51 protein-coding genes are annotated in these 49729 nt (G+C 59.4%); 25 read left to right on the top strand and 26 right to left on the bottom strand.

All coding sequences use genetic code 11. The features are described 5' to 3' along the window. Positions 1 to 513: 513 nt before the first annotated feature. From HY29_RS09610 to HY29_RS09600, 3 genes are all read right to left on the bottom strand, one after another. Positions 514 to 1065 carry a Smr/MutS family protein gene (locus HY29_RS09610; RefSeq protein ID WP_034796248.1) on the bottom strand — a complete coding sequence of 184 codons (552 nt, stop codon included), beginning with the start codon at positions 1063 to 1065 and terminating at the stop codon, positions 514 to 516. 3 nt (positions 1066 to 1068) lie between these two features. After that, positions 1069 to 2292 (bottom strand): murein transglycosylase A, encoded by a 1224-nt coding sequence (gene mltA / locus HY29_RS09605; protein WP_051601378.1) that lies wholly within the window; start codon positions 2290 to 2292, stop codon positions 1069 to 1071. 70 nt (positions 2293 to 2362) lie between these two features. Further along, on the bottom strand, positions 2363 to 2977 hold the full coding sequence (locus HY29_RS09600; protein ID WP_034796245.1) for a Tim44/TimA family putative adaptor protein: 615 nt from the start codon (positions 2975 to 2977) through the stop codon (positions 2363 to 2365). 134 nt (positions 2978 to 3111) lie between these two features. On the opposite strand from HY29_RS09600, the gene secB reads away from it, so the two are divergent. Beyond that, positions 3112 to 3612: a protein-export chaperone SecB gene (gene secB / locus HY29_RS09595; RefSeq protein ID WP_034796241.1), complete on the top strand. Its 501-nt coding sequence runs from the start codon at positions 3112 to 3114 to the stop codon at positions 3610 to 3612. Here the strand turns inward: secB and dnaQ are convergent, their stop codons facing one another. From dnaQ to HY29_RS09570, 5 genes are read right to left on the bottom strand one after another with little or no spacing between them, the layout of a single operon-like run. Beyond that, a complete protein-coding gene (dnaQ, locus tag HY29_RS09590; RefSeq protein ID WP_034796238.1) occupies positions 3613 to 4314 on the bottom strand; it encodes a DNA polymerase III subunit epsilon in 702 nt (233 codons plus the stop codon). It lies immediately after the preceding gene. Further along, positions 4311 to 4922: a dephospho-CoA kinase gene (gene coaE, locus HY29_RS09585; RefSeq protein ID WP_034796235.1), complete on the bottom strand. Its 612-nt coding sequence runs from the start codon at positions 4920 to 4922 to the stop codon at positions 4311 to 4313. Before coaE ends, dnaQ begins: the two co-directional genes overlap by 4 nt. After that, positions 4919 to 5734, bottom strand: coding sequence for a shikimate dehydrogenase (gene aroE, locus HY29_RS09580; RefSeq protein WP_034796232.1), 816 nt, complete (start codon positions 5732 to 5734; stop codon positions 4919 to 4921). The genes coaE and aroE overlap by 4 nt, the downstream gene beginning before the upstream one ends. After that, a complete protein-coding gene (locus HY29_RS09575; RefSeq protein WP_034796229.1) occupies positions 5731 to 6327 on the bottom strand; it encodes a Maf family protein in 597 nt (198 codons plus the stop codon). The genes aroE and HY29_RS09575 overlap by 4 nt, the downstream gene beginning before the upstream one ends. Before the next feature lie 2 nt (positions 6328 to 6329). Further along, positions 6330 to 7169: a pyruvate, water dikinase regulatory protein gene (locus tag HY29_RS09570; protein ID WP_034796223.1), complete on the bottom strand. Its 840-nt coding sequence runs from the start codon at positions 7167 to 7169 to the stop codon at positions 6330 to 6332. A gap of 342 nt (positions 7170 to 7511) precedes the next feature. Here HY29_RS09570 and hemE point away from each other — a divergent pair, with 342 nt between their 5' ends. The 9 genes from hemE (at position 7512) to HY29_RS09525 (ending at position 17151) form a co-directional block, all read left to right on the top strand. Further along, on the top strand, positions 7512 to 8549 hold the full coding sequence (hemE, locus tag HY29_RS09565) for a uroporphyrinogen decarboxylase (RefSeq protein WP_034796221.1): 1038 nt from the start codon (positions 7512 to 7514) through the stop codon (positions 8547 to 8549). 6 nt (positions 8550 to 8555) lie between these two features. Continuing rightward, entirely contained in the window at positions 8556 to 9638 is a 1083-nt protein-coding gene (hemH, locus tag HY29_RS09560; protein ID WP_051601377.1) for a ferrochelatase, read from the top strand. 2 nt (positions 9639 to 9640) lie between these two features. Next, a complete protein-coding gene (locus HY29_RS09555; protein ID WP_034796219.1) occupies positions 9641 to 10069 on the top strand; it encodes a CopD family protein in 429 nt (142 codons plus the stop codon). A gap of 155 nt (positions 10070 to 10224) precedes the next feature. Continuing rightward, the gene (gene rho / locus HY29_RS09550; RefSeq protein ID WP_422119921.1) at positions 10225 to 11514 is read left to right on the top strand and encodes a transcription termination factor Rho; all 1290 of its coding nucleotides are present in this window, start codon (positions 10225 to 10227) and stop codon (positions 11512 to 11514) included. Positions 11515 to 11531: 17 nt separating this feature from the next. Continuing rightward, a complete protein-coding gene (gene mnmE / locus HY29_RS09545; protein WP_034796217.1) occupies positions 11532 to 12866 on the top strand; it encodes a tRNA uridine-5-carboxymethylaminomethyl(34) synthesis GTPase MnmE in 1335 nt (444 codons plus the stop codon). Between the two features lie 71 nt (positions 12867 to 12937). Further along, the gene (mnmG, locus tag HY29_RS09540; protein ID WP_034796208.1) at positions 12938 to 14803 is read left to right on the top strand and encodes a tRNA uridine-5-carboxymethylaminomethyl(34) synthesis enzyme MnmG; all 1866 of its coding nucleotides are present in this window, start codon (positions 12938 to 12940) and stop codon (positions 14801 to 14803) included. A gap of 35 nt (positions 14804 to 14838) precedes the next feature. Continuing rightward, complete coding sequence (rsmG, locus tag HY29_RS09535) at positions 14839 to 15432, top strand: 16S rRNA (guanine(527)-N(7))-methyltransferase RsmG (protein WP_241765178.1); 594 nt, start codon at positions 14839 to 14841, stop codon at positions 15430 to 15432. Then, the gene (locus HY29_RS09530; RefSeq protein WP_034796178.1) at positions 15419 to 16231 is read left to right on the top strand and encodes a ParA family protein; all 813 of its coding nucleotides are present in this window, start codon (positions 15419 to 15421) and stop codon (positions 16229 to 16231) included. The genes rsmG and HY29_RS09530 overlap by 14 nt, the downstream gene beginning before the upstream one ends. Positions 16232 to 16236: 5 nt before the next feature. After that, positions 16237 to 17151, top strand: coding sequence for a ParB/RepB/Spo0J family partition protein (locus tag HY29_RS09525; protein WP_034796174.1), 915 nt, complete (start codon positions 16237 to 16239; stop codon positions 17149 to 17151). Positions 17152 to 17154: 3 nt separating this feature from the next. On the opposite strand, the gene holA is transcribed toward HY29_RS09525, so the two are convergent. Genes holA through HY29_RS09505 form a run of 4 tightly spaced genes read right to left on the bottom strand, consistent with a single transcriptional unit; the run spans position 17155 to position 21695 of the window. Beyond that, on the bottom strand, positions 17155 to 18189 hold the full coding sequence (gene holA / locus HY29_RS09520) for a DNA polymerase III subunit delta (protein ID WP_034796171.1): 1035 nt from the start codon (positions 18187 to 18189) through the stop codon (positions 17155 to 17157). Then, positions 18189 to 18662, bottom strand: a complete 474-nt coding sequence (gene lptE / locus HY29_RS09515) for an LPS assembly lipoprotein LptE (protein WP_034796168.1) — start codon at positions 18660 to 18662, stop codon at positions 18189 to 18191. The genes holA and lptE overlap by 1 nt, the downstream gene beginning before the upstream one ends. Beyond that, entirely contained in the window at positions 18659 to 21226 is a 2568-nt protein-coding gene (gene leuS / locus HY29_RS09510) for a leucine--tRNA ligase (RefSeq protein ID WP_034796165.1), read from the bottom strand. The genes lptE and leuS overlap by 4 nt, the downstream gene beginning before the upstream one ends. Positions 21227 to 21269: 43 nt before the next feature. Next, positions 21270 to 21695 carry a DUF3576 domain-containing protein gene (locus HY29_RS09505; RefSeq protein WP_034796162.1) on the bottom strand — a complete coding sequence of 142 codons (426 nt, stop codon included), beginning with the start codon at positions 21693 to 21695 and terminating at the stop codon, positions 21270 to 21272. Between the two features lie 105 nt (positions 21696 to 21800). On the opposite strand from HY29_RS09505, the gene HY29_RS09500 reads away from it, so the two are divergent. After that, the gene (locus HY29_RS09500; protein ID WP_034796151.1) at positions 21801 to 22982 is read left to right on the top strand and encodes a porin; all 1182 of its coding nucleotides are present in this window, start codon (positions 21801 to 21803) and stop codon (positions 22980 to 22982) included. A 77-nt stretch (positions 22983 to 23059) separates the two neighbouring features. Further along, positions 23060 to 23512 carry an NtrZ family periplasmic regulatory protein gene (locus tag HY29_RS09495; RefSeq protein ID WP_034796149.1) on the top strand — a complete coding sequence of 151 codons (453 nt, stop codon included), beginning with the start codon at positions 23060 to 23062 and terminating at the stop codon, positions 23510 to 23512. Here the strand turns inward: HY29_RS09495 and HY29_RS09490 are convergent. Beyond that, positions 23509 to 24132 (bottom strand): thiamine phosphate synthase, encoded by a 624-nt coding sequence (locus HY29_RS09490; RefSeq protein ID WP_051601376.1) that lies wholly within the window; start codon positions 24130 to 24132, stop codon positions 23509 to 23511. The genes HY29_RS09495 and HY29_RS09490 overlap by 4 nt on opposite strands. A gap of 4 nt (positions 24133 to 24136) precedes the next feature. Between HY29_RS09490 and HY29_RS09485 the strand changes: the two genes are divergently transcribed. Then, positions 24137 to 24805: a YggS family pyridoxal phosphate-dependent enzyme gene (locus tag HY29_RS09485; protein ID WP_034796148.1), complete on the top strand. Its 669-nt coding sequence runs from the start codon at positions 24137 to 24139 to the stop codon at positions 24803 to 24805. Here the strand turns inward: HY29_RS09485 and HY29_RS09480 are convergent. Next, on the bottom strand, positions 24802 to 25311 hold the full coding sequence (locus HY29_RS09480; RefSeq protein WP_034796146.1) for a L,D-transpeptidase family protein: 510 nt from the start codon (positions 25309 to 25311) through the stop codon (positions 24802 to 24804). The genes HY29_RS09485 and HY29_RS09480 overlap by 4 nt on opposite strands. Before the next feature lie 99 nt (positions 25312 to 25410). Here HY29_RS09480 and HY29_RS09475 point away from each other — a divergent pair, with 99 nt between their 5' ends. Next, positions 25411 to 26097 carry a response regulator transcription factor gene (locus HY29_RS09475; RefSeq protein WP_034796274.1) on the top strand — a complete coding sequence of 229 codons (687 nt, stop codon included), beginning with the start codon at positions 25411 to 25413 and terminating at the stop codon, positions 26095 to 26097. Here the strand turns inward: HY29_RS09475 and HY29_RS09470 are convergent. From HY29_RS09470 to HY29_RS09460, 3 genes are all read right to left on the bottom strand, one after another. Further along, positions 26088 to 26906, bottom strand: a complete 819-nt coding sequence (locus HY29_RS09470) for a CPBP family glutamic-type intramembrane protease (protein WP_206741947.1) — start codon at positions 26904 to 26906, stop codon at positions 26088 to 26090. The genes HY29_RS09475 and HY29_RS09470 overlap by 10 nt on opposite strands. Before the next feature lie 56 nt (positions 26907 to 26962). Continuing rightward, positions 26963 to 27766, bottom strand: coding sequence for an exodeoxyribonuclease III (locus tag HY29_RS09465; protein ID WP_034796140.1), 804 nt, complete (start codon positions 27764 to 27766; stop codon positions 26963 to 26965). A gap of 280 nt (positions 27767 to 28046) precedes the next feature. Then, the gene (locus HY29_RS09460; RefSeq protein ID WP_034796138.1) at positions 28047 to 28706 is read right to left on the bottom strand and encodes a LolA family protein; all 660 of its coding nucleotides are present in this window, start codon (positions 28704 to 28706) and stop codon (positions 28047 to 28049) included. Positions 28707 to 28948: 242 nt separating this feature from the next. Between HY29_RS09460 and trxA the strand changes: the two genes are divergently transcribed. From trxA to HY29_RS09440, 4 genes are read left to right on the top strand one after another with little or no spacing between them, the layout of a single operon-like run. Then, positions 28949 to 29836, top strand: coding sequence for a thioredoxin (gene trxA / locus HY29_RS09455; protein WP_034796135.1), 888 nt, complete (start codon positions 28949 to 28951; stop codon positions 29834 to 29836). Positions 29837 to 29896: 60 nt separating this feature from the next. Next, positions 29897 to 30547, top strand: coding sequence for an LON peptidase substrate-binding domain-containing protein (locus HY29_RS09450; RefSeq protein WP_034796132.1), 651 nt, complete (start codon positions 29897 to 29899; stop codon positions 30545 to 30547). A gap of 8 nt (positions 30548 to 30555) precedes the next feature. Continuing rightward, a complete protein-coding gene (locus HY29_RS09445; RefSeq protein ID WP_034796130.1) occupies positions 30556 to 30792 on the top strand; it encodes a Trm112 family protein in 237 nt (78 codons plus the stop codon). Continuing rightward, positions 30789 to 31100, top strand: a complete 312-nt coding sequence (locus HY29_RS09440) for a gamma-butyrobetaine hydroxylase-like domain-containing protein (protein WP_034796127.1) — start codon at positions 30789 to 30791, stop codon at positions 31098 to 31100. The genes HY29_RS09445 and HY29_RS09440 overlap by 4 nt, the downstream gene beginning before the upstream one ends. Here HY29_RS09440 and HY29_RS09435 read toward each other — a convergent pair. After that, positions 31097 to 32335, bottom strand: coding sequence for an FAD-dependent monooxygenase (locus tag HY29_RS09435; protein ID WP_034796124.1), 1239 nt, complete (start codon positions 32333 to 32335; stop codon positions 31097 to 31099). The two genes, HY29_RS09440 and HY29_RS09435, sit on opposite strands and share 4 nt — an antisense overlap. A gap of 215 nt (positions 32336 to 32550) precedes the next feature. On the opposite strand from HY29_RS09435, the gene HY29_RS09430 reads away from it, so the two are divergent. After that, complete coding sequence (locus HY29_RS09430; protein ID WP_034796121.1) at positions 32551 to 33945, top strand: ammonium transporter family protein; 1395 nt, start codon at positions 32551 to 32553, stop codon at positions 33943 to 33945. Between the two features lie 112 nt (positions 33946 to 34057). On the opposite strand, the gene HY29_RS18465 is transcribed toward HY29_RS09430, so the two are convergent. Next, entirely contained in the window at positions 34058 to 35062 is a 1005-nt protein-coding gene (locus tag HY29_RS18465) for a fasciclin domain-containing protein (RefSeq protein ID WP_051601375.1), read from the bottom strand. 267 nt (positions 35063 to 35329) lie between these two features. On the opposite strand from HY29_RS18465, the gene HY29_RS09420 reads away from it, so the two are divergent. After that, a complete protein-coding gene (locus HY29_RS09420) occupies positions 35330 to 37792 on the top strand; it encodes a DNA translocase FtsK (RefSeq protein WP_034796117.1) in 2463 nt (820 codons plus the stop codon). Positions 37793 to 37857: 65 nt separating this feature from the next. Here HY29_RS09420 and treF read toward each other — a convergent pair whose 3' ends face one another. The 3 genes from treF to HY29_RS09405 form a co-directional block, all read right to left on the bottom strand. Next, positions 37858 to 39474: an alpha,alpha-trehalase TreF gene (treF, locus tag HY29_RS09415; RefSeq protein ID WP_206741946.1), complete on the bottom strand. Its 1617-nt coding sequence runs from the start codon at positions 39472 to 39474 to the stop codon at positions 37858 to 37860. A gap of 40 nt (positions 39475 to 39514) precedes the next feature. Then, positions 39515 to 40531: an aldo/keto reductase gene (locus HY29_RS09410; RefSeq protein WP_034796115.1), complete on the bottom strand. Its 1017-nt coding sequence runs from the start codon at positions 40529 to 40531 to the stop codon at positions 39515 to 39517. 89 nt (positions 40532 to 40620) lie between these two features. Beyond that, the gene (locus tag HY29_RS09405; RefSeq protein WP_051601374.1) at positions 40621 to 42117 is read right to left on the bottom strand and encodes a tetratricopeptide repeat-containing sulfotransferase family protein; all 1497 of its coding nucleotides are present in this window, start codon (positions 42115 to 42117) and stop codon (positions 40621 to 40623) included. A 254-nt stretch (positions 42118 to 42371) separates the two neighbouring features. On the opposite strand from HY29_RS09405, the gene HY29_RS09400 reads away from it, so the two are divergent. Beyond that, positions 42372 to 44882 (top strand): TonB-dependent receptor, encoded by a 2511-nt coding sequence (locus HY29_RS09400; protein ID WP_034796113.1) that lies wholly within the window; start codon positions 42372 to 42374, stop codon positions 44880 to 44882. Between the two features lie 65 nt (positions 44883 to 44947). Here the strand turns inward: HY29_RS09400 and HY29_RS09395 are convergent, their stop codons facing one another. Next, positions 44948 to 45445 carry a prolyl-tRNA synthetase associated domain-containing protein gene (locus tag HY29_RS09395; RefSeq protein ID WP_034796111.1) on the bottom strand — a complete coding sequence of 166 codons (498 nt, stop codon included), beginning with the start codon at positions 45443 to 45445 and terminating at the stop codon, positions 44948 to 44950. 58 nt (positions 45446 to 45503) lie between these two features. On the opposite strand from HY29_RS09395, the gene HY29_RS09390 reads away from it, so the two are divergent. After that, positions 45504 to 46238, top strand: coding sequence for a DUF6065 family protein (locus HY29_RS09390; protein WP_034796109.1), 735 nt, complete (start codon positions 45504 to 45506; stop codon positions 46236 to 46238). 53 nt (positions 46239 to 46291) lie between these two features. Here the strand turns inward: HY29_RS09390 and hisE are convergent, their stop codons facing one another. After that, positions 46292 to 46639 (bottom strand): phosphoribosyl-ATP diphosphatase, encoded by a 348-nt coding sequence (gene hisE / locus HY29_RS09385; protein ID WP_051601379.1) that lies wholly within the window; start codon positions 46637 to 46639, stop codon positions 46292 to 46294. Positions 46640 to 46751: 112 nt separating this feature from the next. On the opposite strand from hisE, the gene HY29_RS09380 reads away from it, so the two are divergent. Continuing rightward, positions 46752 to 47564 carry a crotonase/enoyl-CoA hydratase family protein gene (locus HY29_RS09380; protein WP_034796107.1) on the top strand — a complete coding sequence of 271 codons (813 nt, stop codon included), beginning with the start codon at positions 46752 to 46754 and terminating at the stop codon, positions 47562 to 47564. A gap of 17 nt (positions 47565 to 47581) precedes the next feature. On the opposite strand, the gene HY29_RS09375 is transcribed toward HY29_RS09380, so the two are convergent. Further along, entirely contained in the window at positions 47582 to 47995 is a 414-nt protein-coding gene (locus tag HY29_RS09375) for a GFA family protein (protein ID WP_034796105.1), read from the bottom strand. 96 nt (positions 47996 to 48091) lie between these two features. Then, on the bottom strand, positions 48092 to 48853 hold the full coding sequence (hisF, locus tag HY29_RS09370) for an imidazole glycerol phosphate synthase subunit HisF (RefSeq protein ID WP_034796104.1): 762 nt from the start codon (positions 48851 to 48853) through the stop codon (positions 48092 to 48094). Between the two features lie 150 nt (positions 48854 to 49003). Here hisF and HY29_RS09365 point away from each other — a divergent pair, with 150 nt between their 5' ends. Both HY29_RS09365 and HY29_RS09360 read left to right on the top strand, forming a co-directional pair. Next, the gene (locus HY29_RS09365; protein WP_034796102.1) at positions 49004 to 49222 is read left to right on the top strand and encodes a hypothetical protein; all 219 of its coding nucleotides are present in this window, start codon (positions 49004 to 49006) and stop codon (positions 49220 to 49222) included. Between the two features lie 157 nt (positions 49223 to 49379). Further along, positions 49380 to 49577, top strand: a complete 198-nt coding sequence (locus HY29_RS09360) for a hypothetical protein (protein WP_034796099.1) — start codon at positions 49380 to 49382, stop codon at positions 49575 to 49577. The last annotated feature ends 152 nt before the right edge of the window (positions 49578 to 49729 follow it).

Raw genomic sequence — 49729 nt, 5'->3', positions numbered from 1 at the left:
GGATACCCGGATGGTTGCGGCCAGTCCGGCTATAGGTGCTGCCGGGCAGGGAAGACCAAATTCGAAACCCGTTTCCAGATGGAGACACCGCATGACCCCCCTCTAACTCCCCCCTTTCAGGGGGGAGAATGCTCCTCAAGCAAGGCAGCTGCTGTCAGCGTCCCTCCCCCTGAAAGGGGGAGGACAGGTGGGGGTCATACCGCAATTGCCGCCAAAGACGGTGGGAGGTGAGGGGCAAAACTCAGGACAAAGAACACAGAAAGGACAACGCCATGCCACGCCGGAAAGCCCGCACCAGAAACACGTTCCGCATGAAATTCATGTGGCGTTTTGAAGACGCGCCACATTCAGCTCACATCAAGTTTCTGCGTCGTATTGCCCGCAATATTCCGCAGGCGCGGGAATGGATTGAAAGGTGCGTTTACGATCCGGATCTGGTTGTGGAAACACATCATCGCATCCTGAAACATCTCGGGCCAGGGAAAGACGATTTCACCGTTCAGTATGAAAAGTTCATGGCTGCCGAACGGGCCCGGACCGCCGCAGAAACAGATAAAACGCCCCAGAGCCCCCATGCCGAACATGGGCCTCTGAATAGCCAGACACATGTTGGCTGGCATCCGGCGTCTGAACCCAGTGAAGAAAGTTCCGCCGAAGAACCCCCTCGCCCCCGCGTCCTTTTCCTGTAATCACCAACACACAGCGCGCGCCTTGGGCGCGGCTGTGGGTGACGAATTGCATCAGGCGTAATTCAGCCATGGTCTGCGTCATGCCGTGCAGATCAATTGTCCCGGCCAGCTCCAGCCGCCCGCGGCGCACGCGTTTCTCACCGCCCCGGTCGGCGGCCCTGGCGGTTGGTTTCTGTTTTTCTTCCGCCTTGCCTGCCGCCGCAATCAGTCCGTCAGCGGAATGTTTACGCGGCCGCATCGGGTTGACCGGCCCGCCGGATTCCAGGGCGCGCTCGAACTCCTCCAGATTCGCCGTAGGCGGACCAATTGGCTTTACCGTGCGCGCAACCCGGGCCCAGGCGCGGGATTCCTCAGGGGTCAGGCGGCGCTTGGTCATGGCCTAGGGCGCAGTCAGCTTGAGAGACGGGTTGGCAACATTCTCATCCATCAGCCGCCGGGCCACCTTGCGCGGCAGGAACACCCACAGGCGGCCGGGGGCGTTCATTGTGCCCGCACGCTCGCCCGCTTCCCTGCCGGTGCCGAAATAGAGATCGCCGCGCACCGGGCCCTTGATCGCGCCGCCGGTGTCCTGCGAAATCAACAGGCCCGCCCATTTGCCGCCCAGGCCCGGCGCCTCGGTCTCAACATACATCGGCACGCCCAGCGGATGGATGGACGTGTCCACCGCCATGGATGACAGCGGCGTCAACGGAACGCCCTGCGCCCCTTCCGGGCCCAGCGCCGGGTCGCCCTCGGGCAAGGCGCGGAAGAACACAAAGCGCGGATTGTGGTTCATCGCCTTGCGCGTCTCCACCGGGCCGGCCCGGTCCATCCAGGCGCGGATGCCCTGCATGCTCGCCTCCCCGGCACTGATGCGGCCCGTCTCCATCAGCCAGTTGGCCGTGGAGCCGAACCGATGGCCATTATGCGCGGCATAGGCTGCACGCACTGTCCGCCCGTCCGGGAAATGCAGGCGGCCGCTGCCCTGGATCTGCAGGAAGAACACATCTGCCGGATGGGCATAGGCAATCGCCTTCACGCCATTCGTCGTGATCTCTGCGCGGCTGGGATACGGCCGCAACCGGCCATCGGGCATACGCTGTTTCGGGTTCGCGCCATTGGGCACCAGATCCGCTGGCAGCGCCGGCACAGGTTCGGTGAAAGGCGGGGTCGGCGTGTAGCGCGCCTCATACATCGGCTCGAAATAGCCGGTAAACCGGCTCTCGCCCGTGGGAGAGGAGATTTCAACCGGCAGGAATTCTGCCTCAAGAATGGCCCGGGCGCTGGCATCATCCTCCGCCATATTCACTGCGTCACATACGGGCAGCCATTCGGCCACAAACCCGGCCCAGGGCGCATTGGCGGAAAGATAGTCACCGGCAGACCGGTCCTGAAGCTTCACGCAGGATCGTTTGAACGCGCTGATCGGCAATTCGATCGCCGCGTCCTGCCAATTCGGCAGGGCAGAAAAACTGCTTGGGCGCTCAATCGCCTCCACCTGTTTCGGCGGGGCAGACACTTTGGGCGGAACATCCCTCACCACAGGGCGCGGTGCGGGCGGAGGGGCACTCTGACAGGAGGCCAGAATGGTCATCACAGACAGGCAAAGCAAACGGCGGAACATGCCGTCACTTATGGCTTGGTTCAGGTCAGTCTGTCACGCCCCAGATGTCGGGTCTGCAGCAGAAGATGGCCTATTTGGCCTCTTCCACATCATCCAGGATCCAGTTCGGATCGGTTCCGGTCACATCGCGCATGAACGCCCACAGCTCTTTTGCCGTGCGCGTCGTCTCGCCATCGCCCAGTTCAGCTTGATAGCGCACCCAGACGCGGGCCATCTTGCCGTCCAGCTCAGCGCTTTCGATCTCGGCCTTCTTGATGCGAAGAAGATCAAAGGCGGGCGTGTTGTTGGCTTCGCGATCACTGATCGCCTGATCCCAGGCTTCATAGACGTCATCATCCAGCAATGGACGCAGCGCTTCACGATCGCCCCGGGCAAAGGCTCCGACGATCATTGCGTAGGCCGCACGGGCCCCGCGCATGAATTCCGGCTCATTGAACCGGCGGTCAGCATTGTAGATCTCTTCCATTCCTGCCGCTGCCGGCCCGGTAAAGATCGGCGTTTCCGGCTCAACCGGCTGCAGGGGCCTGTCTACAGGACTGGCAGGGGTGTCGCCGCGCTTCGCAGACGGTTCGGTACGCCGCATGGGCGTATCGTCTTCCCCCTTCCCCAGCACGGTGTAGAGACGGAAAAGTACAAACAGCGCAATCGCCGCAAGAATGACTACCTGAACAACAGGATCGAACATGAGGGCGGAATATCCTCCAAAGAAGTGTCTATCACTCTAGATAGGTTGAACGGGCCTGTCATGCCAGTGATACATTGCGCGTTAAGGGGCCGCATGCTAGGCGGCGCGACGTAAAGTGCAGAGGGAGAACAAGCATGACAGACGCCAGCACACCGGAAAACCCCCAGCCGCAAGGCACCGGCCAACAGACGCCGTCCATGCGGGTGCTAGGCCAATATGTCAAAGACTTGTCCTTCGAAAATCCAGGACATGGCCCTGTGCAGGCCCAACCGAACATTGATCTGGGTATCGATGTTGGCGCGACGCCGCACGCCGACGGCAATGGCCTCTTCGAAGTCTCTCTGAAACTGTCCGCCAAGGCGACATCAGAGCAGACTGTCCTGTTCCTATGTGAACTTGAATATGCCGGTCTGTTCCAGCTGCAAACAGCCGATCAAAGCCAGATCGAGCCCATGCTGCTGATCGAATGCCCGCGTCTTCTGTTCCCGTTCGCCCGCCGTATCATTGCAGAGATCACGCGCGAAGGCGGCTTCCCGCCCCTGCTGATCGACCCGGTCGACTTTGTGCAGCTTTACCAGGCGCAATACCAGCGCGCCACCGAACAGAAAGGCCAAAATGGCGTTGGCCAGGCCTGATCAGCTGACCTTTTTCCAGATCGCGTCGTCGCCCAGGCTTGCAATAAAGGCTTCGTGGGCGGCGCGTTCTTCTTCCGTGATCTGCGAGGCAAGTGGCTGAGGCCTTTGCTTCGCTGTCCGCTTCCGCGACCCGAAATCCATTTCCTCTGCCGTCTCGAACGAGAAAGCGCGCGCGCGACCGCCCAGCAATTCCAGATACACGCTGGCCAGCAGCTGGCTATCCAGCAGAGCGCCGTGGAAGGTCCGGCTCTCGAGCGAGATATCGTAGCGACGGCATAGCGCATCCAGACTGGCCGGGGCGCCGGGATATTTCTTGCGCGCCATGGCGGCGGTATCGATCCAGCGCTCTTCCGGGATCGGCGGACGCCCACAGCGCTCCAGCTCCATATTGATAAAGCCGCGGTCAAACCCTGCATTGTGCGCAACAATCGTGGCGTCGCCCAGAAATTCCAGGAAGGCATCCACGACTTCCGGATGCTCAAAATAGGGCGCATCTTTCAAATGCTCGTCCGTGAGGCCGGTGATGCGGACCGTATCTTCAGAGACCGAGCGTTTGGGATTGATCAGCACACGAAACGTGCGACCGGTCGCAATGTGGTTATTCATTTCCACTGCACCGATTTCGATAACCCGGTCGCCGTCGGCAGGGTTCAGGCCAGTTGTTTCGGTATCGAATGCGATTTCGCGAATAACATCACTCATGCGTCACTCTCTTCCTCAGCAAGACGATTCATCAGGCGCACTATGGCCTGAACACAGTCGCGTGCAAACTCGAAACCATGCGCCGAGGTGATGATAAAATCTGCCTTGGCGCGTTTGTCGGCATCCGGCATCTGCCGGGCGAGAATGGACTCGAATGTGTCCGCCGTCATGCCCGGGCGAGAGAGAACGCGTTCGCGTTGCACTTCGGCTGGCGCGCTGACAACGACGACATAATCGCAATAGGCATATCCGCCTGCTTCATAGAGCAGCGGAATATCCAGAACGATGAACGGCGCACCGGATTCATGTGCCTTGTCGCGAAACTGTTTCTGCGCATCACCCGCCAGCGGATGGACAATCTGTTCCAGCGTCTTCATCGCGTCGGAATCATTCAGCACCCGACCGCGCAGGGCATTTCTATCAATTGCGCCATCGACGGTAACACCCGGAAAGGCCGCCTCAACCGGCGCGACTGCCGCCCCGCCCTTTGCGTAGAGTGCATGAACTTCGGCGTCGGCATCATAAACCGGCACGCCTTCTTCGCGGAAGAGTTCAGCCGTTGCGGATTTTCCCATCCCGATAGAGCCCGTCAGTCCAAGGATGATCATGTCGTGGCCTCCACAAGTTTGCGGCACCGTTCTTCAGCTGACACCATATCCGGCAGCACGCCGAACCAGTGTTCAAAGCTGAAGGCGGCCTGCGCCACCAACATGCCGAGACCGTCCACCGGCTTCCAGTTCTGCGCGGTTGCATTGTCCAGCATGGATTTTGCCGCCTTGCCATAGGAAATGTCGTAGAAGATACGGGATTTTCCATCCGGCATATCAAGCGCCTGGCCGGTATGGCCGAGGCTGAGCGTATTGATGACAATGTCCGCTTCGCCCATGGCGGCGACTGCCTGATCCAGACTGCAGATTTCTGCTTCGACGTTCAGATGGTTGGCCATTTCTTCTGCGCGGGAAACAGTCCGGTTACAGATCGTCAGATCTGCGCGCATATCGGATATCGCAAGTGCCACAGCGCGGGCCGCGCCCCCTGCCCCCAGCAGACAGACATGTTGCCCCGAAATATCAATATCGATCTGGCCCAGCGTTTCGGCAAATCCCGGCGCGTCGGTATTCTCTGCGTGCCAGCCACCTTTTTTCAAATGGACCAGCGTGTTCGCCGCGCCAATACGGCGCGCAACGTCACTTACCGTTTCTGCCAGTGCCAAGGCTTCTTCCTTGTGCGGCAGGGTTATATTCAGCCCTTTTGCCCCGCGCGATTCCAGAGTCTCAAGCCCTTCTGGCAATTCGCCTTTGGCAATGTGCAGGGCCTCATATGTCGCATCGATGCCATGCTCACGAATCCACGCCTTGTGAATAACAGGCGAGAGAGAATGCGATACCGGATCGCCGACAACACCATACAGCAAGGTCATGAGGGCAACACCTTCCGAACGCGCAGATAATCAAGCAGGGGTAAAAGCGGCAGACCGAGAATGGAGAAATAATCCCCTTCGATGCGGGTAAACAATTGCGCGCCGAGGCCTTCCAGCTGGTATGCGCCAACTGTGGAGAGGAGCGGATCGCCGACCTTTTCGACATAGTCTTCGATGAAGTCTTCGCTCAACACGCGCATGGTCAGTTTCGGCCGGGCCAGATAACGCCAGACCGGTTCGCCATTTTCGGAAATCACGATTCCGGTTTCCAGCGTATGTGTCTTGCCGGACAGTTTGCGCAAATGCTCGCGCGCGCCATCAAGATCCACGGGCTTGTCGAAGGCTTCATTTTCCAGCGACAGCATCTGGTCACAGCCGATGACCAGACCGTTCTCGCGCATCGAAACCTTCATGGATTTCATCTCGGCCAGTTTCATGGCCTGATCGCGCACGGACATGGTCTCTGCGCGGAACGCGGCTTTGGCCGCATCTTCATCCACATTCGGCTTGATGGTTTCAGCGTCCACGCCTGCAGCGGACAGCACGGCGCGCCGGCTCTGGCTGCCGGAGGCAAGAATGATGCGCGGGCTCATACCTAGGCTTTCCGTTCATTCAGCAGATTCAGAATGGCCGCAGCAGTTTCCTCAACCGAGCGGCGGGAGACATCAATTGTCTTCCACTTGTTGCGCTGGAACAGGCGGTTGGCCTGGGTGACTTCATCGCGCACAGCCGCTTCATCGGCATAGATGGTGTGTTCATCCTGATCGAGCGAGATCAGACGTTGGCGCCGGATCTGTACAAGGCGTTCTGCGCTGACTTTCAGGCCGATGACCAGCGGGCCTTTCGGGCCCAGCTTTTCAATGAAGGGCGGCAAGGGCACGCCGGGCACCAGCGGAATGTTGCCTGCCTTTACCTTGCGGTTCGCCAGATACACACAGGTCGGTGTCTTGGATGTGCGGCTAACCCCCAGCAGGATGACGTCTGCGCCGACCAGCCCGTCGACATTCTGGCCGTCATCATGCGCCAGCGTAAAGTTGATGGCTTCCATCCGCTCGAAATAGTCATCATCCAGCGCGTGCTGGCCGGCAACTTTCTGGTTGGCTGAAATGCCAAGGTGACGGCCCAGCATGGCGATCGATGCATCCAGAACCGGCAGGGTGGCGACACCATGCTCGCGGCAGAAGGATTCCAGCTTTTGGCGCAGGACTTCATCAGAGATCGTGTACCAGACAACGCCCGGCGCAGCCTCGATCTCTCGCATCACCCGTTCCAGCTGACGCTCGGAGCGGACGAGATAATAATTGTGTTCAAGCGGCTGCACATTTTCGAACTGTGCGCATGCCGCTCGCTGAATCGCATTAAGCGTCTCACCCGTACTGTCAGAGACAAGGTGGACATTGAAATAAATGCTGAAGCGCTGAGGGGTCGTATTCATCCCCCCTGTTTTGCCGAGGTTGGCGAAACACACAAGGCCTGTGAGTCGCCTGTGGATAGCCATTTTTCCCCAACTGGATTCACAATTGACTCACAGGTGGCAGAATCCGACTCCTTAAGAATCCCTTTATGTTCGACTCTGTGAGTCCCGCTAGGGTGTTAACCCCTCATTAACCCTGTGCTGGCGGGTGGTTAATGAAACCTTACCCGGGTGCGACACCCTGTGACTCACCTGTGGAATTAGCTGGACAATTCCTGTGTGTGGTCTTTCTCCACGAATTACACGGTCTAATAGTTATAAGCGCCCTGACGGGCTTTGTTTGAATTTGGAATGGATGGGGCGATGGGCGAGAACACCAAGCCGAAACTGATTCAGGTACTTGAGGGAAATGCGGTTTCTCCGCCTCCGGTATGGATGATGCGCCAAGCCGGGCGACATCTGCCCGAATATCTTGAGCTTCGCTCCCGGGCGAAGAACTTTCTGGATTTCTGCTACACGCCTTCCATGGCCGCTGAAGCGACCCTGCAGCCAGTCCGCCGCTATGGCATGGACGGGGCCATCCTGTTTGCCGACATTCTGTTGATCCTGGATGCGATGGGCCTGGGTGTGCGGTTCGAAAAAGGTGTCGGGCCTCTGGTCGAAGAGATCGCCAGCGCATCGGACCTCTCCCGCGTGCCGGCGCAACAGGCGGCAGACCGTTTGTCTCCTGTCTATGAAACCGTCTCCCGCGTGAAAGCTGGTTTGCCGTCAGGGACAGCCCTGATCGGATTTGCAGGTTCTCCATGGACCGTTGGCCTTTATGCCATCGAAGGACGCGGTAAGACCGACAAGTCCACCGCCTGGCGCTGGGCGCATGGCAAGCCGGATGAGCTGGCCGCTGTGCTGGATCAGATCATTGATGCGACGGCCTATTATCTCAGCGCACAGGTAGAGGCTGGCGCCGATGCCCTGATGCTGTTCGATAGCTGGGCCGAGGGCCTGCCGGACAATATCTTCCGCGAAGTCATTATCGCGCCGACGAAGAAACTGGTCGCGCGTCTGCGGGAAATGGGCATCACCGTGCCGATCATTGGCTTCCCGCGTGGGGCCTCTGCCATGATTACCGAATATGTTGCCGAAACCGGTATTACCGCCGTGGGTCTCGATACCGCTGCTGTGCCGAGCTTTATCAACAATGCGCTGCCGGAAGGCTTCCCCGTTCAGGGCCATCTGGACCCGCTCTTGCTGATCGAAGGCGGAGAAAGACTCGACGCGCGCGTTCGCGACCTTATCTCTGCCTATTCCGGCCGCCCGCACATTTTCAATCTTGGACATGGCATTCGGCCGGAAACCCCCATCGCGCATGTTCAGCGCGTTCTGGAAATCATTCGGGAAGGCTGACATTTCATGGCCCGCAAGATCGCTGTCGTACTATTCAATCTGGGCGGACCGGATACGGAAAAGGATGTTCAGCCTTTTCTGAAAAATCTGTTCCGCGATCCGGCGATCATCGGGGCGCCGCTGCCGGTGCGCTGGTTTCTGGCGCGGCTGATCTCGTCGACGCGGGCACCGTCTGTGAAAAAGAATTACGCCATGATGGATGCTGGCGGCGGGTCGCCCCTGCTGCCGGAAACAAAGATACAGGCGGAGGCGCTGACTGAGGCGCTGGCAAAGCGCTATCCGGAAGACGAGGTGCGCTGTTTTATCGGCATGCGCTACTGGCACCCCTTCACCGAGGAAGCTGCTGCCGAGGTGAAAGCCTGGGGCGCGGACGAAGTTGTGCTGTTGCCGCTCTATCCGCAATTCTCCACAACGACGACGGGATCGTCCCTGACGGCCTGGAAGAAAGCGTACAAGCAGCCGGTGAAGACGGTGTGCTGCTATCCTTTTGCCGAGGGCCTGATCACGGCGCATGTCGAGCGGATCATGGAAGCGCACAAGCGTGCGGGCGAGCCGGGCAATGTGCGTTTGCTACTCTCGGCGCACGGTCTGCCGGAAAAGATCGTCAAAGATGGCGACCCTTATCAATGGCAGTGCGAGACGATGGCCGACATGATTGCCGGTCGCGTGCCATCCGACTGGGAAGTGGTGGCCTGCTATCAATCCCGCGTGGGCCCGCTGAAATGGATTGGGCCGCCGACAGAGGAATGCATTGCCGAAGCGGCTGACGAAGGAAAGAACATCCTGATCGCGCCGATTGCCTTCGTGTCAGAGCATATCGAAACACTGGTAGAGCTGGGCGAGGAATATCGCCTTGTTGCCGAACAGCATGGCGCGCCGAGCTATACCCGCGTGGAAGCGGTTGGCGTGCACGAGGAATTCATCTCCATGCTGGCTGACCAGGTGCAGGATGCCCTGCGTGAAGATCTCAGCATCCGGTCCTGTGCAGGGTCTCGCCTCTGCGCCGGCAGCTGGAGCGGATGCCCGAACACGCAAGCACATACTGGGGCAGGCAAACTGGTGAATGCAGATCAGAAAGCGGACGCGTAATCATGTTATATCTCTGGGTTAAGGCGCTGCACGTCATTTTCGTGATCGCCCTGATGGGCGGTCTGCTGGTCTACCCGCGCTACAAGATCCATCAGCTGTCCAGCAAACCCGGCGATGAATTGTTTGAGACGATGAAAGATGCGTCTGGCAGGCTGCGCAAGATTATCCTGAACCCGAGCCTGATCCTGGTCTGGGTTCTGGGTATCACGATGCTGGTCATGAACCAGAACCTGCTCAGCCAGCCATGGATGCATGTGAAACTGCTGCTCGTGCTGATCCTGTCCGGCATTCACGGATACTTCATTGGCGTTGGCAAGAAGATTGACCGTGGCACCGCGACCATCACGGCCAAGCGTCTGCGCATGATGAATGAAGTACCGTTTCTGCTGATGATCGGCATCGTCATCATGGTGATCGTGCGCCCGTTCTGAATCGCCGACTCTGGCGCAACCCTTGACGAAATGTCCCTTTAGGGGGCATATGCGACAAAACCGCTGCGCAGTCCTTGCGCGGGCGATGACCCCCCGACTTTTTAAAATCCGGCTCCTGAAATTATCTCCAGCAGCCCCTCATCCGGAATTCACTGATGGCATCTTCCATGCTCGACGACATCACCAGCGTAAAACTTAGCGACCTGAAGGCGAAGTCGCCTGAAGAATTGCTCTCCTATGCGGAAGAGCTGGAAGTCGAAAACGCTTCCTCGATGCGGACACAGGATATGTTGTTCGCCATCCTGAAAGAGCTGGCAGACAGCGAAGTGGAAATCACCGGCCAGGGCGTGCTGGAAGTGCTGACCGATGGCTTTGGCTTCCTGCGCTCTCCGGAATCCAACTACCTGCCCGGCCCGGACGACATCTATGTCAGCCCGGAAGTTCTGAAAAAGGGCAATATCCGCACCGGCGATACGGTCGAAGGCCCCATCGTCGCGCCGCAGGATAATGAGCGCTACTTCGCGTTGACCGATGTCTCACGCATCAATTTCGAAGAGCCGGATAAAGCCAACAAAAAAGTCCACTTCGACAATTTGACGCCGCTCTATCCTGAAGAGCGCCTGCGCATGGAAAGCCAGGACCCGACCCGCAAGGATCGCTCCGGCCGCGTGATCGACATTGTTGCGCCAATTGGTAAGGGCCAGCGGGCGCTGATCGTTGCGCCACCGCGGACGGGTAAAACGGTTCTGCTGCAGAACATCGCGTCTGCCATCGAAGAAAACCATCCGGAATGCTATCTGATCGTTCTGCTGATCGATGAGCGCCCGGAAGAGGTGACCGACATGCGCCGCACGGTGAAGGGCGAAGTCGTCGCCTCCACCTTTGACGAACCGGCGACGCGCCACGTTCAGGTTGCGGAAATGGTTATCGAGAAAGCCAAGCGTCTGGTTGAGCACAAACGCGATGTTGTCATCCTGCTCGACTCCATCACCCGTCTTGGCCGCGCTTACAACACGACAGTGCCGAGCTCTGGCAAAGTGCTGACCGGCGGTGTGGATGCCAACGCCCTGCAACGTCCGAAACGTTTCTTCGGCGCCGCGCGGAATGTTGAAAATGGAGGGTCGCTGACCATCGTTGCTACGGCCCTGATCGATACCGGCAGCCGCATGGACGAAGTCATCTTCGAGGAATTCAAAGGCACGGGTAACTCCGAGGTGGTACTTGACCGGAAGATTGCCGACAAGCGGACCTTCCCGGCCATCGACATCATGAAGTCCGGTACGCGGAAAGAAGAGCTGATCACGCCGCAGGCACAGCTGTCGAAAATCTACATCCTGCGCCGTATCCTGGGGCCGATGGGTACAAACGATGCCATCGACTTCCTGTTGGATAAGCTGCGCCAGACGAAGAACAATGATGAATTCTTCGAAGCGATGAAGAACTAAAAGGAGCGCGATTGGCCATGAGCGAGCGCGACACCATCTGCGCCCTCGCCTCGGGCCAGCCGCCTGCAGCCATCTGCATTATCCGTCTCTCCGGAGACGCGATCTGGAAACTGGCTGGCGCGCTTCTGGATTGCGGCCTGCCAGAGCCCCGCCGGGCAACGCTGACCAAGTTTCGTGATGAAGACGGCAATCTGATTGATGAGGGTCTCGCGCTGTTCATGCCGGGGCCGCATTCCTATACAGGCGAAGATACGCTGGAGCTGTACTTGCATGGCGGGCCAGCCGTGATCGAACATGCAATCAGTACACTGATTAAAGAACCTGACGTCCGAATGGCTGAACCGGGTGAGTTCACACGGCGCGCCTTTGAAGCCGGCAAGATTGACCTGACAGAGGCCGAAGGTGTCGCAGACATCATTGAAGCAGAGACCACGGCTCAGAAAGCGCAGGCCCTACGCCAGCTGACAGGCGGTCTGACCGAGCAGTATGACCATTGGCGCGCAGAGCTGACCGGTATTCTCGCGCTGATCGAGGTCGCCGTGGATTTCCCGGACGAAGATGATGCGCCGGAGGAAACGACCGCACCAGTCATCACAAAACTGAACCGGTTGATCGGGCAGTTGGAAGAGGCGCTCGGCGACCGGGGTATTGGCGAGAAGATTCGCGATGGCTTTCGCATTGCCATTATCGGCGCGCCGAATGCCGGCAAGTCGACCTTGCTGAACCGGCTGGCGGGTCGTGATGCGGCGATCGTGACGTCCCGTCCTGGAACAACGCGAGACGTGATCGAGATCCGGCGAGTGCTCGGTGGGCAGGTCGTCTGGATTTCCGATACGGCTGGTCTGCGCGAAACGGAAGACGAGATTGAGGCAGAAGGCGTACGACGCGCAGAGCGTGTCGCGGCCGAGGCAGATCTGCGCCTGTTAATGGTTGACGGAGCATCCCCGGAACTGGGGGTGCTGACCTCCCACTACCGCCAAGCGGCGGATATGGTTATCGTTAACAAGGCTGATGCCGATTTGTCGGCAGATCTGCCCGATTTTAACTACAAGATCTCAGCCCGGGATGGCGCGGGTGTTGCGGAGCTGGAAGCCGCGCTCGCTGACTTCATCGCAAAGAAAGCTGCGTCTGTTGAGGCGCCGGTCATTACGCGCGCGCGCCATAGGGCCCGTTTGGTTGAAGGCCTCAGTTGTCTCATTGCGGCACGGGATGCGCTGGACCTAGGCACCGGCGCGGAATTGGCGGCTGAAGATGTGCGCCTGGCGATACGTCATCTCGGCGCAATTGTCGGTACGGTCGGGGTGGAAGATGTACTCGGCGCTGTCTTCTCCCAGTTCTGCATCGGCAAATGACCCCTAGGGTTTAAGCGTCCGAACCGCTATATAGCGCCTTTCTGAAAACACCGGACCAGAAGCGGCGCGCGATGAGCGAGACAAACCAGTTTGATGTGATTGTGGTAGGCGGCGGCCATGCTGGCTGTGAAGCCGCGGCGGCGGCAGCGCGCACGGGCGCGCGCACGGCGCTGGTCACCCACAAGATCGCGACCATTGGCGAGATGAGTTGCAACCCGGCAATTGGCGGCCTGGGCAAGGGACACCTTGTGCGCGAGATTGATGCGCTGGATGGCCTGATGGGGCGCCTTGCCGACAAGGCCGGTATCCAGTTCCGTATGCTCAATCGCTCCAAAGGCCCCGCCGTTTGGGGTCCGCGGTCGCAGATAGATCGCAAGCTTTATCGCGAAGCCATGCAGGCGGAGCTCAGCAATTATCCGAACCTCACCATTATCGAAGATGGCGCAGAAGATCTGATCGTTGAGGATAATCATGTGGCCGGTGTCATCGGCCTGACAGGCGATGAATATCATGCGCCTTCGGTCGTGATTACGACAGGTACGTTCCTGAAGGGCCTGATCCATATTGGCGAGAAACGCATTCCTGCCGGCAGGGTTGGCGAAGCCCCGGCGATTGGCTTGTCGGATCGTCTCTATGGACTCGGTCTGCCCATGGGCCGCCTCAAGACCGGAACCCCTGCCCGCCTCGATGGCCGCACGATTGCGTGGGACCGTTTGGAGATGCAGCCGGCAGATGAGCGCCCTATTCCGTTCTCCTATCTGACGGACGAAATCACTGTGCCCCAGGTCCAGTGCGGTATCACATGGACGACGCCTGAGACGCACGCGATCATTGCGGAGAACATCACGCAATCCGCGGTGTATTCCGGAGCGATTGCCGGTCGTGGACCGCGCTATTGCCCGTCGATTGAGGACAAGGTGCATCGCTTTGCGGATAAGGATCGCCACCAGATCTTTCTGGAGCCGGAAGGTCTGGAGGATCATACGGTTTATCCGAATGGTATTTCCACGTCTTTGCCGGAAGAGATTCAGGAACGCTTCCTGAAAACCATTCCGGGCCTGGAAGACGCGAAGATCCTGCAATACGCCTATGCGATCGAATATGATTACGTCGATCCGCGTGCTTTGTCGTCTTCTCTGGAAGTTCAGGCCCTGCCCGGCCTTTATCTGGCCGGACAGATCAATGGCACAACCGGCTATGAAGAAGCCGGCGCCCAGGGTCTCGTCGCGGGGTTGAATGCTGCGCGGGCCACCGACGGAAAAGAGCCGATCATTTTTGATCGCGCCGAAGCCTATATCGGGGTTCTGATCGATGATCTGGTCACGCGCGGCGTTACCGAACCATACCGTATGTTTACGTCACGCGCGGAATACCGCCTGGCACTACGGGCAGACAATGCGGATCAGCGTCTGACCGCAAAGGGTATTGCCGCCGGATGTGTCGGGTCAGACCGGGCCGCCGTGTTTCACGTGAAACAGGAAAAACTGGAGACGGCGCGGACCCTTCTGAATAATCTGACATTGTCGCCGGCCAAAGCCGCCCTGGCCGGATGGTCAGTCAATCAGGATGGTCGCGTCCGGACCGCTTGGGAATATCTCTCATATAAAGACATAGATCTCCCATCACTGGCCAAAGTCTGGCCAGAGCTATCTGATATTGCCCCGGAGATCGCGGCGCAGATCGAAATCGAGGCGACCTATTCCGCTTATCTGGATCGCCAGGCGGAAGATGTTGCGGCGTTGCGTCGGGATGAAGACCTGATGATCCCCGGAGATCTGGATTATTCGGCCATTGGTGGCCTTTCCAATGAAGTCCGCCAAAAGCTGGAAACCGTTCGTCCATCGACGCTGGGACAGGCCGGTCGTATTGAAGGTGTCACGCCCGGCGCGCTCACAGCGCTTCTCGGATATGTTAAGCGCCGTAAGAAGGCCGGTTAATACTCATGACGAATTCTCACGATCGCGCGGCATTTTTGGCCGATTTCGATGTTTCACGTGAAACATTGGAAAGATTGGACACGATCATCTTAACCCTCGACGACTGGCGGAAACGGTCAAATCTGATTGGCCCACGCGAATGGCCCCAGATCTGGACGCGTCATGTCGGCGATTCCTTCCAGGTTCTGGACTATGTACCAAATGAAACGCGTGTGGTGGATTTCGGTTCCGGCGCGGGCTTTCCTGGATTGATAATGTCAGCGGCCAGACCGACGTGTCATGTGACGATGATGGAAAGCGTCGGAAAGAAATGCGCCTTTCTCCGCGCCGCCATCGAAGCGGCGGGTCTGAATGCCTCTGTCTATCAGGGCCGGATCGAAGCTGCCCCCGCCAGTGAGGCAGATATCGTCACCGCGCGCGCCTTTGCTCCGCTTCCCAAATTGCTCGACTACGCCGCGCCATGGATGGAAAACGGTGCAAAAGGGGTTTTTCTCAAGGGCGAACGCTGGAAAGAAGAATTGACGGACGCGCAACAAACATGGAATTTCGCGTACGAGGCGATTCCAAGTCGCACCGGTGGGTCAGGCGTGATTTTGATCGTGAGGGAGCTCAAACGTGGCAGGCGGTAAACCTAGAATTTTTGCGGTCGTGAACCAGAAAGGCGGGGTCGGTAAGACCACCACGTCTATCAATCTGGGGACGGCTTTGGCGGCTGTGGGCCGTCGTGTCCTGATTGTGGACTTCGATGCCCAGGGCAACGCGTCGACCGGCCTTGGCATTGAGCGCCAGGACCGTCTGAAAACATCGTATGATGTGGTTGTGGACCGGATTCCTCTGGAAGAAGCGGTTCTGTCCACCATCGTGCCGCGTCTGGATATTGTTCCCGGTGACGAGAACCTTTCCGGCGTCGAGACGGAACTGGCCAATGATGCGCACCGGTCATACCGGCTGCGGGATGGCCTGCATGATTATGTGAACCGCTCGATGACCGGTAGTCTCGTCAAGTATGACTACATTCTGATCGATTGCCCGCCATCCTTGTCGTCGCTCACATTGAACGCGATGACGGCGGCCGATGCGCTTCTGGTGCCGCTGCAGTGTGAGTTCCTTGCACTTGAAGGCCTCAGCCAATTGTTGCGCACGGTGGAAGTTGTGCGCGCTGGCCTCAATCCGGACCTTGAGATTCAGGGCGTTGTTCTGACGATGTATGACCGCCGGAACAATCTGTCAGACCAGGTGGCCGACGAAGTGCGCGCCTTCTTTGGCAACAAGGTCTACAATACGGTCATACCGCGGAATGTCCGTCTGTCCGAAGCGCCATCGTTCGGTAAGCCGGCACTTCTGTATGATTATCGGTGTCCGGGCAGCGAAGCCTATATCCGCCTGGCATCAGAAGTTCTGCAAAGAGAGAAGGCCCGCGCGGCCTGAATATCATGAGCGAAGACGCAAAGAGCAAACCTTCCCGCCTTGGACGCGGACTTTCGGCCCTGATCGGAGAGGTCGAGGGTGTCTCTCGTCCTGAAGCGGACTCTACAGGCGGCAAGTCTGAAGGCGGCAGCGAGATCGCGATTGATCTGATCCGCCGCAACCCGTCCCAGCCGCGGCGCACGTTTGACGAAAGCGCGCTGAAGGAACTGGCCGACTCGCTGAAAACGCGCGGTGTCTTGCAGGCAATTCTTGTGCGGCCCGATCCGAAGGAAACGGGGAAATACCAGATCATCGCGGGGGAACGCCGTTGGCGGGCTGCCAAAATGGCCGGTCTGACCAGTATTCCTGCGGTAGTCCGTGATACCGATGAGCTGGAACTGCTCGAAATCGGTATCATCGAAAACGTCCAGCGGTCTGACCTCAACCCGATTGAAGAGGCAGAGGCCTATGAGGCGCTGATGAAGCGCTTCGGCCGCACGCAGGACAGCCTGGCGACAAGCGTTGGGAAGAGCCGGGTGCACATCGCCAACACGCTGCGTCTTTTGCAACTGCCGGAAGGGGCGCGTGAACACATTCGTGAAGGCCGCATCACAGCGGGCCATGCACGGGCCGCGCTCGGCGCACCAGACCCGGAAGCGCTGATCGATCTGGCTGTGGACAAGGGGCTGACGGTTCGCGATGTGGAAGCGCGTGCCAAGGCGGCCCGCGAAGGCGGACCGATCGAAACCAAGTCTGCCAAGCCGAAGCCGGACGAAAAGGATGTCGATACCGAAGCACTGGAAGCGGACCTGTCCCGCCAGCTGGGCCTCGATGTTGATATTCGTCACGGCAAGAATGGCGGCGAACTGCGCATCAAATATCGCGACCTGGAACAGCTGGATGATGTGTGCCGCCGCCTGACGGCGAAGCGCAAGCTGTAAGGCCTAGCCTGCCATTTCAGCGGCGCGGGCAATCTCATTCATCAGTACACGAACAACTGGGTCCGCGCTGCCGGACCCGGACTTTGCCTGTTGTTCGGCTTCATAAATGCGTTCCATGATCCGCATCAGGCGCTTGGCGGGCCATTTGCGCAGGCGCGCATTATAGGCTGGCCATTCATTCTGCCAGACGGGCGGGCGCAGCTTCATGCCCGGATTGGAATTGCCAGCCGCCATCTTTGAATGGGCATCCAGCATGCGGAGAGTTTCAAATTGCAGAGAGCGGAGAATCGATATGCCGCTGGTGCCGGCAACGGCCAGCCGGTCCAGCGCCGCGTGCACGGCAGCAGGCTGACCATTCAGCGTGGCGCGGATTGCGGCTGACAGATTGTGATCAATATCTGTTGCTGAAAGCGCGCGAATGTCGCTGACATTGATCGGACGTCCCAGGTTCAACGCGTAGAGAGAGAGTTTCTCGATTTCCGCATTGGCCAGATTCCTGTGGCCGGGCAGGTCGCCAATGAACAGGCTGAGCGCATCAGGCTCAATCTCGATACCGGCTTCGGCCAGCACGGCTTTTACACGGCTCTCGATATCGCCAGCTTCATCTGCGAATAATTGCAGGCACGCGGTCAGCTTGGCGGCTTCGGCGGCAGCGCGAATCTTGGATCGCTTCTGCAAACTACCAGCTTCGATGATCAGGCGAGCCGCATAATAGTTTTCCTGCGCGTCGCCCTTCTGGATGGCTTCCGTCAGCAGAGCGGCAATCTTGTCTCCACTGGTCCGAACGCGAATGACGCGCGGGTCGCCCAGCAGAGAGACAGCTTCCAGCCCATCGAACAGCAGGGAAGGGTCTTTCCGGATGGAATCATCATCGAGAGTGGTAACGTCCATGCTTCCGGATTTTGGCGTCCACGCCTTGATCAGGCTGCTGGCGGCATCAGAGGCCAGACCTTCATCTTCCCCGAATGCCAGCACAGCCCAGACTGATGGCTTGGGCTTGCGGGCAAAGTCAGCTGCCTGTTTGCCCTTCAGCAGCATCAGTCTTCAACAAGTTGGAGACGCAGATCATCCACGAGGCGTTTTGCGAGCAGCCGCATGGCCCGGTCCGACGCCCCTTTCTGGGCAGAAATATCCCCATAGGGGCTGTCAGGAACGGCGAAGGTCGCTTCACTCGTGGCGCTGCCGGAAACAGTGTCGCTCTCACGCGAGAGGGTATAGCGGGCACTCGCGACAACACTTGAACGGGATGCCTGGCCATCCGGCTTGAAGGTCAGCCGTGTGAGGCTTTCACTCAGCTCCACTCTCAGCGTGGAAGGCTCGGTCACATTAGGCAGGCCAATCGCCAGCTCTTCCTGAAGCGCGCGCCGCAGCATGTATCCGGAACGGCCCGCAATAGGCGGCACGGTAATCGCCCCGCCAGCATAGTTAGCATTGGCACCTGTTGAGTAGACAGGCCTGAACCCACAGCCGGAAATCAGGGCGAAAGCGAAGATGGCGAGAAGATATTTCATGCCACCACGATATTCACGATGCGGCCCGGCACGACAATGGTTTTCTTCACGGACTTGCCTTCAATGAAGCTGGTCACTTCCTTTTGAGACAGGGCGAGGGCCTCGACATCATCCTTGCCCATATCCTTGGGCACAGTGATCTCTGTGCGGCGCTTGCCATTCACCTGAACCGCCATGGTGACACTGTCATCAGTCGTCAGGGAGTTATCGGCCTCTGGCCAGTCGGCTGCAGAGACAAAGCCTTCCTTGCCAAGACGCTCCCAGCAGGTTTCCGCCAGATGCGGCATGAACGGTGTCAGGCAGCGGGCAAGCATGGAGGCGCCTTCCAGGCGAGCGCCCAGAACAGCGTCGCCAGCAGACTCGGCTTTCTTCAACGCGCTGACCCATTCATGGATGCTGGCAACAGCAGAGTTGAAGCGGAATTCCTCAACCGCCTTGTCGATGGCGGCGACGGCCTTGTGGCTCGCCTTGCGCAGAGTGAGGGAGTCGGCATCATCGCCAGGCTCGGCAGAAGCATTTTCAGGCAGGCCGTCAAACACGCTCCACAGGCGCTGGGCAAAGCGAGCCGCGCCTTCGACACCGGCTTGCGTCCATTCGACATCGCGTTCCGGCGGAGAGTCAGACAGCACGAACCAGCGCGCAACATCTGCGCCGAATTGCGCAATGATGGCATCGGGGTCGACCGTATTCTTTTTGGATTTGGACATCTTCTCGATCGGGCCAGGCGTCGCGATGGCGCCGGTCTCAATCTCGATCCAGCTGTCGCCGTCCTTCTCAACTTCAGAGGGCTGCAGCCATTTACCGGCAGCCGACTTGTAGGTCTCGTGTGTCACCATGCCTTGCGTGAACAGGCCGGCAAAGGGCTCGCCGCTCGGCAGGTCCAGCAGGCCGACATCGCGCATGGCGCGGGCAAAGAAGCGGGCATAGAGCAGGTGAAGCACGGCGTGCTCGACACCGCCGACATATTGGTCGACCGGCATCCAGTAGGCGCGCTCTTCCAGATCCTTCACGCTGGCAAAGCGGGAGTAATACCAGGAGCTGTCGACGAACGTGTCCAGCGTATCGGTCTCGCGGCGCGCCGCTGCCCCGCATTTCGGGCAGTCGACATGTTTCCAGCTTGGATGACGCTCGAGTGGATTGCCCGGTTTGTCAAAGCTGACATCGTCCGGCAGTCTGACCGGCAGGTCTGACTCTGGTACCGGAACAATTCCGCAGCTGTCGCAATGGATGACCGGGATCGGGCAGCCCCAGTAGCGCTGGCGGGAAACCCCCCAGTCACGCAGGCGGTAGTTCACGGTGCCTTCACCGAGCCCCATGGATTCGATCTTCTCGATGGCTGTCCGCTTGGCATCCTCGATGGACAGCCCGTTCAGGAAGCCGGAATTGAAGATCGTGCCGGGCCCGGTATAGGCCTCAGTGTCCACATCAAAGGTCTGACTGTCTGCGTTTGGCGGGAGAACGACCGGTTTTACCTTCAGGTCATACTTGCGGGCAAAGTCGATATCGCGCTGATCATGGGCTGGGCAGGCGAAGATCGCGCCTGTGCCGTAGCCCATCAGCACAAAGTTCGCGACCCAGACCGGAAGGGTAATGGAGTCATCGAACGGATGTTTCACGGTCAGACCGGTATCGAAGCCCAGCTTGTCGGCTTTCTCGATGGCCTCTTCGCTGGTGCCGATCTGCGCACATTTTGCGCGGAAGGCTTTCAGCTCTTCCGATTGCTCGGCCAGCTGGATCGTCAGCGGGTGATCAGGCGACAGGGCCACAAAGCTCGCGCCGAACAGCGTGTCAGGCCGCGTTGTGAAGATCTCGATACCATCCGCATAGTCGGCAGGCGCATCGCCTGCGAACTCGAACCGCATCTGCAGGCCTTCCGACCGGCCGATCCAGTTCGCCTGCATGGTGCGGACTTTCTCGGGCCACCGCTCTAGCTGCTGCACCTCTTCCAGCAGGTCTTCGGCATAATGGGTGATCTTGAAGAACCACTGGGTCAGCTCACGCTGTTCCACCAGCGCGCCTGAACGCCAGCCGCGTCCGTCGATGACCTGCTCATTGGCCAGCACCGTATTGTCGACCGGGTCCCAGTTCACCTTGGAGGCCTTGCGGTAGACGAGGCCCTTTTCCAGGAATTTCAGGAACAGGCCCTGCTGGTCGCCATAATATTCCGGGTCGCAGGTTGCGAACTCCCGGCTCCAGTCAAGCGACAGACCGAGCTTCATGAACTGCGCCTTCATGGCGGCAATGTTCTGATAGGTCCATTCGCCGGGATGGACATTGCGTTCCATCGCGGCGTTTTCTGCCGGCATGCCAAACGCGTCCCAGCCCATCGGGTGGAGCACATTGTAGCCTTTGGCGCGCTTGTAGCGGGCAACGACATCGCCCATCGCATAGTTGCGCACATGGCCCATGTGCAGACGCCCCGAAGGATAGGGAAACATCTCCAGGACATAGGCCTTGGGGGCATCGCCCGCCTCGGCAGGTGATTTCGCTTCAAACAGCGCAGCATCGTCCCAAGCTGCACGCCATTTTTGTTCCGCTGTCTGCGGATCGTAACGGGTCGCCATGCCCCTAGACCTTTCCGGATGAAAAGAGCGCCCCTGAGGGCAACTATCCCAGTTGTGAATTCTTCAGAACGCGAGCCCGCTCAAGAATCTTGTTTTCGAGCTGGACGCCTGTCACCGGATCAACCGGAGCGTCCACCCATTCACCGTTTTCATTCGTCTGACGGAAAACGGAAACCTTCACGCCATCCGCACGCAGGCGCGTGTCGAGAATGTAGACGGTCGCCTTGATACGCTCGTCCGGAGCGTTCTCGAAGGTTTTCCAGTCATACACGACCAGGCCGCCGATCGGATCGGCCGACTTTACGGGAAGATCATCGAACGTATCGAGCGCGGCGCGCCACAGATACGGATTCACACTGCCAATATTCTGCTGTGCAACTTTTTGTTCTGTATTGACGGCTGACCTGGACTGACAGCCAGAAACCAACAGCATTCCGGCCACTGCCGCAGAGAAGACAAATTTGATCATGAAGAAAGTTCCCGAAAGCAAGACCTTGTTGACGCGAGTTTGTATAACAAGGGGTGTACAGGCTCGCCAGTGCTGATCTGCGTGTCATCACCCCAGGAGTGACGAATGAGATATGCCCTGATCTGCCTTGCCCTCAGCCCGGTTCTGGCCCCGATCGCGTCTGCGCAATGGGAAGATGACTGGGAGGTCTGGGAAACCAAAACAGAAATGGGCACAACCCTGCTTGCATCCACGCATGCGGACGAACCGGTGCTCTATCGATTCTGGCTGGAGGCTTCGCGCAATCGCATTCTGGACAATGGCGTGGAAATTGGCGCAGCCGGACGGTTGGAAGTGCAGCGCGATCATCCGGCGCGGGCGGGTTTCAGCGGGGTTCCGGTTGGAACAGAGGGCGGCGGCTTTGGCCTGCAGGGGGCCTTTACCGGCCTCGCCACAGGCATCCCAGCAGAGGATGAAGACGCGCGCATTCAGCTGGAGCAGGCCTATCTCTATGCAAATGGTGGTTATGGCGAACTCCGCCTCGGGCGCGATGCCGGTGTCGCGCTGCGCTTTCGGGAAGGGTCCCCCTCCATATTCGAGACGGTGGCCATCGGCGCGCAGACGCTGGACCCTTCCGGCATGGACATCATAACGACACGGCATGACCTGACCGGTCCGTCTGCGAAGCTGACTTATACAACTCCGCGCCTGATCGGCATTCGCGCCGGGATCAGCTTTACACCGCGCGTGGATGTGCGCGGGCTGGACCGGGATGCAGATCGCAATTTGCCAGGCGCTGCGCCAGTAACGCTGAAGAACGCCGCGGAAGGCGCGGTGAATTTCTCTCATCTTCTGCGCGAGAGCGGAGTGCGTGTGCGTGCCTCGGCAGCGGCGAGTACGGCCGAGGTGGACGTGCCCGCCTATGCTGCCTCGAACTATGATCGCGTCTCTACCTGGTCGCTCGGCGGTTCACTCGAATATGAGACCTTCACGCTCGGCGCGTCTTACCTGTCATCAGACAATGGAATCGCTGCTGCAGGCGACTATGAAGCCTGGACTCTGGGCCTGACCAAAAAGGTTGGGAACTATCTGCTGGGAGCAGAGTATGGAGAGGGTGACGACGATCTCACCAGTATGGAGGGAAAAGTTTGGAGTGTGGGGGTGGCGCGCGAGTTTGGAGAGCATGTAAAAGGCTCACTCGGATATCGCGAAACAGAACTGGATTTCATATCGATTCCCTCATTGGCCCGTCCGGAAGGCAACAATTCGCTTGATGGGATTGTGATAGAAATCACACTATCGAATTAGAATCCCAACCCTGTTGGAATGTTAATCTTCTATTTACTCGGGCATTTGACTATTCTGACTACAGAGGTGCGTTTATCATGAAGCTGAGCTTCGCTATCACGGCAGGGATTTTGTTCGCTGCGCTGGCTATGCCGGCGGCAGCGCAAGAAGCCATGCCTGCACCTTCGATGGACGTGAAAGCGCCAACCCTCTCTGAAACCGAATCTGGCCAGTCCGAATGGTATCGCCAGTTTGCCCAGCCGAAGCCGGCTGACAGCAAACCCGTGTGGCAGGCAGAACCGAACCAGGATTTTTCCATGCAGTTCGGCGGAGACAAGCGCCTGCGCTTCAGCCTCGACAAGGTGTCCCGTCCGGGCCTGACGCCGCTTCCACGTGAAGAAATGCAGGCTGGCGCGACCTTCCTGATCACGCCGCGCTTCTCTGTTGGGGGTGAAGTCAGCGTCGGGGCTGACAAGCTGGATGACAAATCGACTTGGGAAGCCCGCGAAGTCGAAGCAGGCATTCGCCTGAAATCCGCGTTCAAGTTCTAGCGCCCGAACGCGTCTGAAATTCCTTCAATTGCTGCCACGCCTGCTGCATCGCTGATGCTGGCAGCTGTTTGTGCGTTCAGTCCGCCCAGCGCGTAGAGCGGCAGGCGGCTTTCGCGTGACAATGTCCGCAGCGTATGTGCGCCCAGCGGCGCGCCTGCAGATGGGCTGTTGGAAGGAAATACCGCTGAGACGAGCGCGGCATCGAACAGATTCGACTCAACACGCCGCAATTCCTGTCCGCCATGCGCGCTGACCGTCATCAGCTCAAACCGCGAGCGCCATTTGCGTGCTGCTGACTGCTGCGCGAATGGCCAGTGCACACCTGCGGCGCCAACCTGCATAGCCAGCAACGGATCCGCCGCGATCAGAAGGGCCAGGCCCCGCCGATTGGCAATCTCCGCCAGCTGTGTTGCCTGCCAGACCCGGTGCGCGGCGCCATAATGGCGATAGATTATGCCCCAGCCTTGCGGCAGCTGGTCGGCCAGCGAAACAGGGTCCGCAATACGCTTGGGATCCGTCAGGAACAGCGCAGGCGGCAGGCCTTCGGGCAAGTGCCGCAGAACGCGTCTCGCCGCAGAGATCAGCTTGCGTCTTTCGCCATCTTGGGGTTTCTGCGCCATCAGGATGACTGATACGGATATTACCGAAATTGCCAAGCGCCGTCGCGCGATCCTGAGTGAGCTTTCCGAGATATCGGAAACGCCGCCGGTTCTCGTGGCCGTCACCAAGACTCAGCCGGACGAGGCGCTCGAAGCGATCCTGGCCGATGGTCAGCGCGTGTTTGGTGAGAACCGCGTTCAGGAAGCCTATGAGCATTGGGAAGCGCGGCGCGAGACCATTCCGGATCTGGAACTGCGCCTGATCGGGCCTTTGCAATCCAACAAGTCCGAAGATGCCGTGCGCCTGTTCGACGTCATCGAGACAATCGACCGGCCAAAGCTCTGCCGGGAACTTGCCAAGGCGGAAGAGAAAACCGGCCTCGAGCGCACCTATCTGATTCAGGTGAATACCGGGGAAGAGCCGCAAAAGGCCGGCGTCAGCCCGGATGGCGTACAGGACTTGCTGGCCACAGCACGCGAGCATGGCCTGAATGTTGTCGGCCTGATGTGCATCCCTCCGGTTGAGGAGCCTGCGGGCCCGCATTTCGCGCTGCTGGCAAAGCTCGCGCGCAAGCTGGGGCTCAGCCAGCTCTCAATGGGGATGAGCGCTGATTATGATCTCGGTGCACGTTTTGGAGCGACGCATGTTCGGGTCGGCTCGGCCCTGTTTGGCGCGCGGGATTATAGCGCCTAGAAGCTGATCTCGATCAGCGTGTCAGGCGTCATCATTTCCAGCGCTGCGAGCAGATCTTCCTTTTCCATCGCGATGCAGCCTTCCGTGGGCCGGAAGTCTGGCTGCGCAATGTGCATGAAAATGGCGCTGCCACGCCCTGGCACGACGGGATCGTCATTATAGCCAAGCTCGACAATCAGGTCATAGACATGATCGTCCCGCCAGAGTTTCTCATGGCTGTGGATAAAGGGCAGTGACACAAACAGATTGTAGAGCGGGTGGTTTGCTTCATCACACCAGCCATCGTCTGGCGTCAGGGGCACTTTTTCGAGCGATGTCTTTGGCGGATCACCCCGGTCAGGCCGGTAAAAGACACGCCGTATGGGCCAGCGGCCAGCCGGCGAAGCGCCGTCGCCCTCGCGTTTCTGGCCTGCAACAACAACGCCGCCCTTGCCCAGCACGCAGCGCGCCGTAAATCCCGGACCGGAGAATTTGCCATTTGGCCGCGCCGTGAACGTGATGCTCACATATTGCTCCCAGACTTGTGATTGCGCATTTTGCGCAGTCTTATGGCATCTGGCGGACGCGACAAGATGCGGAATGGCCCCGCAGACAAGGAGACGCGCATGACAGGCAAGAAGACGATCCTGCTGGTGGATGATGATCCGGACCTGCGCGAAGCCCTGAGTGAGCAGTTCGAACTGCATGAAGGCTTTGAAACGCTGCAAGCCGAAAATGCGCATGATGGCATTGCCACCGCACTGGCCGAGCGTATCGACCTGATCCTGCTGGATGTCGACATGCCGGACATGGATGGCCGCGAAGCCTGCAAGCAGATGCGCCAGAAAGGTGTTCGCGCGCCGATCATCATGCTGACCGGACAGGATGGCGATGCAGACACGATCCTGGGCCTCGAATCCGGCGCCAATGATTATGTGACCAAACCGTTCAAATTTTCCGTGCTGCTGGCACGGGTGCGGGCGCATCTGCGCAGCTTCGAACAGTCGGAAGATGCGACCTTCCAGATCGGACCTTATGATTTCCGCCCGGCCATGAAGCTGCTGGTCACCGAAGAAGGCCGCAAGGTGCGCCTGACGGAGAAGGAAACCAACATTCTGAAATATCTCTACCGCGCGCAGGGCAAGCCGGTCGCGCGGGATGAACTGTTGTCAGAGGTGTGGGGCTATAATGCCACCGTCACGACGCACACGCTGGAAACGCATATCTACCGCCTGCGCCAGAAGGTGGAGCCGGACCCCGCCAATGCGCGCCTGTTGCTGACCGACGCTGGCGGTTATCGCCTTCAGCCTTGAGCGGGCTCGCCTGTAATGGGCCGGGCCCGTCGGTAAAACCAGATACACGGCCAGCCTGCGAGTAAGAGCGCAAAGCCTTCCAGCCCCATCAGGCCCATATGTGGCCACTCAACGGACGGCATCCATAACAGGGACGCGCCAACGACAGCATTGATGCTGCCATGAAAGGCGCCTGCGCCCCATGCGCCTGCACCGCGTTCGCGGAGTAAAGCCAGATAAGGCGTTATCAGGATGCAGAAGGCACACATGGCCAGAACGCCGCCCCATCCCAGGCCCGGATAATTATAGCCCATCAAAATGATGGGCGCATGCCAGACGCCCCAGATCAGACCGATCAGTGCGTTCATCTTCCAGAAGCCCATATGCGCCAGCCGTGGTTGCAGCCAGCCGCGCCAGCCAAGCTCCTCGCTGAAGGTCAGGATCACTGTGTTGATCAGAATGCCGATTGGAACGCCCACACCGATCTGCACCAGCAACAGCATCTCTGCGGGCATGGGCATGGGTTGACCGGTGGCCTCGACAGCAGAGGCGAGTTTCTGCGCCGCATCTGCCGGGGCAGCGCCCATGGCGGCCAGTGACAGCACAATCGCCAGTGCCGCCAGCAGGCACGGCATCAGCCAGGCATAGGGCAGCCAAAGGAAAAGGCGTTTCCAGCTTTCAACAGCCAGGCCCAATGCCCTTGCCCGGTGGCCCTTGTCATAGAGATAGGCGCAAACCAGCGCCCCGATGGCGGGCCCGAACATGGCCAGCATGACAAGCCCACCCGCATAGATGCCCGCGCCGCTAAAGCCGCCCAATCCATATAACACGCCAAAACACGTCCAAGAGAACGTAAAGGCGATGAGCAGGAACAGGCGAATGGGTGTCACGTGTTGAGGATAACACTGATGGGCGCATGATCGGAAGGCTTCCAACCGCCGCGCCAGCCCAGATGGATCCTGTAACTGCTGATGTCGGTATCCGGAAGGGCTGCAGGGTTCACCCAGATATGGTCCAGCCGCCGGCCGCGATTGCTTTTGGCCCAGTCTTTCGCGCGATAGCTCCACCAGGTGTAGAGCTTCTGCTTGTCATCAACAGACATGCGGGCGATGTCCGCAAACTTCGCCTGATTGCGGGAGTCTTCCAGCCGCTCGGTTTCCTGCGGCGTGTGCGAAACGATCTTCAACAGCTGTTTGTGAGACCAGACGTCATGCTCATGCGGGGCGACGTTCAGGTCACCGACCAGAACGCGCGGTGTCTTTGATTGCTTTTTGTAGGCCGGGCCAAGGCGTTCCAGAAAGTCCAGTTTGTGTGCGAACTTGTCATTGGTGGCCGGGTCCGGTTCATCCCCGCCTGCAGGCAGGTAGATATTGTGCACTTCAACGCCCGCGACCTTGCCGGCGATGACGCGGGAATGGCCATGGCGGCAAAGGTCCGGCGCGTCGATCCGCTCTATGGGCAGGCGAGAGGCGATGGCTACGCCATGATGGCCACCTTTCTGTCCATTCAGGACCAGGTGCGGCAGGCCCATTTCGCGGAAAGCCTTCTCCGGAAACTCGCCATCCTGGCACTTGGTTTCCTGCAGGCAGATGACATCCGGCTGCTCGGCAGCAACAAAGGCCGCAACATTGGGCGCGCGAAGCCGGACAGAGTTGATGTTCCAGCTAACGATCTTGAGTGGTTTTGACATGAAGGCTGCGTAGCAGTCTTTCCTGAAACGTCAACGCGCCCGAACGCGGGGAAGTTCGGGCGCGCCTGACGCGAGTTTCCAACGTCTCGCCGGGAGGGGAAGGTTCCGGCGGTGACAGTATGGTGGTTCACAGCGGGGGGTCGGCTGCTGCGCGGGGTCTCCATACCGTCGACAGTTGCAAAGATGTCACTCCCAGAAATATTTTCAAGTAAAATATACGTTATGTTCTTGGGTGTGACGAAAATGACCAGCGGGCGCCGTAGCGCCCGCTCCGATTGGCTCAGTTTTCATCAAAATCCTTCACCACGAACAGGCGCGGATTGAGGCGTTTGCCATACTCCACATTGCTCAACTGGACAGACGTGATGTTGTTTCCGGAATCCACGGTGCGCCAGCCGGTCAGCTCCATGTCTGACTCCCGCATCTGGAGCGTCAGCGTACCATCCATTTCGCCGGACTTATCGCGCAGAGTGATCTCGACATGGCCATTGCCCTGCGTGACATCCAGAATGTCTGCCTCGCTGGCAAAGTCGATCTTGTCATCCAGCAGCAGGGCCAGCGGTGTCGTGCCCAGCGGCACACGGTCTGTGGTTTCCAGTTCGGAATCCTGAAGGGCCACCGTCGTTCCGTCGCTGACCATCAGCAGCGGCGTCGGTGCGTCATAGTCAAAGCGCATCTTGCCAGGTCGCGACAGGGCAAAGCGGCCGGTGGTAACGCTCATGTCCGGGGACAATTGCTGGAACGTGCCGCTTGCGGTCTTCACTTTGGCCATGGCGTCAGAGGCGCGCTTCAGCAGGGTCTGCTTCTGCGCATCGGTCAGGGCGTTTTGCTGTGCGGTCTGCGCCGCTGGGGCAGCAGGGGCGGGCGATTGCAGGGCCAGCGCGATCGGGCTGGTCGCGATGGCCGTTACGGCGCCAAGCGTTGCCAGGAAATTCAACATGGGTCAGGTCTCCTTGTTCGTTGACCACTGGCTTCGTATTTAAGGGTCATAGTCCTTCCGAAACAGGGCAGTAAAAAGGTATTTTGGCCGCTTTTCGTTGGGCCGTGTTCAGCTTCAGGGTTTGCGATACCCGGCATGAGCGGGGCATGAACGCCGTTCTCGCCGCCAGGTTTCAGGGGAAGTGCTTGCGAAAGGCAGGGCAGAGGCCCATCTTCGCCCCAGACAGTCAAGGAATACACACAATGACCGATATGGCCTCCCTCCACACCAAGGACACAACAGACCAGGACTTCATGGCGGATGTTGTTGAGGCATCCCAGGAACAGCCTGTGATCGTGGACTTCTGGGCCCCATGGTGTGGCCCGTGCCGTACACTGGGCCCGATCATCGAGAAGGCCGTGGAGGGTCGCAAGGGCCAGGTCAAACTGGTCAAGATCAACATTGATGAGAACCCGGCCTATGCAGGCCAGCTGGGTGTACGTTCCATCCCGGCGGTCTATGCCTTTGACAAGGGCCGCCCGGTCGATGGTTTCATGGGCGCGTTGCCGGAAAGCCAGATCAATGCCTTTATCGACAAGCTGGTCAGCGGCACGGATGCCGGGCAGATGATCGCCGATGCGCTGGCTCAGGCTGAGGCCGCCAGCCAGGCAGGCGATACCGGCACAGCCGCGCAGATCTATGCTGCCATTATTCAGGAAGATCCGGAAAACGTCACGGCGATTGCCGGTCTGGCCCGCTGCTATCTGGCCAATGGTGATGCCGAGCGCGCAAAGGCGACGCTGGACATGGTGCCGGAAGACAAGCGCAATGACCATGCTGTGAAGGGCGTGCTCACCGCGCTGGAAATGATGGAAGATGCTGGCTCCCCGGACGAATTTGAGGAGGCCCTGTCGGCGGTCCTTGCCAATCCGGAAGATCACGCTCAGCGCTTTGACCTGGCGGAGAAATATGCCGCTGCCGGACGATATGCCGATGCCGTGGATCATCTGCTGATCATCCTGGGCAAGAATCTCAACTGGGAAGAGGGCAAGGCCAAGGAAAAGCTGCTTCAGGTATTCGAAGCGGCCGGTGCCACAGACCAGGCCACAGTGGACGGTCGTCGCCGCCTGGCCTCCCTAATGTTTGCCTGATCACTCAATCGCCCCACATCTGTCTCACGTCGTAAATTCAACAAGTGAGACAGTCAGGCGATGAGCCAGCACACCTTCAGGACAATGTCAGACCTGCCAGCCCAGCTGCCGGTCTTTCCCCTGCCCGGCGCTCTGCTGTTCCCAAGATGGCAGCTGCCGTTGAACATATTTGAACCGCGCTATCTGAACATGATTGATGACGTCATGCAGGAAGAGCGCGTGATAGGCATGATCCAGAGCATGGGCGGCCCGAAATCAAAGCCGAACCTTGCCCATACCGGATGTGCAGGCCGCATCACGGCCTGGTCTGAAACAGGCGACGGACGCTATCTGATCACGCTGACGGGTCTCGCCCGGTTCAACATCAAGCAGGAATTGTCTGTCACAACACCCTATCGTCAGGTGCTGGCGGACTGGGCCCCGTTTGAGGGGGATCTCTATGAGGTTGCCCCTGCCTGCATGCCGGACAGGCATCGTCTGGTGCGGGCCCTGCGCGACTATACAGACGTCAACGACATGTCGACGGACTGGCAGGCTGTCGAAGAAGCGCCGCTTGAAACGCTGATCAACGCGCTCTGTTCGGGCTGTCCGTTCTCCGTCATTGAAAAGCAGGCGCTGGTTGAGGCGCAGACCTTGAAAGATCGCGCGGAAACGCTCATCACGCTTCTGGAAATGGATGTGTCGGGCCCTGAGGGCGGCACGCTGCAATAGGATATCCGATGACGGATGAAAAAGAACTCCCGCGTGACAATACGTCTGGTGTCGACCCACGCCTTCTGGAAGTCCTGATCTGTCCGGTCACCCGTCAGGGGCTGACCTATGATCGCGCCGCGAATGAGCTGGTCTCGGCCAAGGCGCGTCTTGCCTTTCCGATCCGCAATGGCATTCCGATCATGCTGGCCGAAGAGGCGCGCGATCTGGACCTGCCGGTCGAGAAGGAAGGGCCCTCTGAATGAACGCGGCGCCCTGGCCGGTGCGCTTGGCCTTTCGCAAATCAGCGGCGGAATTGGCCGTTGAGTTTGATGACGGGGCCTCTGGCACCATTCCCTATGTCATCCTGCGCAAGGAAAGCCCCTCGGCTGAAGTCCGCGGGCATGGCGGTGGTCCGCCTCCGCCGCAGCCCCCCGTTCCGGCAGACATCAGCGTCACGGGCGCAGACCCGGTCGGGCGCTACGCAGTGCGCATTCATTTTTCCGATGGCCACAATTCCGGCCTCTACACCTGGGGCCAGCTGAGACAGCTTGCGGTAGGTGACGCAGCCTAGCGCATCAGGCTTGGCTGATGGGCCTGGTCGGCGCTTGCCTGGCGTGCCATTGCGCGGCGGAGCGGGCCAATCTTGTTGGCCGCAGTCAGGGCAATGCCGCGGAAAGGCTTCAGAAGTGCGCTGTCATTGGAGAACGCCCGGTCCACCCCGTCCATGAACATGGCAGAGGCGGCAGCGTCGAAGCGGCGCCACTTCTCATATTTCTCCAGCATCACATCAGAGCCCGGATCGAGCCCGGTATCACGCGCCTCTGAGATCACATCGATCAGCGCGCCAACATCCTTGATGCCAAGGTTCAGTCCCTGCCCGGCCAACGGACTGATCCGGTGGGCGGAATCGCCCAGCAGCGCCGTGCGCGGGCCCACCATGCGGGTCGCCAGCTGCATGACCAGCGGATAGGCTGTAGCCGGCCCGACAATCTTCATCGGGCCCGCGAAATCGGCAAAGCGCGCATTCAGTTCAGCCTCGACTTCCTCGACCGGCAAGTCGGCCAGAGCCTCGGCTGCACCGCGCTTCATGTACCAGGCCAGATTTGCCTGATTGTCAGGCATCGGCAGAGTGGCGAACGGGCCTTCCGGTGTGAACAATTGCCGCGCGACACCGTGGTGGGGGCTGCTCAGCTGCACATTGGCGGCAAAAACCGACTGTTTGTAGTCATGCCCCTCGGTCTTGATCCCGACGCAGGCGCGCACGGAAGACTTCATGCCGTCACAGGCCGCAACCAGTCCGGCTTCAATCGTGCGTCCTCCGCTCAGGGTCAGCGTTGCCCCTGCGGCATGGGTTTCCATGTCTTCAAACAGCGTGTTGCGAAGCCAGGTCAGGCCGTCTGTCCTGGCGCAGACCTTGTCCAGCGCAGCCTGCAAGGCGCCGGCCGGAACCATCTGCCCCAGTGGCTCCCCATCATCGTCTTTCGGCAGATCTTCATTTGTAAACAATACAGAAGGGCGGCCAAAGACATGCGTGCCGCCATCAATGGCTTCCAGGCCATTCAGGGGTTCGATCAGGTCCGCAAGATCCGCCGTCGCGCCCGTCGCCCCCAGCAATCGCCAGCTGCCACGCACAATGGCGAAGGTGCGGGTATCCGGGCGGGGCGTGATGTCCGGATTGCGGGCATCAATCAGGACAACGGAAAAGCCACGTTGCGCCGCCAGGATAGCAAGTGAAGTTCCAACGGACCCTGCCCCTACGACGGCAAGGTCATACTTCCGGTCAGACTCTGCATGAGGTGTTTTCATGCCCCTTAGGTAATCCACGTCCGGGCATGCGTCTAGCGGTGGCGCAGATTTGGGCGATTGGCCGCAACACTGCCCAGCGTTTGACCATGCGGGGTGAGAAAAACCTGTCACACACGCAGCCCGTGCGACTTTCCCGCGTGGTGGCAATCATATCGGTTCTGGGAGAGCGCGGGGGGTCCCACGCTCTGAAGTCTCGATGACGAAGGAGGGGCCAGATGGGCCATAAACTAAACAACTGGATACGCGGCGCGGCGCTAATGCCAGCCGCTTTCATGGTGGGGGCAGCTGCCTACGCCCAGGAAGCAGATGTGGAATCACGCCTTGCGGCACTGGAAGAAAGTTTTTCAGGCAGTGCTTCCGCTTATGTTGATAACAGCTACCTCTTCCTGATCGGCGGCATCATCGTGATGCTCATGGCAGCAGGTTTCTGTATGCTGGAAGCGGGCCTTGTCCGGTCCAAGAATGCGGCCATGCAGTCCACCAAGAACGTGGCTCTCTACTCTGTTGCCGGCCTGATGTTCTGGATTGTCGGCTACAATATGGCCTATCCGGGCGCGACCACACTGGGCGGCCTTCTCGGCACGACACCCGGACCGTGGAGCGGCGGCGACCTGAGCGTTGAAAGTCCTGGGGGCTATGCACCGGCGTCTGACTGGTTCTTCCAGATGGTCTTCGTTGCAACCGCAGCCTCAATCGTCTCCGGTACAATTGCCGAGCGCGTCAAGATCTGGCCATTCCTGATCTTCACCGCCTTCCTGACCGCGTTCATCTATCCGATCGTGGCATCCTGGGAGTGGGGTGGCGGCTACCTCGACTCTGAATGGGCCTTCTCTGACTTTGCTGGTTCCACGCTGGTGCACTCCACCGGTGGCTGGGCAGCTCTTGCGGGTGCTCTGATCATTGGCCCGCGGATCGGCAAGTATTTCGGCAAGCAGGTACACCCGATGCCGGGTAACAATATCCCGCTCGCGGCTCTGGGTACGTTCATCCTGTGGTTCGGCTGGTTCGGCTTCAACGGCGCGTCTCAGCTGGCAGCTGGTACGGCAGCGGACATTAACTCCGTCAGCCAGATCTTCGCCAATACGAACATGGCAGCCGCTGGCGGTGTGATCGCGGCCATGATCACCTCGGCCCTGCTCTACAAAGGCAAGATCGATGCAACCATGGTGTTCAACGGTGCGATTGGCGGCCTTGTGTCCATCACGGCTGAGCCGCTGGCTCCGTCCATGGGCGCGTCTGTCCTGATCGGTGCTGTAGGTGGGGTTCTGGTTGTTGTGGCCGTCCCACTGCTCGACAAGCTGAAAATCGACGATGTCGTCGGCGCCATTCCGGCCCACCTTGTGTGCGGCATCTGGGGCACGATGGTCGTCGCAGCTTCCTATGGCAACCACATCATGCCGGTCGAAATCGAAGGTGAGATGCAGGTCAGCTATCTGGGTCAGCTGGTCGGTGTTGTCCTGACGGGTGTGTTCGTCATGGCAGCCTCCAGCGCCGTCTGGTTCGCTCTCAAATTCACGATCGGCCTTCGCCCGAGCGCTGAAGACGAGGAAATGGGTCTCGACAAGGCAGAAATCGGCCTCGAAGCCTATCCGGAATTTACGAACGGCTAAGCCAGCTTCGTATCTCCCAAAAGGAAAGCCCCGGCAGAGTGATCTGCCGGGGCTCTCTATTCAGGGCCAGCGGTGTGGTTTGACTGGCCCATACGGGCAGCGTCGCGATTTATTACTGCTCGGTTTCGTCTTCAGGGATGATCACCGTATCAACGGCATGGATCACACCATTGGAGGCAACAATGTCAGCGCCGATGACTGCGGACTGATCCGCCTTCACGCTATCGCCTTCCTTCTCCACCACCAGATCGGTGTTGGCCAGGGTCGTGACGGTCGTATCGCCTTCTGCGATGTCACTGCTCATGAGTTCACCTTCCACCACATGGGCTTTAAGGATCATCGCGAGCTTGTCATTTGCTTCGCCGGATTTCAGTTTCGCCAGCGTTTCCGGGTCCAGCTTGTCAAAGGCTGCATTGGTCGGGGCAAAAACGGTCATTTCGCCGTCAGCATTCAATGCATCTGCCAGGCCAGCCTGCTGAACCAGCGCGACCAGTGTGGTGAAGCGCGGGTCTTGTGCCGCGAGCTCCGTGATCGTGCCCTTCATTGCCGTATCGCTCATGGCATCGAGCTCAGACTTATATTCTGGCCCACCAACAGCGGTCATGTCTTCCTCCACCTCAGCATCAGCTGTCATGGTGGCATCGGAGTCCATGTCGACGACAGGCGTCTCCACGTCAGCCGTCATTGCGGTGTCGGATTCGATCATCTCGCTTGTCGGCGTGTCGACTTCGTCAGACGCAAAGACTTCGCTTGTTTCGGAATCCATTTTCTCGGAATTTACGTCCGCAGAGGCCATCTCTTCTTCTGACTGCGTTTTCACAGTCATGTCGGCTTCAGCGGTCATTTCCGGTTCTGTGGCGGCGTCTTTACTATCGTCCGTTACGTCGGCGATCACCTTCTCGGCATTCTCTTTATATGCCTTCGGTTTTTCCAGGGCCTGAAGCTGAACATCGTTCAGTTCATCAACCTTTAGATCGTCAAGCGACTCTTCATTTTCTGTAGCCGTGACAGCAGCGGAGGCGTTAATTTCTGCGCCGCTGGTGTTATCTTCTTGTGCCATTGCAGACATACCCGTTAACAGGGCGATGGTCGCTGGAATAATCAGTGTGCGTCTCATTATGCGGTCTCCTCTTGTGTCATTATCTTGCTCTATCAATCGCTCAAAACCCCCGTGGTTCCGGAGATTACAGCGAATACATGTTTGGGAGAGCGATGTTGGACCGCATCTTGCTTGAGGTAAAAACGCACCTTCCTGCAGCAAATCATGGCTTCTCAGAAGTTAACAAAGCCGCTGCAAATCCTTTTTCGGCGTTTGCAGGCCGTTAAGCGTGTTGAGGCAGAGTGCAGGTTCCCAGACAACACAGATGGAGCCTGGAATCCCCACATGACAGATTACGTATACACCGATGACGAGAGCCCGAGTGTCAGCGATCCGGTTTGGCGGATTCTGACGGGGGCCGCCGCCTTCGGTCTGGGGGTCTTTGTGTGCGGCAGCGTCGGGTCTTACGTACCAAGCGATCCAAGCTGGAATGTCGCAACGGATTCCGAAATCCAGAATCTGTTTGGTGGTGCTGGCGCCATCTTCGCGGATTTCGCGCGCCAGACCCTTGGCTGGTCTGCCTGGGTTGCCGGGCTGGCCCTGATGATCGGCGGCGCGATGCGCACCGTCCTGATCGGCGCGCCACGTGTACGCCGCTGGCTGATCGGCCTGATGTTCGTGCCGCTGTCTGCGGCCTTCTTCGCTGCGTGGCCTGTGCCGCAAAGCTGGCCCCTGTCGGCCGGGCTTGGTGGGATTATGGGTGACGCGCTCTTCTATTATGCATCCATGCCGTTCCGCGCGCTGTTGCTGCCGTCTCCGAATGTCTGGGCCGGTGTCCTTCTGGGCATCCTGGCCGCGTGGACTGCGCTGTCGGCACTCGGTTTCCGCCGCGATGACGCCCACCTGCTGAAACAGGCCGCGACCAGTTCCGGCCGCCGCGCTGCCCGCCAGGCCACAGGGGTCGGTGGCTTCCTGGTCTCCGTCATCGGCGCCATCATGCCGCGCCGCAAAGTGGAAGAAGACTATCTTGAAGACGAGGATGAAATCGACGAGCGCGCCCGCGTCATCAAGACAGATGACAGCTATGAAGACGATGACTCCTATGTCGACGATTACGAAGACGATGAGGATGATTTCGAAGAAGACGAAACGTTGCTCGAAGATGACTTTGAGGATGATGAGGAAGACGAAGTGGAAGATGTGCGCCCGCCGCGCTTCGCCCTGCCGATGACCAATTCCCGTCAGGCCGCCCGTCCGAAAGTCACCAAGAATGAGCGCCGTCGCACCTCCAGCCGCCTGCCCTCTATTGATCTGCTGCAAATGCCGGAAGAACGCGGTGACACGGTGGACGAAGATGCCCTGTTGGAAAAGGCAGCGCGTCTGACGGAAGTGCTGAAGGAATTCGGTGTGCGCGGCCGCATCAAGGAAGTGCGCCCCGGCCCGGTCATCACCCTGTTCGAAATGGAACCGGCCCCTGGCGTCAAATCTTCCCGCGTGATCTCGCTGGCAGACGATATCGCCCGCTCCATGAGCGCCATCTCGGCCCGTGTTGCGGTTGTGCCGGGCAAGAATGCGATCGGCATCGAATTGCCGAACGAAGATCGCGATACCGTGTTCCTGCGCACATTGCTGCAGTCCGAGGCCTATGTCGGCACGCGTGCCAGCCTGCCCATGGCGCTGGGCGAAGACATTGGCGGCGTTCCGAATGTTGTGGACCTCGCCAAGATGCCTCACCTGCTGATCGCCGGTACGACGGGTTCCGGTAAGTCCGTTGGTGTGAACGCGATGATCCTTTCCCTGATCTATCGCCACACGCCGGAACAGTGCCGCTTCATCATGATCGACCCGAAGATGCTGGAACTCTCCATCTATGAAGGCATCCCGCACCTGCTGGCGCCGGTCGTGACCGACCCGAAGAAAGCCGTCAACGCGCTGCAATGGACCGTGCGTGAAATGGAAAGCCGGTATGAGTTGATGTCCAAGGCGGGCGTGCGGAACCTGGCTGGCTTCAATGACAAGGCCACCAAGTATCGCAACAATGGCGAGACCATGACCCGCAAGGTCCAGACCGGATATGATGAGCGCGGCAAGCCGATCTATGAGACGGAAATGCTGCCTACGGATCATATTCCAAACATCGTCGTCGTGATCGACGAGATGGCAGACCTGATGATGGTCGCGGGCAAGGAAATCGAAAGCTGCGTGCAGCGCCTCGCCCAGATGGCCCGTGCCGCGGGTATCCACCTGATCACCGCCACGCAGCGTCCGTCGGTTGACGTGATCACCGGTACGATCAAGGCGAACTTCCCGACACGGATTTCCTATATGGTCACCACGAAGATCGACTCCCGGACGATCCTTGGCGAACAGGGCGCCGAACAATTGCTCGGCATGGGCGACCTGCTCTATCAGGCCCCCGGCAAGAAATCCCAGCGCCTTCACGGCCCGTTCGTCTCCGATGAGGAAGTCGGCAGTGTGGTTGAATGGCTGCGCGATCAGGGCGAGCCGGACTATGTCATGGACATTCTCGAATCGCCGGACGATGGCTCCACTGGCTCTGCCGTCATGGACGCAATGCTCGGCACCAGCACGGGTGATGAGGAAGATGATCTCTACGCCCAGGCCATTGCCATTGTCGTACGCGACCAGCGGGCATCGACCTCTTATCTCCAGCGCCGTCTAAAGATCGGTTACAACAAGGCTGCAGGCCTGATTGACCGGTTGGAAGAGGAAGGCGTGATCTCCGCACCCAACCATGCCGGCAAGCGCGAAGTGCTGGCCAGCAACCGCGCGAGCGACGCGGCCTGATCAAACAGCTTTGGTGGGCGCTAAAGGGGCAAACCCCCGTCCGACATGAGAAGCGGGCGGGGGTTTCACTTTGCCGGGGCGTAGCGCTCGCAGGCCTCGCCCGGTACAGTGTCTCCGTAGGCAGAATAATCGGGGTTCATGTCAATCAGCGCGGCTGTGACGCCATTGGTCCAGCCAAACCCATCCTGCAGAGGATACTCGCCTCCGCCGCCCGGCCGCGCAGTGACGACGTCATACTTCTCGACCAGCTTGCCAGTTTCGCAATATGTGCGCGCCACCGTGGTCAGCCAGCGTTCGGCAATGTCTTCGGCCAGTACGGCGTGACCATAGTCCTCAAGACCTCTGATCGCGATCCAGTGCAGCGGCGCCCAGCCATTGGGCGCATCCCATTGCTGGCCGGTCTCAAGCGGTGTGGTCATCAGTCCGCCCTCTGACAGCAAGCGCTCGGCAGTATAGTCTGCCGTACTGTCGGCCTGTGCCTGTGTCGCAAGGCCCATGAAGAGTGGATAGAGGATCGCGGCAGAATCGCGCTGCGTTACCGCGCCGGCGTCCAGATCATAATCACCAAACACGCCGCGCGTTTCATCCCACAACCAATTATTCATGGCGGCTTTGCGGGTCTCCGCTTTCGCGCGGAAAGACTCGTGACAGGCAGGGTCTTCGGCCTGCTCACATCCCGCGGCAATCGCCTGCTCCAGCCCATAGAGCAGAGCGTTCAAATCCACCGGAAGGATGTGCGTCGTCTCAATGGTCGAAAGGTCCTGTGGGTCGTCCAGCCAGCGGGAAGAAAAATCCCAGCCACTTTCGGCCCCTGCCCTTAGCTCCCTGTAAAGCTCTGCTTTCGGACGATCTGACTGGTGCGCCGTTTCAGTATCCTGAATAAAGGATTCATCGCGCGGCACATCGCGCCCGTCCCAATAGCGGTTCAGAACGCTGCCATCGGGCAGCGTCACCGCGCGCTCACCCTGCATCCAGAAGGCATATTCCGCTTTCAGCTCTGGCAGATAATCCGCCCACGCGGCGGCCTCATCTCCGGGTGACAGCAGTCCCACCATGGCAAAGAAAAAGGGCGGCTGCGAGCGGCTGAGATAATAGGTGCGGTTGGCATTCGGCACATGGCCCGTTTCCCGGATCAGCCACGCAAAATTATCCACCATGCTCTGCTTGATCTCATCATGGCTGGGGCCGAGACCCGTCATCGTGAAATAGGCATCCCAATAATACACCTCCCGAAAGCGCCCGCCGGGCACGATATAGGGAAATGGCAGGGGGATAAGTGATGTGGCCCGGACCGAGTCATCGGCATTGCGCGTCAGATGTGGCCATAGCGCCTCGATATGGTCGCTGAGAGACAGATCCGTTTGCAGCGCCGCATCATCCGCTTCCGGATCATCATTTGGAAGATCAAAAAAAGTGACAATGAACGCTGCCAAGTCTTCCCGCGTCTGCGGCCGGGCTTCGTCATAGGCTTCATTGATCAGGGGTGGCGGCAGTTTGGGCTTGGCATCCACCCAGTCCTTCGGGTCAACCAGTCCGCTGAGCGCGACACGTTGGAACAGACCGGGATAGACCAGGGATGGCGGATCGCGCTCCGCCAGCTCCGATGGCTGCAGGGCTGGGTGCGCCGGGATAACGGCAACGGGCGTTGTTTGCTGGCACGCGCTGACCAGAAGCGCAGCCAATCCCGATATTAACCCGTTTCGTCCCGGCGCCAGCATACGGTCAGCCCATGGGATACATGATGTCTTTGCCCACTGCGTCGCAGGCCTTCATCACATCATCCGTCAGCGTCATGTCAGACGCGGCGAGAATATCTGCCAGCTGATCATAGGCCGAGACACCAACAATGGTGGAGGCGACAAAGTCATGTTGCTTGGACCATGCCGTGGCCAGCGTGACCGGCGCCATGCCGGCGTCCTTTGCGATCTCCATATAGCGGCGCGTGGCTTCCAGAGATTTCTCGTTCACAAAGCGTTGCGCCATGGCGCTCTGGCGTCCGCCCATTTCCAGATAGTTCGAGAATCGCGCCCCTTCCGGTCGCGCGCCATCCTGATACTTGCCGGACAGGACCCCGCCACCCAGCGGAGAATACGGGATCAGGCTGAGCCCCTCGCGGCGGCAGACTTTTGCCAGCGCGTCTTCAAAGCGGCGATTGTTCAGGCTGAAATTGTTCTGGATTGTCTGATACCGCACCGTACCCAGACGTTCTGACGTCTCGATACTTTTCATGACGCCCCAGGCATCTTCATTGCTGCAGCCGACAATCCGCACTTTCCCGGCGCGGACCAGATCGTCCAGCGTTTCCATCGTCTCGTCGAAGGCGGTGCCATGGTCTGGCCAGTGCGTCTGATAGAGGTCGATATAGTCCGTCTGCAGGCGCGTCAGGCTGGCCTCGACGGCCTTGATGATATTGTGCCGGTCCAGCGCCGTCATGCCGGCGCGCTGAGAGCCCCGGATCCAGCCATGCGACGGCCCGCAGACCTTGGTGGCCAGAATGATGGAATCCCGGTCCTTGGTCTTCATCCAGCGCCCGAAGATTTCCTCCGTTGTCCCGGCCCATTCATCCTTGGGCGGCACCGGATAGTTTTCGGCCGTATCATAGAAATTGATTCCGGCATCAAGGGAGGCATCCAGAATGCGATGGGCTTCTGCCTCATCGGTCTGGGATCCGAACGTCATTGTGCCCATGCAGATGTCGGACACATAAATGGCACTCTTGCCTAGGCGGCGGTGTTGCATGGTGGTCTCGTCTCCCTTTGTTTAGCCTGCAATGTAGGGAATCCGCCGCCAATTGCCAGCCTGATAGACGTCGCCCCAAGGGGGCTGCCTCAGGTTTCATCCGGCAGGCAGCCCGCCGCGCGGAGAATATCAAGGGCAGGCGCCAGTTCAATTTCATAACGTTTCCACCGCGCCAATGCCGAGGTGTAGAGGGGCTGGCGCACCTGCGCCGAACTGGCCGTGGCCACCGGCGCTGCATTTTCGTGGAAGTCGACGCATTGGGCCTCAAAGGGCAGGCCGCAAAACTCCAGCAGGCGCCGTGTCTCGGTCTCGATGTCCTGTACCACCGCTTCATAATGGACTTCGATGAAACGGTCTGCGGGCAGGGCGGCTGAGAACTGCCGGATCATTCGGTCAAAGCCCACATAATAATGGGCGGCGGCTTCCAGGTTGAGGGCATAGTCATAATAGGGGTAGCGGGTGGAGAACATCTGCCGGTAATTGCTGAGCACCGTATCTGCCGGATGGCGACGCAGGCAGATCACCCGCGCATTCGGCAGAGCGGACAGGATGATCGGCGCATAAACCGCATTGAGAGGCATCTTGTCGATGAAGCGTCCGGTAAGACCCAGCGTCGCCTTGACCCGTTGCATATAGGCCCGGCCCAGCTCGGCAGGGTCTACCTGTCCGGCGGCCTTCAGCGTCTCGGCGTCCAGTACGTAATTGGAGGGTGTGCGCGCCAACTGTTTCAGGCTCAGCCCGAAATCCGCGAGTTCCCCGGCGGAGGTGATTTCGCTATGGCCCGACAGGATTCGGTCGACCAGCGTTGTGCCGGTGCGTGGCATCCCTACAATAAAGATCGGTGCGGCCTCGGTATGTCCGGTGCCCAACGTCTTCCGGGCATTGGCGGTCGCCGCCTCGAAGACCGCATCATCGAACGCCTTGTCATGGCCCACCGCAGCCCACTTGCCGGCCTTCGCGCGCGCCAGCCAGTGCATCGCGCGGGCTGGATCCTTCATGTCTTCATATGCCTTGGCGAGGCCGTGTCCGATCCGCAGCGCCTCGTCCGGGTCTTCAGCCACATGGGGGAAGATGGCTTCCAGATCTGCTATGTAATTGTTGTCTGGTGTCTGACGGGTGATCTGTACCAGAGCGGCCAGGGCGCGGATGTCATCAGGGTTTCGCTGCCGGCAGGCGTAGAAGGCGTCGCGGGCGCCCTCCATATCGCCTTCAAACTGCCGGGCGACGCCCAGATTGTACCAATAGGCGGAGACATCCGGCGCAGCACGGGTCGCCGCCTCATAGAAGTCTGTCGCGCGGTCATGCAGGCCCGCGCGGCTATAGACGACGCCAAGCGTATCCAGTGTGAAGGCGTCTGAGGGGGAGAGTTCGGCGGCTGTATCGGCTGATTTCACGGCAGCCTCTCGCTTCAGCAGGGCAATTTCATTGCGGGCTTTCTGCGCCAGGATGTCGGCCCGCGCCGGCCCCAGTGACAGGGCCCGGTCGAACAGCTCGATAGCCTTGGCATGATTGGCATGATCGCCGGTCAGGATTCCCAGCAAATAGTAGATTCGCGGATCGCCCGGTGCGGCCTGCACCGCCTGCATACAGAGTGTATGAGCCTCCCGATACGCTTTGCGGGACAAGTGTTCCGCAGCTTTGTCGAGCAGGGAAGATGCTGCTGAATGTGCCCAATTTTTAGTCACAAATATGCCTTTTCTGCTTCTGAGGCGCAAAATTCGTACCCAGAACGTCCGATAGTGATCCAAATTCTCATTACAGCACGTCGCCAGCTTGCGTGAAACAGGGTCATCACGCCTACTGACAGACGGTGAGGTGTTTTTTTGAGGAGAGTTTCCACATGTTCAGATCAACCTTGCTACAGCAGGCGAGCCTTGCCGTCCTGTCTGTCGGCCTCGCGCTCGGCGCTTCAGCGCAGGACGCCGATACAGATACCGATACTGAGCTACGTGCTCAGACGATTACCGTTACTGCCACCCGCCGCGCCGAAAGCGTGCAGGATATTCCGTTGAATATTGCTGCGCTCGGTGGCGACCAGCTCGAAGAGCAGGGATTTGATGAATTATCGGATGTTGTTGCCTATATTCCGGGCATCAATGTGGTCGACCGCGGGGGTCGCCAGGGGAATCCGATTATCGTTCGGGGCCTGAACGCTGACGGATTGGGGTCCGGTGACGGCAACAATGATGGCGGCGGTACGGTTGCCACCTATATCGGTGAGATTCCGCTGTTCGTGGATCTCAAACTGAATGATCTGGAACGGGTTGAGGTTCTCCTCGGGCCGCAGGGTACGCTCTACGGTGCCGGCACACTTGGCGGCGCCATCCGCTACATCCCGGTCAAGCCGCAATTTGATGCCGACACGCTGGAAGTGCGCTCTGAAATCTCCAAATATTCCGAGGCGGCTTCTCTCAGCTATGAGACGGGCCTGACTTTCAACAAGTCGATTACGGAGAGTTTCGCCATTCGCGGGTCGATCGACTATGAGGATGATTCCGGCTTCATCGACTATCCCTATGTTGTCCAGGAGATCGGCGTCTCCGATCCGGACCCGGACTTTACCGATCCTGACGATGTTGCGGCCAATCTGCGCACCATTACGGATGCCAATGGAGAGCGCACGCTGTCCGGGCGCCTCGCGGCGCGGTGGGAACCGACCGCGTGGCTCGACGGAACGCTGACCTATTACTACCAGAAATCCGATATTGACGGCCGCCAGGGGTCCAGCGCGCGGTCCACGCTGGAAACCGGGGAGTATGAACTGGCAAAGCGTGTTCCGGAGCCGAACGAGATCACCAACCAGCTTCTGGCGCTTGAAGTCAGCGCCGATCTCGGCTTCGCAGAGCTGACCTCTGCAACCGGGTATTCCCGCTTTGATGATGACGGCCAGCGCGACCAGACAGATCTGCTGATCTCGCTGGAGTACAGCTATGAGCTCTTCCCGACATTTACGGCGTACACGCATGAAAAAGGCCGAACGACGACCTTCAACCAGGAAGTTCGCCTTGTCTCGACAACGGAGAGCCGCTTCAACTGGATCATTGGTGCATTCTACAACAATTCGGATGTCATCTCCTATTCCGAAGAGTACACGCCGGGCTATGCAGATTATGTCGGGTTCGACCGCCCGGATGATCTGGAGTATTATTCCCAGTTCTACTCCAGCCTGGAAGAAGCCGCCCTGTTTGGTGAGATCGGCTACGACATCACCGACAAATGGAGCGTTACGGTTGGGGGCCGCTATTATGAGTATGATCTGGAATCGTACAGCGATGTGGATTTCCCTCTCTTTGACAGCGGGCCGGATTACACCCAGACGGTCGGCATCAGCGCGATGGAAGACAGCCTGAAGTCCGATTTCGCCGCCGGAAGTCCAGGTGGCACCGAACGGACCAGTCAGTCCGATGACGGAACCTTGTTCAAGTTCAATACGTCATACGATTTCACGGATGATATTCTTGGATATTTCACCGTGAGTGAGGGCTATCGTATCGGCAATTCCAACGGTATCGCAGCTTGTCCGGCTTACGACCCGACCGACAACCAGCAGGGCGCCTGCGCGTTGCAGCCTGGGCAACAATTTGGGCCTGGTGCGGGCGATGTGTCCACCCGAGACGAGACCCAGTTTGGTCCGGATACGACCACGAACTATGAGCTGGGCTTCAAGTCGACGCTCATGGATGGTCGTGTGACGCTGAATGGCGCTGCCTACTATATTGAGTGGACAGATCCACAGCTCAGCTCCGCCACGATCAATGCGTCCCTTCCGATCACGGTCAATGCCGAAGGGGCGGAAACCAAGGGGTTTGAGCTCAATGGGGGATGGATGGTCAATGATCAGTTCTCCCTGCGCGGCAGCTATAGCCATACGGAAGCCAAGCTTACGGCGGATGCGCCAGGTCTTGTCAGTACAATTTCAGTTCCAGGCTTTAGTACCGTACTTCTTGACGGGAAGGACGGAGACCGTCTGCCGGGCTCGCCGGAAGACCAGTTCTCGGTCTTCGGAAGCTACCTGATGCCGTTGGAAAATGGCGCCGAAGTCACCTTCAATGCAGGGTATACGTGGCAGGGGGATGTGCTCAGCCGGACCGGTGCGCTTGGTGATGGCCTGACGCTCGACTCCTATGGCGTTGCGAACGTGTCGGCAGTCTATGATACCGGAGACTGGCAGGCGACCTTCTTCGTGAACAATTTGTTCGACGAGTACTATGAGACGGGGGTCGTCGGCACCCGCCTGTACAACCAGACCCTGACGGATGATGCCGGTGGGCCGGTTTATGTCCGCACCTATTACACCTTCGTGGGCGCACCGCGCGCCGTAGGCGTGCGGTTCAAATACAAATTCGAATAATCCTCTCGGGGATTGTGTGGGGGATAGGGCCGTCTTGGGAAAGGCGGCCCTTTCTTTTGGGGCGCTCAGAGGTCGGTAAAATCCACCAACTCGAATTCATGGCCCGTTGCCTCCACAAATTTGCGGAAATCTTCGCGGCTGATGGCGGTCGTGCCTGTATTGGTCATCGGGTGGAAATTGACCGGTTCATGTTCCATCAGCGCGGCATCGACCAGAAAGCGCACGCGGCCCGCCCGGTCATTCATCAAGGCAAACGCCGTCACAGACCCCGGCTGAACACCCAGCAGATCCTGCATCAGCTCCGCAGGGCCGAAAGACAGGCGTTTGGTGCCGATCAGCTTGTGCAGCTGGTTCAGCTTCAGCTGTGAATGCGCCTCCGCCGCGATCAGCACGATTGCGCCGTCCTTGTCCTTCAGGAACAGGTTTTTCGTATGCCCGCCCGGCAGGCTGGCTTTCAGCTCCCGGCCCTCCTCCACGGTAAAGGTCGGCTCATGCCAGTGCGTCGTATGGGCGATGCCCAATTCATCGAGATAGGCGAAAAGATCATCAGGGCTTGCAGTCATGGGGGCCTTTGGGCCAAGACTTGGGCCTCTCGTCAAGCACCCTTAAGACAGGCCTTCCATGCATCTCGATTGTTACAAGATCTACGACGTCGCGCCAGATCTGGTGCCCGCCCGCTCCAACCGCGACTGGATGGATGCTTTTACCGATCGCCACCCCTATCGCTGCCTGCCGCTGACCATGGCGAATTCCACGGGCTGGGAACTGCTCTGCCCGATGGATATCAAGATCAAATGGAATGGCGGCCCCCGGAATGAAGATATCCAGTTGCTGACGCGCGGTGATCCAAAGGCGATTTCCAGCTTTGCCGATGCGCACTTCATGCGCGGCATCGTCACCTTCCATACCGGCCATCTGTTCCGCACGCCGCCGGGCTGGGGCGTCTGGGTCACCGGTGCGCCGAACTGGCCAAAGGATGGCATCTATCCGCTGACGGGCCTGGTGGAGACGGACTGGCTGCCCTTCCCGTTCACGATGAACTGGCAGATGACAAGGCCGGGCGAGGTGATTTTCGAAAAGGGAGAGCCCTTCGCCTTCATCACGCTGATGGAGCACAAAAAGCTCGAAGAGGTTCAGCCCGAACGCAAGCTGCTGCGCTCGAATGAGGAATTGGTGAAGGAATATAATGCCTGGAGCGAGAGCCGGGCAGACTTCAACACCCGCCTCAAGAGCGGCGAGGAAAACGCCATGAAGGAACGCTGGCAGCGCCACTATATGAAGGGCCAGAAACCCACCGGCGACAAGGCCGACACCCACCAGACCAAACGCCGCCTGAAACCCCCGAAGGACGTTTAGCGGCGGTCCTCATCCTGAGTGACGTTAAAGGATGAAAGCTGCAGCCTGCAGGCCTAACCGGCCCGGCCCGCCTTTTCGTCAATGCCGCTGATGCCCTGGCGTTTTTCCAGCGCGGCGGCGACGTCATTCAGGCTGACGCCACGTGCGCGCAGGGCCACAAAGGCATGGTACAGCACATCTGCGGCTTCGCTGGCGACGCGGTCGTCGCTCTCTTTCATCACGGCCTCGGCCAGTTCCTGGCCTTCCTCATGAACCTTTTCGGCGCAGGCATCCGGCCCCTTGGCCAGCAGCTTTGCCGTCCATGAGGTGGAGGCATCGCCCTCTTTTGCCCGGGCGTCGATAGTTGTGCCGAGATGCGCAAGCGCTGCAGCGAGGCGGTCGGAAGAGCCAAGATCAGTCATGCCCCGCGCCATAGCGCACTTACGCGACGTGAGGAAGTCTGACCGCTTGACCTTCCCTGCCCGGCAGTCACTTTAGGCACAGAGGAACGCTACAGGATCAGGAAAAAGAGCCATGAAAGACCGGGTCTCCATCACCATGCTGGATGACGGCATTGCCGATGTCCGCTTCATTCGCACAGACAAGATGAATGCGCTCGACACCGCCATGTTCAATGGCATCGTTGAAGCGATCGAGCAGTTGAAGACCATGAAGGGTCTGCGCGCCGTCGTCGTCTCGGGCGAGGGCCGCGCCTTCTGCGCAGGTCTGGACCTGTCCAGCCTTGGCAAAAATGAAGACAATGATGACGCAGTCACGAAGGACCCGACCCGCAGTCTCGGCGCGCGCACCAATGGCATCGCCAATCGCGCGCAATATGTCGCCTGGGGCTGGCGTGAGGTGCCCGCGCCCGTGATCGCTGCGGCGCATGGCGTTGCGTTTGGCGGTGGCTTTCAGGTGCTCTCCGGCGCCGACATTCGCTTCATCCATCCCGATACGCGCTGCGCCATCATGGAAATGAAATGGGGTCTCGTGCCGGATATGGCGGGCTTCCCGCTCTGGCGCGGCAATGTCCGCGATGATGTGCTGCGGGAGCTGACCTACACCAACCGCGAATTCAGTGGCCGCGAGGCACAGGAAATGGGCTTCGCCACCCATGTCTCCGACACGCCCTATGAAGACGCGATGGCGCTGGCCAGGCAATTCGCCCAGAAGAATCCGGATGCGATGAAGGCCTCAAAGCGCCTGTTCAACATCATGCAGGACGCGACCGATGCGGAGCTGCTGCAGGCCGAATCCGACGAACAGGCCAGGATCATGCGCACGCCAAACCAGATGGAAGCCGTGATGTCCCAAATGCAAAAGCGCAAGCCGGAATTCACCGACTAGGCATCCATCGCCGGGCCTCAGCCTTCCGGATTGAACGCGGCGAACACCTGCGCGCCGGTCAGTTTCGGCGTGTCATTGCTGAGGTCATAATAGGCGGGCTTTTCATCGATGAAGATCTGGCTGGCCAGGGCCATGCCGTCCTGCGCGTCGAACAGGGCGGCCGGCACCGTATAGCTGTCCTGCTCCACCAGCCGGTAGAACAGATGTGTCCCGCATTTGCTGCAAAAGCCGCGCTCTGCCCAGTCGGATGAGCGGAACGCCGTCACATGCTCGCGCCCGTCAAGCGTGATGCCCTGTCCGCCTTCAATCGCAAAGAACGGTCCGCCGCCCCAGCGCTGGCACATGCTGCAATGGCACACGCCGACGGCGGAATGATCCACATCGTCCGGAACGGTCAGGCTGACGGCGCCGCAAAGACACTGTCCTTTCATGGCGGGGCTCCTCTTGCTGCTACAGCTTTCAGCATATCAAACGAGGATCGCAGCGCCACATAAGCTTTCGAGACGCGGAGGCCCCCTGCGTAGCGCCTAAAGCGGCCGCACCGGCGCCCCTGCATCAGACAGTGCCTGGCGCGCATCGGATACCGTCGCTTCGCCGAAATGGAAGATCGAGGCGGCGAGCACAGCCGTCGCCCCGCCTTCCAGCACAGCGGCCGGCATGTCATCCACGCTGCCGGCGCCGCCACTTGCCACCACCGGCACATTCACCGCACCCGTCACCGCTTTCAGCAGCGGGATGTCATAGCCGGATTTCGTGCCATCCTTGTCCATACTGGTCAGCAGGATTTCGCCGGCGCCCTTCTGCTCGGCCAGGCGCGCGAACTCCACGGCATTGATGCCGGTTTCCTTGCGCCCGCCATGGGTGAAGATCTCCCAGTGATCGCCCACGCGGCGCGCATCGATCGCGACGACCACGGCCTGCGCCCCGGCCTTTGCGGCGCAGCGGCTGATCACGTCCGGATCGGCCACCGCGGCGGAATTGATCGCCACCTTGTCCGCCCCGGCGCGTAGCAGGGCGACCAGGTCTTCCGCGCTGCGCACCCCGCCGCCCACGGTCAGCGGCATGAAGCATTGCTCGGCCGTGGCAGAGACAATGTCCATCAGCGTGCCGCGCCCTTCATGGCTGGCGGTAATGTCCAGGAAGCACAATTCGTCGGCGCCCTGGGCGTCATAGGCTTTGGCCAGCGCCACCGGGTCGCCGGCATCCTTCAGGCCAACAAAGTTGACGCCCTTCACGGTGCGTCCGTCTTTCACGTCGAGGCAGGGGATGATGCGGGTTTTCAGGCTCATGCCCCGGCTTTAGCCGCCCCGGCGCCAGAAGAAAAGCAAAAGCGCCTTACACGGGTGTAACGGAACATCTGCCCCGGCCCATGCATTGATTGTGCGATACCCGAGGGCAAGAGGCCCCGGCAAACGAAGAGAACGAAAGGAGCAAGACTCATGAAACGCCAGAACAAGCTATTCCTTGCTGCCGGTCTCGTGTCCGCAGCAGGCGCTGCATTCGCAGGCCAGAAATATGGCCGCAGATATTTGCGCAAGCGCCGCGCGGAAAACACCGACACCACGGCCCGCCTGAACGGAAAATCCGGCATCCAGGCCACGCCGCGCCAATCGCCGAAGCCATCAAACGCTCAGTCTGAGCAGATGACGGCGCACTGATAGATCAGTGTCCCACGCGAAATCAGGGCCGCCCTCGTGCGGCCCTTTTTCGTGCGGAATACGGAGGGAATACGGAATATAAGCCCACCACGCCGGAACCCCTTCGCCGCGTGCCCGTTTACACTTCAGACACGAACACAGACAGGAGACCTCCGCCATGCAACTTTGGAAAAAAGCCGTTATCTTTACAGGCTCAGCGCTCGCCACTGCTGGCGCGGGGTATGTCGCACGTAATCTGCTGCGCCAGTATCTCGGCCACCATACCAATACGACCAGCCCCAGGCTGATCCCGGCCGTGGCCAACCGCGTGACCAGCGTGCCGAACAAGCAACGCACGCGCGCCCGCGCTCGCTGATCCGGCGCTTACAAAAGAGCACCCCCAAAACGGGCCAGCCCAGTCTGGCCCGTTTTGCATTTTGCGGCTGCCCCCTCTGTCATCCCGGAAAACGCGACAGCGTTTATCCGGGAACCAGACACGGAGGCGCAAGTCTGAACTGGGTCCCGGAT

The sequence above is a fragment of the Hyphomonas beringensis genome, assembly GCF_000682755.1.
Classification (GTDB): Bacteria; Pseudomonadota; Alphaproteobacteria; order Caulobacterales; family Hyphomonadaceae; genus Hyphomonas; species Hyphomonas beringensis.
Note: the sequence above shows the minus strand (reverse complement) of the source record. Positions and strands in the feature narration are given on the sequence as shown.

Coding starts and splice junctions, on each gene's coding strand:
- HY29_RS09610 (WP_034796248.1), bottom strand. CDS start 1,065: ATGACCAAGCGCCGCCTGACCCCTGAGGAATCCCGCGCCTGGGCCCGG.
- mltA (WP_051601378.1), bottom strand. CDS start 2,292: ATGTTCCGCCGTTTGCTTTGCCTGTCTGTGATGACCATTCTGGCCTCC.
- HY29_RS09600 (WP_034796245.1), bottom strand. CDS start 2,977: ATGTTCGATCCTGTTGTTCAGGTAGTCATTCTTGCGGCGATTGCGCTG.
- secB (WP_034796241.1), top strand. CDS start 3,112: ATGACAGACGCCAGCACACCGGAAAACCCCCAGCCGCAAGGCACCGGC.
- dnaQ (WP_034796238.1), bottom strand. CDS start 4,314: ATGAGTGATGTTATTCGCGAAATCGCATTCGATACCGAAACAACTGGC.
- coaE (WP_034796235.1), bottom strand. CDS start 4,922: ATGATCATCCTTGGACTGACGGGCTCTATCGGGATGGGAAAATCCGCA.
- aroE (WP_034796232.1), bottom strand. CDS start 5,734: ATGACCTTGCTGTATGGTGTTGTCGGCGATCCGGTATCGCATTCTCTC.
- HY29_RS09575 (WP_034796229.1), bottom strand. CDS start 6,327: ATGAGCCCGCGCATCATTCTTGCCTCCGGCAGCCAGAGCCGGCGCGCC.
- HY29_RS09570 (WP_034796223.1), bottom strand. CDS start 7,169: ATGAATACGACCCCTCAGCGCTTCAGCATTTATTTCAATGTCCACCTT.
- hemE (WP_034796221.1), top strand. CDS start 7,512: ATGGGCGAGAACACCAAGCCGAAACTGATTCAGGTACTTGAGGGAAAT.
- hemH (WP_051601377.1), top strand. CDS start 8,556: ATGGCCCGCAAGATCGCTGTCGTACTATTCAATCTGGGCGGACCGGAT.
- HY29_RS09555 (WP_034796219.1), top strand. CDS start 9,641: ATGTTATATCTCTGGGTTAAGGCGCTGCACGTCATTTTCGTGATCGCC.
- rho (WP_422119921.1), top strand. CDS start 10,225: ATGGCATCTTCCATGCTCGACGACATCACCAGCGTAAAACTTAGCGAC.
- mnmE (WP_034796217.1), top strand. CDS start 11,532: ATGAGCGAGCGCGACACCATCTGCGCCCTCGCCTCGGGCCAGCCGCCT.
- mnmG (WP_034796208.1), top strand. CDS start 12,938: ATGAGCGAGACAAACCAGTTTGATGTGATTGTGGTAGGCGGCGGCCAT.
- HY29_RS09525 (WP_034796174.1), top strand. CDS start 16,237: ATGAGCGAAGACGCAAAGAGCAAACCTTCCCGCCTTGGACGCGGACTT.
- holA (WP_034796171.1), bottom strand. CDS start 18,189: ATGCTGCTGAAGGGCAAACAGGCAGCTGACTTTGCCCGCAAGCCCAAG.
- lptE (WP_034796168.1), bottom strand. CDS start 18,662: ATGAAATATCTTCTCGCCATCTTCGCTTTCGCCCTGATTTCCGGCTGT.
- leuS (WP_034796165.1), bottom strand. CDS start 21,226: ATGGCGACCCGTTACGATCCGCAGACAGCGGAACAAAAATGGCGTGCA.
- HY29_RS09505 (WP_034796162.1), bottom strand. CDS start 21,695: ATGATCAAATTTGTCTTCTCTGCGGCAGTGGCCGGAATGCTGTTGGTT.
- HY29_RS09500 (WP_034796151.1), top strand. CDS start 21,801: ATGAGATATGCCCTGATCTGCCTTGCCCTCAGCCCGGTTCTGGCCCCG.
- HY29_RS09495 (WP_034796149.1), top strand. CDS start 23,060: ATGAAGCTGAGCTTCGCTATCACGGCAGGGATTTTGTTCGCTGCGCTG.
- HY29_RS09490 (WP_051601376.1), bottom strand. CDS start 24,132: ATGGCGCAGAAACCCCAAGATGGCGAAAGACGCAAGCTGATCTCTGCG.
- HY29_RS09485 (WP_034796148.1), top strand. CDS start 24,137: ATGACTGATACGGATATTACCGAAATTGCCAAGCGCCGTCGCGCGATC.
- HY29_RS09475 (WP_034796274.1), top strand. CDS start 25,411: ATGACAGGCAAGAAGACGATCCTGCTGGTGGATGATGATCCGGACCTG.
- HY29_RS09465 (WP_034796140.1), bottom strand. CDS start 27,766: ATGTCAAAACCACTCAAGATCGTTAGCTGGAACATCAACTCTGTCCGG.
- HY29_RS09460 (WP_034796138.1), bottom strand. CDS start 28,706: ATGTTGAATTTCCTGGCAACGCTTGGCGCCGTAACGGCCATCGCGACC.
- trxA (WP_034796135.1), top strand. CDS start 28,949: ATGACCGATATGGCCTCCCTCCACACCAAGGACACAACAGACCAGGAC.
- HY29_RS09450 (WP_034796132.1), top strand. CDS start 29,897: ATGAGCCAGCACACCTTCAGGACAATGTCAGACCTGCCAGCCCAGCTG.
- HY29_RS09445 (WP_034796130.1), top strand. CDS start 30,556: ATGACGGATGAAAAAGAACTCCCGCGTGACAATACGTCTGGTGTCGAC.
- HY29_RS09440 (WP_034796127.1), top strand. CDS start 30,789: ATGAACGCGGCGCCCTGGCCGGTGCGCTTGGCCTTTCGCAAATCAGCG.
- HY29_RS09435 (WP_034796124.1), bottom strand. CDS start 32,335: ATGAAAACACCTCATGCAGAGTCTGACCGGAAGTATGACCTTGCCGTC.
- HY29_RS09430 (WP_034796121.1), top strand. CDS start 32,551: ATGGGCCATAAACTAAACAACTGGATACGCGGCGCGGCGCTAATGCCA.
- HY29_RS18465 (WP_051601375.1), bottom strand. CDS start 35,062: ATGAGACGCACACTGATTATTCCAGCGACCATCGCCCTGTTAACGGGT.
- HY29_RS09420 (WP_034796117.1), top strand. CDS start 35,330: ATGACAGATTACGTATACACCGATGACGAGAGCCCGAGTGTCAGCGAT.
- HY29_RS09410 (WP_034796115.1), bottom strand. CDS start 40,531: ATGCAACACCGCCGCCTAGGCAAGAGTGCCATTTATGTGTCCGACATC.
- HY29_RS09405 (WP_051601374.1), bottom strand. CDS start 42,117: ATGCAGGCGGTGCAGGCCGCACCGGGCGATCCGCGAATCTACTATTTG.
- HY29_RS09400 (WP_034796113.1), top strand. CDS start 42,372: ATGTTCAGATCAACCTTGCTACAGCAGGCGAGCCTTGCCGTCCTGTCT.
- HY29_RS09395 (WP_034796111.1), bottom strand. CDS start 45,445: ATGACTGCAAGCCCTGATGATCTTTTCGCCTATCTCGATGAATTGGGC.
- HY29_RS09390 (WP_034796109.1), top strand. CDS start 45,504: ATGCATCTCGATTGTTACAAGATCTACGACGTCGCGCCAGATCTGGTG.
- hisE (WP_051601379.1), bottom strand. CDS start 46,639: ATGACTGATCTTGGCTCTTCCGACCGCCTCGCTGCAGCGCTTGCGCAT.
- HY29_RS09380 (WP_034796107.1), top strand. CDS start 46,752: ATGAAAGACCGGGTCTCCATCACCATGCTGGATGACGGCATTGCCGAT.
- HY29_RS09375 (WP_034796105.1), bottom strand. CDS start 47,995: ATGAAAGGACAGTGTCTTTGCGGCGCCGTCAGCCTGACCGTTCCGGAC.
- hisF (WP_034796104.1), bottom strand. CDS start 48,853: ATGAGCCTGAAAACCCGCATCATCCCCTGCCTCGACGTGAAAGACGGA.
- HY29_RS09365 (WP_034796102.1), top strand. CDS start 49,004: ATGAAACGCCAGAACAAGCTATTCCTTGCTGCCGGTCTCGTGTCCGCA.
- HY29_RS09360 (WP_034796099.1), top strand. CDS start 49,380: ATGCAACTTTGGAAAAAAGCCGTTATCTTTACAGGCTCAGCGCTCGCC.